This is a genomic window from Alicyclobacillus hesperidum subsp. aegles, assembly GCF_027923525.1.
In the GTDB taxonomy this organism is placed as follows: domain Bacteria; phylum Bacillota; class Bacilli; order Alicyclobacillales; family Alicyclobacillaceae; genus Alicyclobacillus; species Alicyclobacillus aegles.
This window is the reverse complement of record NZ_BSBJ01000009.1, coordinates 57,672-115,342: the sequence shown is the minus strand read 5'-3', so window position 1 is coordinate 115,342 and position 57,671 is coordinate 57,672. Positions and strand designations below refer to the sequence as shown.

At 53.5% G+C, this 57,671-nt stretch carries 52 protein-coding genes (2 of these 52 cut by a window edge); 19 read left to right on the top strand and 33 right to left on the bottom strand.

The genetic code is table 11. The features are described 5' to 3' along the window. The 3 genes from QMF38_RS07615 to QMF38_RS07605 all read right to left on the bottom strand — a co-directional run. Positions 1-725, bottom strand: the 5' portion of a protein-coding gene (locus QMF38_RS07615; RefSeq protein WP_281759082.1) for a carbohydrate ABC transporter permease. Its footprint begins 217 nt before the window's first position; 725 of the gene's 942 nt are visible here — the first part of the coding sequence; it begins with the start codon at positions 723-725; its stop codon lies beyond the left edge, outside the window. 72 nt (positions 726-797) lie between these two features. Next, positions 798-2,177 carry an ABC transporter substrate-binding protein gene (locus QMF38_RS07610; RefSeq protein ID WP_281759081.1) on the bottom strand — a complete coding sequence of 460 codons (1,380 nt, stop codon included), beginning with the start codon at positions 2,175-2,177 and terminating at the stop codon, positions 798-800. A 20-nt stretch (positions 2,178-2,197) separates the two neighbouring features. Next, on the bottom strand, positions 2,198-3,223 hold the full coding sequence (locus QMF38_RS07605; RefSeq protein ID WP_058093751.1) for a LacI family DNA-binding transcriptional regulator: 1,026 nt from the start codon (positions 3,221-3,223) through the stop codon (positions 2,198-2,200). Positions 3,224-3,437: 214 nt separating this feature from the next. On the opposite strand from QMF38_RS07605, the gene QMF38_RS07600 reads away from it, so the two are divergent. Genes QMF38_RS07600 through QMF38_RS07590 form a run of 3 tightly spaced genes read left to right on the top strand, consistent with a single transcriptional unit; the run spans position 3,438 to position 6,419 of the window. After that, a complete protein-coding gene (locus QMF38_RS07600; RefSeq protein ID WP_281759080.1) occupies positions 3,438-4,529 on the top strand; it encodes a substrate-binding domain-containing protein in 1,092 nt (363 codons plus the stop codon). A 46-nt stretch (positions 4,530-4,575) separates the two neighbouring features. Next, positions 4,576-5,607, top strand: a complete 1,032-nt coding sequence (locus tag QMF38_RS07595; protein WP_281759079.1) for an extracellular solute-binding protein — start codon at positions 4,576-4,578, stop codon at positions 5,605-5,607. Beyond that, entirely contained in the window at positions 5,604-6,419 is an 816-nt protein-coding gene (locus tag QMF38_RS07590) for an ABC transporter permease (protein WP_281759078.1), read from the top strand. Before QMF38_RS07595 ends, QMF38_RS07590 begins: the two co-directional genes overlap by 4 nt. A gap of 299 nt (positions 6,420-6,718) precedes the next feature. On the opposite strand, the gene QMF38_RS07585 is transcribed toward QMF38_RS07590, so the two are convergent. Beyond that, positions 6,719-7,165 (bottom strand): Rrf2 family transcriptional regulator, encoded by a 447-nt coding sequence (locus QMF38_RS07585; protein ID WP_058093754.1) that lies wholly within the window; start codon positions 7,163-7,165, stop codon positions 6,719-6,721. A 118-nt stretch (positions 7,166-7,283) separates the two neighbouring features. On the opposite strand from QMF38_RS07585, the gene hmpA reads away from it, so the two are divergent. Further along, the gene (hmpA, locus tag QMF38_RS07580; RefSeq protein WP_157057155.1) at positions 7,284-8,498 is read left to right on the top strand and encodes an NO-inducible flavohemoprotein; all 1,215 of its coding nucleotides are present in this window, start codon (positions 7,284-7,286) and stop codon (positions 8,496-8,498) included. A 61-nt stretch (positions 8,499-8,559) separates the two neighbouring features. Here hmpA and QMF38_RS07575 read toward each other — a convergent pair whose 3' ends face one another. The 3 genes from QMF38_RS07575 to QMF38_RS07565 form a co-directional block, all read right to left on the bottom strand. After that, positions 8,560-8,991, bottom strand: a complete 432-nt coding sequence (locus tag QMF38_RS07575) for a glycosyl hydrolase family 18 protein (protein ID WP_281759077.1) — start codon at positions 8,989-8,991, stop codon at positions 8,560-8,562. 42 nt (positions 8,992-9,033) lie between these two features. Then, positions 9,034-10,560 (bottom strand): recombinase family protein, encoded by a 1,527-nt coding sequence (locus tag QMF38_RS07570; protein WP_281759076.1) that lies wholly within the window; start codon positions 10,558-10,560, stop codon positions 9,034-9,036. 511 nt (positions 10,561-11,071) lie between these two features. After that, complete coding sequence (locus tag QMF38_RS07565) at positions 11,072-12,460, bottom strand: amino acid permease (RefSeq protein WP_281759156.1); 1,389 nt, start codon at positions 12,458-12,460, stop codon at positions 11,072-11,074. 269 nt (positions 12,461-12,729) lie between these two features. On the opposite strand from QMF38_RS07565, the gene QMF38_RS07560 reads away from it, so the two are divergent. The 4 genes from QMF38_RS07560 (at position 12,730) to QMF38_RS07545 (ending at position 15,660) form a co-directional block, all read left to right on the top strand. Then, a complete protein-coding gene (locus QMF38_RS07560) occupies positions 12,730-13,275 on the top strand; it encodes a carboxypeptidase-like regulatory domain-containing protein (RefSeq protein ID WP_281759075.1) in 546 nt (181 codons plus the stop codon). Between the two features lie 13 nt (positions 13,276-13,288). Then, a complete protein-coding gene (locus tag QMF38_RS07555; protein WP_281759074.1) occupies positions 13,289-13,900 on the top strand; it encodes a SpoIID/LytB domain-containing protein in 612 nt (203 codons plus the stop codon). A 135-nt stretch (positions 13,901-14,035) separates the two neighbouring features. After that, entirely contained in the window at positions 14,036-14,554 is a 519-nt protein-coding gene (locus QMF38_RS07550) for an RNA polymerase sigma factor (protein WP_281759073.1), read from the top strand. After that, complete coding sequence (locus QMF38_RS07545; protein ID WP_281759072.1) at positions 14,551-15,660, top strand: hypothetical protein; 1,110 nt, start codon at positions 14,551-14,553, stop codon at positions 15,658-15,660. The genes QMF38_RS07550 and QMF38_RS07545 overlap by 4 nt, the downstream gene beginning before the upstream one ends. Before the next feature lie 25 nt (positions 15,661-15,685). Here QMF38_RS07545 and QMF38_RS07540 read toward each other — a convergent pair whose 3' ends face one another. The 8 genes from QMF38_RS07540 to QMF38_RS07505 form a co-directional block, all read right to left on the bottom strand. Then, positions 15,686-16,990: an arsenic transporter gene (locus QMF38_RS07540; RefSeq protein ID WP_281759071.1), complete on the bottom strand. Its 1,305-nt coding sequence runs from the start codon at positions 16,988-16,990 to the stop codon at positions 15,686-15,688. After that, positions 16,987-17,322, bottom strand: coding sequence for an ArsR/SmtB family transcription factor (locus QMF38_RS07535; protein ID WP_281759070.1), 336 nt, complete (start codon positions 17,320-17,322; stop codon positions 16,987-16,989). The genes QMF38_RS07540 and QMF38_RS07535 overlap by 4 nt, the downstream gene beginning before the upstream one ends. A gap of 97 nt (positions 17,323-17,419) precedes the next feature. After that, a complete protein-coding gene (locus QMF38_RS07530) occupies positions 17,420-18,325 on the bottom strand; it encodes a LysM peptidoglycan-binding domain-containing protein (protein WP_281759069.1) in 906 nt (301 codons plus the stop codon). Positions 18,326-18,405: 80 nt separating this feature from the next. Further along, entirely contained in the window at positions 18,406-19,875 is a 1,470-nt protein-coding gene (locus QMF38_RS07525) for a hypothetical protein (RefSeq protein WP_281759068.1), read from the bottom strand. Positions 19,876-19,886: 11 nt separating this feature from the next. Continuing rightward, positions 19,887-20,759: a hypothetical protein gene (locus QMF38_RS07520; protein WP_058093764.1), complete on the bottom strand. Its 873-nt coding sequence runs from the start codon at positions 20,757-20,759 to the stop codon at positions 19,887-19,889. Positions 20,760-20,865: 106 nt separating this feature from the next. Then, entirely contained in the window at positions 20,866-22,659 is a 1,794-nt protein-coding gene (locus tag QMF38_RS07515) for an ABC transporter ATP-binding protein (RefSeq protein WP_281759067.1), read from the bottom strand. Continuing rightward, on the bottom strand, positions 22,656-24,401 hold the full coding sequence (locus tag QMF38_RS07510; protein ID WP_281759066.1) for an ABC transporter ATP-binding protein: 1,746 nt from the start codon (positions 24,399-24,401) through the stop codon (positions 22,656-22,658). Before QMF38_RS07510 ends, QMF38_RS07515 begins: the two co-directional genes overlap by 4 nt. A gap of 45 nt (positions 24,402-24,446) precedes the next feature. Then, positions 24,447-26,000, bottom strand: coding sequence for a Na+/H+ antiporter NhaC family protein (locus QMF38_RS07505; RefSeq protein ID WP_281759065.1), 1,554 nt, complete (start codon positions 25,998-26,000; stop codon positions 24,447-24,449). A 172-nt stretch (positions 26,001-26,172) separates the two neighbouring features. Between QMF38_RS07505 and QMF38_RS07500 the strand changes: the two genes are divergently transcribed. Next, a complete protein-coding gene (locus tag QMF38_RS07500) occupies positions 26,173-26,640 on the top strand; it encodes a hypothetical protein (RefSeq protein ID WP_281759064.1) in 468 nt (155 codons plus the stop codon). Between the two features lie 44 nt (positions 26,641-26,684). Here QMF38_RS07500 and QMF38_RS07495 read toward each other — a convergent pair whose 3' ends face one another. The 6 genes from QMF38_RS07495 to QMF38_RS07470 form a co-directional block, all read right to left on the bottom strand. Further along, entirely contained in the window at positions 26,685-28,451 is a 1,767-nt protein-coding gene (locus QMF38_RS07495; RefSeq protein ID WP_281759063.1) for a peptide ABC transporter substrate-binding protein, read from the bottom strand. 418 nt (positions 28,452-28,869) lie between these two features. Next, positions 28,870-29,829 carry an ABC transporter permease gene (locus tag QMF38_RS07490; protein WP_040290698.1) on the bottom strand — a complete coding sequence of 320 codons (960 nt, stop codon included), beginning with the start codon at positions 29,827-29,829 and terminating at the stop codon, positions 28,870-28,872. A 65-nt stretch (positions 29,830-29,894) separates the two neighbouring features. Continuing rightward, the gene (locus QMF38_RS07485) at positions 29,895-30,782 is read right to left on the bottom strand and encodes an ABC transporter permease (RefSeq protein ID WP_281759062.1); all 888 of its coding nucleotides are present in this window, start codon (positions 30,780-30,782) and stop codon (positions 29,895-29,897) included. A gap of 83 nt (positions 30,783-30,865) precedes the next feature. Next, positions 30,866-32,641 carry a peptide ABC transporter substrate-binding protein gene (locus QMF38_RS07480; protein ID WP_281759061.1) on the bottom strand — a complete coding sequence of 592 codons (1,776 nt, stop codon included), beginning with the start codon at positions 32,639-32,641 and terminating at the stop codon, positions 30,866-30,868. 108 nt (positions 32,642-32,749) lie between these two features. Then, complete coding sequence (locus QMF38_RS07475; protein WP_006448087.1) at positions 32,750-33,718, bottom strand: ABC transporter ATP-binding protein; 969 nt, start codon at positions 33,716-33,718, stop codon at positions 32,750-32,752. A gap of 16 nt (positions 33,719-33,734) precedes the next feature. Further along, positions 33,735-34,703: an ABC transporter ATP-binding protein gene (locus QMF38_RS07470; RefSeq protein WP_281759060.1), complete on the bottom strand. Its 969-nt coding sequence runs from the start codon at positions 34,701-34,703 to the stop codon at positions 33,735-33,737. A 415-nt stretch (positions 34,704-35,118) separates the two neighbouring features. Between QMF38_RS07470 and QMF38_RS07465 the strand changes: the two genes are divergently transcribed. Beyond that, a complete protein-coding gene (locus QMF38_RS07465; RefSeq protein ID WP_040290701.1) occupies positions 35,119-35,808 on the top strand; it encodes a response regulator transcription factor in 690 nt (229 codons plus the stop codon). A gap of 30 nt (positions 35,809-35,838) precedes the next feature. Beyond that, entirely contained in the window at positions 35,839-37,134 is a 1,296-nt protein-coding gene (locus QMF38_RS07460; protein ID WP_281759059.1) for a sensor histidine kinase, read from the top strand. On the opposite strand, the gene QMF38_RS07455 is transcribed toward QMF38_RS07460, so the two are convergent. Genes QMF38_RS07455 through QMF38_RS07440 form a run of 4 tightly spaced genes read right to left on the bottom strand, consistent with a single transcriptional unit; the run spans position 37,118 to position 40,949 of the window. Next, on the bottom strand, positions 37,118-37,894 hold the full coding sequence (locus QMF38_RS07455; protein WP_281759058.1) for a lipoate--protein ligase family protein: 777 nt from the start codon (positions 37,892-37,894) through the stop codon (positions 37,118-37,120). The two genes, QMF38_RS07460 and QMF38_RS07455, sit on opposite strands and share 17 nt — an antisense overlap. Before the next feature lie 4 nt (positions 37,895-37,898). Next, positions 37,899-39,359 carry a sensor histidine kinase gene (locus QMF38_RS07450; protein WP_281759057.1) on the bottom strand — a complete coding sequence of 487 codons (1,461 nt, stop codon included), beginning with the start codon at positions 39,357-39,359 and terminating at the stop codon, positions 37,899-37,901. After that, positions 39,346-40,017, bottom strand: coding sequence for a response regulator transcription factor (locus QMF38_RS07445; protein WP_281759056.1), 672 nt, complete (start codon positions 40,015-40,017; stop codon positions 39,346-39,348). Before QMF38_RS07445 ends, QMF38_RS07450 begins: the two co-directional genes overlap by 14 nt. 20 nt (positions 40,018-40,037) lie before the next feature. Further along, positions 40,038-40,949: a LysR family transcriptional regulator gene (locus QMF38_RS07440; RefSeq protein WP_281759055.1), complete on the bottom strand. Its 912-nt coding sequence runs from the start codon at positions 40,947-40,949 to the stop codon at positions 40,038-40,040. Between the two features lie 113 nt (positions 40,950-41,062). On the opposite strand from QMF38_RS07440, the gene QMF38_RS07435 reads away from it, so the two are divergent. The 4 genes from QMF38_RS07435 to QMF38_RS07420 all read left to right on the top strand — a co-directional run bounded on the left by QMF38_RS07435 (position 41,063) and on the right by QMF38_RS07420 (position 45,989). Further along, positions 41,063-42,322 (top strand): adenylosuccinate synthase, encoded by a 1,260-nt coding sequence (locus QMF38_RS07435; protein WP_281759054.1) that lies wholly within the window; start codon positions 41,063-41,065, stop codon positions 42,320-42,322. 159 nt (positions 42,323-42,481) lie between these two features. Beyond that, positions 42,482-43,900, top strand: a complete 1,419-nt coding sequence (locus QMF38_RS07430; protein WP_281759053.1) for a hypothetical protein — start codon at positions 42,482-42,484, stop codon at positions 43,898-43,900. Between the two features lie 288 nt (positions 43,901-44,188). Then, positions 44,189-45,577, top strand: coding sequence for an MFS transporter (locus QMF38_RS07425; protein ID WP_281759052.1), 1,389 nt, complete (start codon positions 44,189-44,191; stop codon positions 45,575-45,577). Positions 45,578-45,638: 61 nt separating this feature from the next. After that, positions 45,639-45,989 carry an ArsR/SmtB family transcription factor gene (locus tag QMF38_RS07420; protein WP_281759051.1) on the top strand — a complete coding sequence of 117 codons (351 nt, stop codon included), beginning with the start codon at positions 45,639-45,641 and terminating at the stop codon, positions 45,987-45,989. 97 nt (positions 45,990-46,086) lie between these two features. Here QMF38_RS07420 and gap read toward each other — a convergent pair whose 3' ends face one another. From gap to QMF38_RS07390, 6 genes are all read right to left on the bottom strand, one after another. Then, positions 46,087-47,091 (bottom strand): type I glyceraldehyde-3-phosphate dehydrogenase, encoded by a 1,005-nt coding sequence (gene gap / locus QMF38_RS07415; RefSeq protein ID WP_281759050.1) that lies wholly within the window; start codon positions 47,089-47,091, stop codon positions 46,087-46,089. Between the two features lie 14 nt (positions 47,092-47,105). Beyond that, the gene (locus tag QMF38_RS07410) at positions 47,106-48,146 is read right to left on the bottom strand and encodes a sugar-binding transcriptional regulator (protein WP_281759049.1); all 1,041 of its coding nucleotides are present in this window, start codon (positions 48,144-48,146) and stop codon (positions 47,106-47,108) included. A gap of 143 nt (positions 48,147-48,289) precedes the next feature. Then, positions 48,290-49,255 (bottom strand): type I pantothenate kinase, encoded by a 966-nt coding sequence (coaA, locus tag QMF38_RS07405; protein ID WP_281759048.1) that lies wholly within the window; start codon positions 49,253-49,255, stop codon positions 48,290-48,292. 118 nt (positions 49,256-49,373) lie between these two features. After that, positions 49,374-51,212 carry an ABC transporter ATP-binding protein gene (locus tag QMF38_RS07400; RefSeq protein WP_281759047.1) on the bottom strand — a complete coding sequence of 613 codons (1,839 nt, stop codon included), beginning with the start codon at positions 51,210-51,212 and terminating at the stop codon, positions 49,374-49,376. Next, positions 51,209-52,987 carry an ABC transporter ATP-binding protein gene (locus QMF38_RS07395; protein WP_281759046.1) on the bottom strand — a complete coding sequence of 593 codons (1,779 nt, stop codon included), beginning with the start codon at positions 52,985-52,987 and terminating at the stop codon, positions 51,209-51,211. The genes QMF38_RS07400 and QMF38_RS07395 overlap by 4 nt, the downstream gene beginning before the upstream one ends. A gap of 194 nt (positions 52,988-53,181) precedes the next feature. Then, on the bottom strand, positions 53,182-54,015 hold the full coding sequence (locus QMF38_RS07390) for an AraC family transcriptional regulator (protein WP_281759155.1): 834 nt from the start codon (positions 54,013-54,015) through the stop codon (positions 53,182-53,184). A gap of 221 nt (positions 54,016-54,236) precedes the next feature. On the opposite strand from QMF38_RS07390, the gene QMF38_RS07385 reads away from it, so the two are divergent. From QMF38_RS07385 to QMF38_RS07370, 4 genes are all read left to right on the top strand, one after another. After that, on the top strand, positions 54,237-54,722 hold the full coding sequence (locus QMF38_RS07385; protein ID WP_040290712.1) for a DUF1641 domain-containing protein: 486 nt from the start codon (positions 54,237-54,239) through the stop codon (positions 54,720-54,722). Between the two features lie 160 nt (positions 54,723-54,882). Further along, positions 54,883-55,068 carry an H-type small acid-soluble spore protein gene (locus QMF38_RS07380; protein ID WP_058093777.1) on the top strand — a complete coding sequence of 62 codons (186 nt, stop codon included), beginning with the start codon at positions 54,883-54,885 and terminating at the stop codon, positions 55,066-55,068. 155 nt (positions 55,069-55,223) lie between these two features. After that, positions 55,224-55,652 carry a peptide-methionine (R)-S-oxide reductase MsrB gene (msrB, locus tag QMF38_RS07375; protein WP_281759045.1) on the top strand — a complete coding sequence of 143 codons (429 nt, stop codon included), beginning with the start codon at positions 55,224-55,226 and terminating at the stop codon, positions 55,650-55,652. Between the two features lie 35 nt (positions 55,653-55,687). Further along, entirely contained in the window at positions 55,688-56,455 is a 768-nt protein-coding gene (locus QMF38_RS07370; protein ID WP_281759044.1) for a YdcF family protein, read from the top strand. Positions 56,456-56,469: 14 nt separating this feature from the next. Here QMF38_RS07370 and QMF38_RS07365 read toward each other — a convergent pair whose 3' ends face one another. After that, positions 56,470-57,246 (bottom strand): 3'(2'),5'-bisphosphate nucleotidase CysQ, encoded by a 777-nt coding sequence (locus QMF38_RS07365; protein ID WP_281759043.1) that lies wholly within the window; start codon positions 57,244-57,246, stop codon positions 56,470-56,472. A 99-nt stretch (positions 57,247-57,345) separates the two neighbouring features. Further along, positions 57,346-57,671, bottom strand: the 3' end of a protein-coding gene (gene uxuA, locus QMF38_RS07360) for a mannonate dehydratase (protein ID WP_281759042.1). 718 nt of this gene lie beyond the right edge of the window; 326 of the gene's 1,044 nt are visible here — the last part of the coding sequence; its start codon lies off the right edge, out of view; its stop codon occupies positions 57,346-57,348.

The following is a 57,671-nucleotide window of genomic DNA, read 5'->3' as shown; positions in this document are numbered from 1 at the left end:
TGCAGGATGCGGAACAAACCAGCGAGTGCTATGCTGCCGCGCAACTGCGGAAATGTGACATTCCAAAACGACTGCCAAGCGTTTGCTCCATCAATTAAAGCCGCTTCGTAGTAATCCTTCGGGATCATTTGTAGACCACTTAAAAGGATGATAACTACAAACGGCGTTGTCTTCCAAATATCAGCAATCATAAGTGAAACAACGGCAGTGAACGGTTGTCCAAGCCAATTAACCTGTGTATGAATGATGTGCAATCCCTGTAGAATTGCGTTTAAGACACCATAGACACCGTTATAGATGTAGCCCCACATCTGAGCCGAAATCACCGTAATTAAAGCCCAAGGTATCAGCATGACAATAATCGAGATGCTCTTCAGCCGTTCGACGTTTTGAATCGCCAAGGCGATGAGCAGACCGAAAAACAGCTCCACGGCAACCGTAATCACCGAGTAGTAAATCGTGAAACCTACGCTGTGCCAGAATAGTGGCGCGGAGTATACATCCTTGTAATTCTGCAATCCCGTAAACGTGAACTGGAAGCCGTTTGTCGTCAACTGGATGTTGTTAAAACTCATGAATAATGAATATATGATTGGGAAAATCGTAACAGCCAGTATGACAATGCCAGCGGGCGTCAGCAACCCCCATCCGGCACGAACATCTGTACGCTGTAAAATCCCGCTGCGCCGCTCCTTCTTACTTGTACTCGCGGCTTCCATGGCCATCCTTGTCAACCTCCCTAACTCATGGTGAGAGCGGGACGGGCTCCAAGGGTTACTCGGAGCCCCTTACCCACATTAAAGTCCACCCGAACCAGACCCCGATTGCGCGCTGTTAATTTGCGAATTCGCGTTCTTCAGAGCCGTGCTGACGCTGACGCTGCCAGCCAGAGCCTCGTTAACATTGTCGTAAATCGCCTTCGAAACACTCGGATACTGCGGCGTTTGCGACGGACGCGATACAAACTTCACCTTCGGCAACAGAGCGAAGACCGGACTGTATTTCTTCAAAGTAGGACTGTTCGCCACTGCCTTGATGGTTGGCATCTCCGAGTTGGCCGCAAGGATTTCCTGTGCTTGCGGACTCGTCATCCAGTCGATAAATTGCAGTGCGGCAGCGAGATCTTTGGTGTGTGGATTAAGGTACAAATCCCATCCACCGACTGTGCTATAGCCACTGCTCCCGTGCCCAGCGAACGTAGGCAGCGCCGTAACCCCAACCTTGCCAACAACCTTCGAACTTGCCGGGTTTTGCGAATCGGACCATGCGTAGGACCAATTGCGCAAGAAGACGGCCTGTCCTTGCGTGAAGACGTTCTCGGACTGTGGCTCTTGGAAGGTATCGACGGTCTTCGGCGTGACACCCGACGTGATCAAGCTCCGCATGAAACTCAATGCTTTATTGGCAGCGGGCGTATTTAAGGATGCCTTGCCATTAGTCAACACGCTGCCACCTGCATCGGCAAGGTACTCGTCGAAGTCGCAGGTCAATCCTTCGTAATCCGCGCCTTGCCAAACAAAACCGTACTTCGCTCCACCCTTCTTGACAATCGTTGCTGCCTCGGACTTAACCTGTTCCCAAGTCGTTGGCACGGGCAAGTGGTACTTTTGGAGCAAATCCTTTCGGTAGTACAAGAACGCTGTATCTGCGAACAACGGTGCCGCATAGACCTTGCCGTTGTAGGTCGCTCCTTGAACCAAACCGTTGGAGAAGCGATTCCAGAACGACTTTGGCAAATAATCACTCAATGGGGCCGCGAGTTGTGCATGAGCGAACTGTGCAGGCCAGATCACGTCACCCATGTAGACGTCTGGCGTCGATGACCCACCGCTGATGGTCGCCGTCAGATCAGCGCGGTTGGTGTCCGTACTCGACGGCTGTACCTGCATCGTCACCTTGATTTTTGGATACTTTTTCTCAAATGCAGCAACCAATTGTTTAGCGACAGGACCTGTCGTAAACGACTCTGCCCAAACAATGGAGCCGGAAGCGTGGCTATAATTGACCAGATGTGTCGGTGCTACAACGTTTGTTGAAACGGTGTTTTGTTTTGGTGCAATGGCTGCAGAACCGTTGGCCGTATTCCCGGATTGTGTTTGGCCGCATCCGGCCAACAGTGCCGTAGTCGTCGAAGCAATGGCTACGACGGCTGCCCAATTTCCTGTACGCGCTTTCATTTGTCTTTTGCCCCCTTGTATCATGATCCTAGTGCACGAACGGATTCTCGTTCCACCAATCGGTGCGGTAGCAGATAGTCCCCTATTTCGGACGGTGACGGTTCTCTTCCGACGGCTCTTACCAACCAACTGACCGCAGCCTCGCCAATCTCGGCAAACGGTTGCGCCACCGTGGTTAACCTCGGTGTAATCATGCGAGCGAGAGGAAGGTCATCGAAACCCACGACAGAGATATCCTCGGGCACGTGTAAACCGTTGTCATTTAAGCAACGAATGGCCCCTAGCGCCATTTCATCCGAGGCGGTACAGAGCGCCGTCATATGGAAGTTCGGCTGCTTTTCTAGTAGTCGTTGCATCGCCTGGTATCCGTCGTCAAATCGGTACTGACCATACTCCACGAGTTCCTCGTTATACTCAATTCCAAAATGGCGAAGCCCTTTGCGATACCCTTCCAAACGAAGTTCGCCCGTCTTATCGTCCCACTGCCTGCCAGCGATCATTCCAATCCTCTGGTGTCCGCGCGTAACTAGGTAGGCCACAACATCAAACATTGCGCGCACTTCGTCGATCCGAAACGAAGGCAAGGGTGTTCGCGCCTCACTCTGCGTGAGTGTCAACACAACCGGGATACCAACGCGCTGCAGTATTGGATCGTAATCCTCGGTGACCAGTTTGCTGGTAAAAATAATCCCAGAAACCTGATAGCCGCCGAGGATGGAGAAGCCGTCCAGCGCTCGTTCACGCGAATGCTCGGAATCGTACAGCAGAACCTTCATCCCGTTCTGTTGACTGGCTCGGTCGATACCCTTGTACAATTCGTTAAAGAAGAAATCCGTGATGCCGGGAACAATGAGACCGAGTGTATCACTGCGTTTCGCGGACAAGCCTCGCGCGATGGCACTCGGCTGATAAGCCATGCGCTCCATGGCTGCGCGAACCCTCTCCATGGTCTCGGGATCAACCATGTCTGGTTTGTTCAAGACCCGCGAAACCGTTGCGGTTGAAACACCCGCAGCCTTCGCAACGTCACGAATGGTCGCTCGCAAGCGTACTCACCTCCTTTGCAATTGTTTCATAAAACGGTTTCAAAAAATGTGACAGCCAAATCATAGCCAAGGAACCCCTTGATGTCAACGCTTTCATTACTATTTTGCATAGACGATGATGGTTTATGTAACAAACCAATATTGAAAATGAAATTGCGCAGATTGTGATGATACAGGTAAGATGAAAATATATTTTCGAACGAGGCGGTCGGAGATGAAATATCCCAATCGAGTTCAACAATTGCGACAAAGCACCGGATTGTCTCGTGCTGAAGTGGCGCAACAAGTTGGCATTACACCACAGGCTTTGGGGCTTATCGAACAAGGTCGCGTGAGTCCATTGACGCACGTTGCACTGGGGCTCTCTCGGGCGTTAGGAACGACAGTTGAATCACTTTTTCAGCAACCGGAGGCCGAACAAGCGACATGGCGTCTATTTGCTCCGGATCTCGACCCTGCTCGTGTGCCCGACAGAATCCGCACCGTCGTCGGGCATGTGAGCGGCCAGCCCATTGTCCGTTCCCTGCAGCATGCGGCATTTGGCACGCCAGCATGCGCCATGGCCGCGCCAACGTCCATCCAGAAGGCTCGCGTCGAATGGCTTGGCGATCCGGCGCAAAGCTTCACTACCCTCTTCGTATCCGGATGCGACCCGGCGCTATCGCTGGTCTGTGGGTGGATGAACAAGCAATCGTCCACCTGCCAAGCCGTGCATTTTCACGCGACCAATCGCCAGTCATTGGCGGAACTTGCTGCCGGTGTGACACATGTTGCGGCTATACATGGGACGCTGGAAGACTTGCCAGGGCTATTGAAACAGTGCGAAGAACCGGTGGTTGCAATCGAACTTGCCCGGGCGTGTATGGGCTGGATCGTCCCCCACGGGAACCCAAAGCGCTGGGTTGTGAGCAGAGATTTTGGCGACGGGGAGATCCGCATCGTCAATCGCCCGATAGGGGCCGGTGCACGACTGCTTATCGACACAGAACTAGCCCGTCAAAGCCTAAACCCCAAGCAAGTGATGGGATACGATCGCGAGGTGGCCGATCACTGGCAGGTCGCGCAAGCAGTCGCACTAGGCGCAGCGGACGTGGGTGTCGCCCACGAATGTGTATGCACGCTACATCATGTGTCATTTATCCCCATCCGCAACGAAATCACGATGCTCTTCATCCCTCGTTCATATCTACGGCATCCGGCCGTCCAAAGTCTATGCGAGGTGTTGCAGTCGGACCGATTTCGCTCCGATTTGGGCGCTGCTGGGCCGTACGACGTGGCACATACAGGTCAACTTTTTGTCAATTGATATATGAAGCCTATCAACCTTCTAAAAGGAAGTGAGTGATTTGTCTATGACTCAAATCAAATGCCGCACATCGATCACATCCCTTATCGGGGCTCTACTTATTTCCAGCATGCTAACGGGGTGCACAACGCCCTCTCACGAAACCAACACGAAAACAGCTTCCGCCAGTGTCACGCACCAAACGCCCTTATCAGTGCTGTATGCAGGCTCCATGACACATGTGATGGAGAACGAGATTCGCCCGGCTGCCAACGCGGCACTACATATCGATTTCCAAGGTGAAGGCGCTGGCTCTGCCGAGTTGGCTCACATGATCACAGCTAAAGTCGCCAATCCCGACGTATTTATCAGCGCCTCCCCAAGCGTGGACACCAACGATTTAATGGGACCTTCGAACGGCAATGCGATCCGCTGGTATCTCACACTTGCTTCTGATCAATTGGTCATCGCATATGCGCCGCATAGCCGATTCCGATCCGAACTGCAAGCGGCTGCGCAAAATAAGATTCCGTGGTATAAGGTGCTTGCAACGCCAGGCTTACGCCTTGGCCGCACCGACCCTAACCTCGATCCGAAGGGTGCCGATACCATTTTAATGATGAAGCTGGCGGAAAAACTTTACCACCAGCCGCACCTTGAACAAACATTGCTCGGAAGCGACGAAAACCCAAAACAGGTTTACCCCGAGGAAGATTTGATTGCGCAGTTGACCAGCGGACAAATGGACGCCGTGATCGCGTATAAACACGAGGCCATTGAGTGGCACGTCCCATACATCACACTGCCAAACGCCATCAATTTGGGTGATCCGGCGGATGCCAAAACCTACGCACAGGTGTCGTGGCAGCCGACACACGGCAAGCCCGTGGTCGGTGCACCAATTCTATTTACCATCACGGTTCCCGAACGAGCTCCCCATGCGTCGGCAGCGGTGGCCTTTGTCCGTTATATGGTTGATGGCCAAGGGCACACAATGCTCATGCGCGATGGATTTACGGCGACCAAAATTGAAGTCGGCGGAGATGAAACAGCCGTGCCGCACAGCCTTTCGTCGACGATTCAGGGGAAGATTTCGTGAAGTTAACCGGACTGCGCCTCACTTTGCTCATTGTTTTCGCAATCGTACCGATTCTTTACACGTTGCTACCCATGGCGCACCTGTTTGTCGGCACATCTCCAGCTTCTATGTGGAGATCTTGGATGGATCCCGAGCTGCTTGCCGCCGTCGCGACGTCGCTTCTCGGCGCGGTGACGGCAACTGCTCTGTCCTTGGGCTTCGGTTTACCGGCAGCCTTTTTGATCGCGATTGCTCGATTTCCTGGAAAGTGGTTGCTTGAATCGCTTCTCTTGCTGCCACTCGTCCTGCCACCCATTGTCGGCGGCGTTGCATTAGTCGACCTGTTTGGGCCTTATGCCTGGATTGGTCAGTGGGCGGCTATGCGTGGTGTGATGTTGACAAATTCGCTTTGGGGAATCGTGCTGGCGCAATGGTATATCACCGGGCCATTCCTGATTGTCACTGCGGAGGCAGGATTTCGTGAGGTACCGAGTGAGCTTCGCGAAGCGGCGATATTGGATGGAGCAGACTTATTGACACAATTTTGGAGATTGTATGTTCCGTTAGCAGGAAAGGCGATTTTAGCGGGAACCGCATTGACGTTCGCCAGGGCAGTGGGGGAGTTTGGCGCTACCATGTTAATGGCATACCATCCGTACAGCCTGCCAGTCGACATCTGGGTGCAATTTACCGCGAATGGCGTCTCCGGCATGATTCCGATTGCCTGTGGAGCCATCCTGATGATGGTCGTTGGCCTTGTTATCGGACGGTGGATCATGCGAGTGCGGCAGAGTCATCAGCGAGAGACGTCCTCATCTGCGTCACCTTGGTGAAGTGAGCAGACGCCAAACCGATACATCCCTGATGGCATGAGCCGAAAGCAGGTGTGCATTTCAGATTCGGCGTGTTTGCTGTCACGCAGTTGATGACAAATCACACACCAAATCATGTCATCTCGCAGTGACCAATCCTCATTGTGCACGATAGGCGCCCCCCAAAAGATTGGTGTAGACCTACGATATCACAGCGGGGGTGCAGAATCTGACGAAAGCTGTCGAAGTCGTGAAAATCTCCTGACGGCTTGGCGAATAGCCCCTCAATTTGTCGATTGAAATCCATTGTGGATTGTGTTTCAAGAGGTTCTGTTCTTAGCGAAAAGCACCCGCAACAGCACCGGATCGCCCACAACATCAGCTAAGGTATATTCGTCCAACACAGCTAAAAATGCCTCCATCGCCTTCTGTAAAACGCGTTTCAGTCTGCAGGTCGGATTCAAAATACATATTCCGGCCTCAGCTTGAAAACACTCGACAACGTGCAGGTTTTCTTCCATTTGGCGGACCACATCCCCGATGCGAATTTCAGTCGCAGGTTTGGCGAGCCGAAACCCACCGTTGCGGCCGCGAATGGTCTGAATGTAACCAAGTTGACCAAGCCTGTGCACGGCCTTGGTCAAATGATTTCGCGATATCCCGTACACTTTCGCGATTTCATCGATATTCGCAAGTTCTTCTGATGGAAGGGAGGCTGCATACATGAGTGTTCGCAACGAATAATCCGTAAACAGCGTCAAGTTCACGTTTTAGATCCCCTTTCGTCATACATCCGTCAAACAAAGATGCATTTTATATATATTTTTTAATGTCCCAAGCTCTTATAATGACATCGTCAGAGAGAACGACATGGGAGGAATCAGAATGCTGAGCACAGAGACGAAGTCCATTATCCTTTCAACCGTGCCCGTTTTAGAACAACATGGCGAGGCCATTACTGGCCGATTCTATCATATTCTGTTCAGCGAACATCCAGAGCTACTCAACTTGTTTAACCAAACGAACCAGCGTCAAGGGAAGCAACAGACTGCACTTGCCAATGCCGTGTACGCCGCGGCAGCGCATATCGACAACCTTTCCGTCATTCTTCCAGTCGTTCAACGGATTTCGGAAAAACACAGAGCGCTTGGTGTCACGCCTGATCAATATCCCATCGTCGGCGAAACCTTGTTAAAAGCCATCAAGGACGTTTTGGGCGATGCGGCAACGCCAGAAATTATGGACGCCTGGGCACAGGCGTACGGCGCGATTGCCGACGTATTCATCTCGGTGGAACAAGAACTCTACCGCGAAGCGGCCGAACAACCAGGCGGATGGCGTGGATTCCGCGAGTTCATCGTGCGCGACAAGGTCAAAGAAAGCGAGGCCATTACGTCGTTTTACCTTGAACCAGCCGACGGCAAAGCCATAGCCAGCTATGTCCCTGGTCAATATTTGACCTTCCTCGTGCAGGTGCCTGGGCAACAATACCTGCAACGACGTCATTATAGCCTGTCCGATGCGCCTGGCAAACCGTATTATCGGATCAGCGTGAAGCGGGAAGCTGGAATAAACGGCTTGCCGGATGGCATCGTGTCGACCTATTTGCATGATACGGTGCAAGCCGGTGACAAGTTACAGGTGAGCGCCCCTGCAGGCGATTTCAAATTGGATACGACAAACAATAAACCTATCGTACTGCTAAGCGGCGGCGTGGGCATGACACCGCTCATCAGCATGGCACAGACCCTGGCAGAGCGCGGTGACACCCGCCCCATCGTCTATATCCACTCCGCCATCGAAGGCAGCGTGCACGCATTCGATCAGCAGTTACGCGAACTGGCCAAACAGCCAAACTTCTCTTACCACGTGGTGTACGAACGGCCACAAGGGGAAGACGAGCGGCATCCACACTTCGCCAAGTCCGGATTTGTCGATCGCGATTTGATCGAACGGCTGGCACCAGCAGATGCAACATTCTACTTTTGCGGACCGACCCCATACATGCGCGCCGTCTACAAGACTTTGCATGCAATGGGCATTGAAGAAGAGCGCATTCGCTTCGAATTCTTCGGACCTACGTCGCAATTGCTCGACTGACCGCGTAACGATAACCACTGCAACGCCCCGGCTGAACCAGTCGGGGCGTTCTCACTGTAAATCAAAATTTGCGAATCGTGTAGCCATCTTTGAGTAAGTACCAAAGCTGAGGGAATTCGTTGCCAAGCACCCACACAGAGACGCCACGCAACTGGTATTCGTCCACCAGCGCTAGCTTAATGGCGGCGCTCTGGGCGTCGTCGAACCACACGCGATGCTGCACGCCGGCAACCATGTATTCAAAATACGGCGAGGCTGATTTTACATCCCAGATGATAGGTGCCTTCTCCGCGATGGCCAAATTCTGGGCAGCATTGTTCGACACGCCACTGGCCCGAGTACGCCCTTTCTCATACGGCAATGGCCAATCATACCCATAAAGGGACATGCCCATAAGAATCTTTCCCGGCTCGATCACGCTGGTCGCATAGTCCAATACCGCCCTTACCTGATCGATCGGAGCGATGGCCATCGGTGGTCCGCTTGCCATCATCCAACTACACATCCTCTGATCTGTGGTATCGATGAGTCTCTGTTAGAACGCGGAAAACGTATAGCAAATAGAGACGGAGATGTCTGGGTCAAACGACGTCAGTCTCACCTCGTGCACCAGTGCGGCTAAAATGCGCCTCTGGACAGACGTATATTCCGATTCGAACGGTCGAACAGTCAGCCACGACAAAATCAAGTCGCCGAGCGATGCCTCCTGCTGATAGTTGTCGCTTCCTTCTGATACAGCCTCTAATGAGGCCAACCGCTCGCGCAAGGGGCCGTTAAGATGATCAAACTGTTCGAGTGAGATGGTGCCACTTGCATACGCAGCAAATAGCTTCTCAAATTGCGCGACAAGGCGTGATCGTTCAACCTCTGTCACCTGTCGATAAAGCGGTCTATCCGCAATCAGGCGATCCTTTAGAGGCAAATACGTCAACACATCTTCCCTGACTCGCTGGATAACGGCCTGTTCCAGATCGTCCGCGCGCACATACGGAGCATTACAGGCCGACCGCCCGTACTCCGCCTGGCGGGCACAGCGATAGTAGAGCGTATGGCGCCCATTCTCTTTTGTCACGAGCCGTCCACCACAGACACAACGCGCCAAACCCACGAGCAGGTGCACACTGCCGACGCGGCCGCGGTGTAAACGACGCTCCTCTAAGCAATGTGCGACCGCCGCAAACGTCTCGCGATCGATAATAGCTGGATGCGCTTCGAACACGTGGACGATCTCGGCTTCATCCCGCACCCAGTCGCTTCGGCGTTCGACAACGCCAAACTGGCCGCGTCGAAAGCGCATACGCTTCGTTCGACGGCCATACACGATCTCGCCGCAATAGACCGGATTCTGCAAGATACGGGCAATCCGGCGCTGGCTCCATAGTTTCCCATTTGGCGTCGCGATGCCTTGCCGATTGAGTCGTTCCGCGATGGCTCGGCAGCCTAAGCCAGCTCGATACATCGCGAAGATCTGACGGATGATAGGCGCTTCTTCATCGTCGACTTCAAGCCTTTGCGTCTCGCGGTTCAGGCGATAGCCGTCAGGTGGCCGACCGTTCCATCTGCCACTGCGAGCCTTTTGCATCGCGCCGAGCCGCACGCGAACCGATGTCTTTTCCGATTCTGCCTGAGCGAGAGCACTGTGAATGGTAAACACAAACTCAGCGCGATCGCGATCGCTGTCGAAGTTTTCCTCAATAGATAGAACCCGCACCCCACAGGCAATTAATAAACGCAACATGGTTAAGGCGTCCACAGTATCGCGTGCAAAGCGAGAGATACCCTTACACAATAAGACATCAAAGCGGCCAAGCTTGGCATCGTCCAGCAGCCGCAACACAGCTGGGCGCTTTACCATACTCAGCCCCGTAATGCCTTCGTCGACATACACAAGCTCGTCTGGGGCCAACCATATCTCGTCTGCATCACTCGCCCGCCGACGCGCATATTCACGTGCATATGCGATCTGATGTTCGAGTGAATCGCCGTGTACCTGCGATTCGTCGGAAACGCGAGCGTAGATGGCGCAGACGCGAGTCGTACGATGGTCGGATCTCAGTGTCATGGATGGTTCTCCCTATTTGACATCCCTGAACTTAGTACTGACCGCATCAACTCGACGAGTCGATCCGCGACCGCCGCGGGATCCACCGTGCCAAACTGGACGCTCGATATTTTGACAATTTTTCGCTTTCGCAATCGGCATCCCCCCGCCTAACCGTATGCAATAACCGCCCGTCCGTTTGCCCACTGTCAACGACTATCGCAAAAAGTTTGGAAACCTGGGTGCATTTAAGTTTGTTTCAAGGATGATTGGGTAGAATGAGGAAGTGTACAAGATTATTTACGATGTGATGGGCAGGTGCGAAGGATGTTCGGAACAATTGCGGCCATCGTCCTCATCACGGCCGGCATGATTACCTTCAATCGTTATGTGAAGAAACAAACCGAGCGACTGGAAGAAAAAATTCAGTCGATGAAGGCTTGATACGGTTACTCCTCTCTCCTTCTTTGCTTAAAAAGGCCGCAGGAGCACTTCTCCTACGGCCTTTCTCGCTGTATGATGCGGCTCGCACTTAGTCCAAATCGAAATCGACGTCTTGCAACGGGATAAGCTTTGTCCGTTTAATCCATTTGTAGCCGAACCACAAGGCCAAAAATAACGGAATTCCGATGTATGTCGCGATGACCCCGGTCCAATCGACTTTGCCACCCGTAAAGGCGCTGATATCTTGCCCAACAATGACAATTGCGCACAACACGGTCGCCAGCAACGGGCCAAACGGATACCATTTCGCCCGGTACGCAAGCCTGTTTAAGTCACGTCCCTGTGCGAGATAAGCCTTGCGGAACCGGTAGTGGCTAACAGCCACCCCGAGCCAGGCAAGAAAACCAGTCAAACTGGCCGCGTTCATCATCCACGTATAAACGGCACCGTTGCCGACAAATGACGACAGAAATGCAACGAATCCAATGACCGTGTTAACATAGAGCGCGTTCATCGGCACGCCGCGTCGGTTGACTCGCGCAAACACGCGTGGGGCTTTCCCCTCACAGGCAAGTGCCCAAAGCATGCGGCTCGACGCGTACAACGAGGAATTCCCCGCCGACAGCACGGCCGTCAAAATCACGGCATTCATGACAGCTGCGGCAAGTGCAAACCCAGCTCGCCGGAAGACGAGTGTAAATGGACTGATCGCGACGTTGTTGACGCTCGCGTTCAACAAGTTCGGATCCGTATACGGAATAAGCATGCCAATGAGGAAGATGGCTAAGACATAAAACAACAAAATCCGCCAGAATACTTGACGAATGGCTCGCGGCACGGCCCGCTCCGGATGCTCGCTTTCCCCTGCCGCCAAACCAACCAATTCCGTCCCCTGAAAGGCAAATCCAGCGACCATCACGGTGCCAAGGAACCCAAGCCAACCACCATGAAAGGGCGTCCCGCCCGTCATGAACGTGTGCCAACCAACCGGATGTCCGCCCAAGATGCCAAAAATCATAGCTAGACCAATGATAATAAAGACGATAATCGTCAAAACCTTAATTCCCGCAAACCAGTACTCGCCTTCCCCGTACCCTCGCACAGAGACGACGTTTAGCAAAAACAACACGGCGAGGAATACGGCACTCCAAACCACGGAAGGCGTGTGTGGAAACCAATACTTCATTACGATGGCGCCCGCCGACAACTCGGCCGGCAACGTAACGGTCCATGTGTACCAATAATTCCAACCCAGTGCGAAACCAAACGCCGGATCGACAAACCGCGTGGCATACTGCTCAAACGAGCCTGCAATTGGCATGAATGTGGCCATCTCGCCGAGACTGGTCATGATGAAGTAGACCATGATGCCGACAATGATATATGCCAACAGCGCGCCGCCGGGCCCCGCCGTGGAAATGGACGATCCGCTCGCCACGAAAAGCCCTGTGCCGATGGCCCCACCCAGGGCAATCATCGATAGATGGCGGGAGCGAAGTTCACGGTGCAACCCGACCTCCGCATGTTTGCGCACAGGTTGCTCTGAAAAGGGTGTACTCGCTGGCCTCTGACTCACCTTGTTAGCTCCTTTCTTGTCCCGAAAATCATCGTATAGCGTGTACATATAAATCGCAATGAGAAATGCTTTCCTACGCTAAAGAAATAGTGAAATAAAGTGCAAAGACATAATCAAATGCAGCTTGGAGACCCTCAGAATAAGCGATGTTTGTAAAGGAGAGGAACTCCATGAAAAGGTTTGCTGCCTATCTATCGACGTCGGCTCTACTGTTTACCCTGTGGGCTCCAGTCAGTGCCAGCGCAGCCGTGACCGGATCAAGCCACAAAGGGGATATCGAGTTTCGCGTCGGGTCCTCCACCTCGACGGTCATTGCAGGCGCCCGCGTGATCGTCATCAATCACGACGGGAACATCGTCGCCACAGGCCTGACCAATGCCCAAGGCACGTGGGACGCGCAGGTACCCCTGTACAAGGCCGATTGGAACAAAAAGTTTGACGCCAAAGGCGTCGTCAACGCCATCGTCATTGCGGACGGTTTTAATGAACAAGCCGTGTATATCATCCCCATCACCGAACACACAGTTCAACCTGTCATTCTGCAGCCGATACAGGCCAATCGGCGCAACGCGCCTTCGGCGTCCCTCGGCAACTTTAGTACACACGATTTGCGGCGCTACATTGACCGCTATGCGTCTGAACTGAAACTGAAGCGGCAGGCACCGATTCCTGGCGATCCGGAGTACGCGCCATGGAGTCCTCAGCAACAGCAGTAAGGAGTGGCTGCTCATGCGAACCTTTCGTTCTTTGCAATTGACACTTGCGTCGACGGCGCTTGCGTTCGCGTTCGAGCAAGCACCGGTGGTAAGTGCCCAGACGATTTATAACACGCCGTATCCGTCGGTCATACGGGTTGCCATCCGCGCCAATAACAACCCGACCAGCCCCATTCTGTACGTGCAGACTGTCGGCTTTGAAGAGTACTGCGAAGACGTGTTGCCAAACGAGTGGATGCCCGGTTGGAACGCCGAGGCTCTTAAGGCTGGGGCAATTGCGGTGAAAATGTTCGCCTGGTACTGGACGCTCCACCCCACAACCGAAGGCGGATTTACATACGACGTGGACAACACCACAAACTTCCAGACATTCAAATACCTAAGCGGCCAAGTCGCCACGGATTTGGCGGTTCAAGAGACGTGGAACATGGTATTTGTGCCAAGCGACGGGTCTATTAAGCCGCTCGACTTCCGGGCTGGCACACCAGATGGCAGCAACTCGGGATACGTGGGAACCTTCATTATGTCACAATGGGGATCGCAATACTGGGCGCAAACCGCAAAGCTTCCTTTCACGACGATCCTCAGCCTCTTTTACCCCGGGTATCAACTGCGATTTGTATAGCGCCACTGTATCAGAGGGTCGAGCCCAAGTAGCTCGGCCCCCCTTTTTGTGAAACATTCCCCTGCTTCCACTGCGATCTTTCCCCCTTTGCTGCGTCTAATCAGATGTGAAGAGATTGCGAGGTGCCATGGTCTCATGGAACATTACCCATCGTCTGTCCGCGAAGAAGTCTCGAGATTATACGAGCGCTATGCGGACGATGTCTATCGCTATGCGAGATTGACTCTGGGCACCGAAGACGATGCTTACGACGTGGTGCAGGAGGCATTTTTACGGGCTATTCGCGGTTGGCCAAGATTTCGCAAGGAAGCAAGTGAGCGCACATGGCTGCTACAAATCGCGCGCAATGTCATGTATGACAAGTTTCGTAGACGTCGCTCCGAACAAAGGGTGATGCAGTTTGCACAAATCCATCAAACCAAGTGGCAAGATGCCATCGATCACTCCCTTGTGATCGAAAGCGCCATCAGGAAGCTGCGCGAATCTTACCGCCAAGTCGTCATTCTACGTCATGTTGAAGGCCTTAATGTAGAAGAAACCGCACAAGTACTGGGGTGGAGCGAGAACAAGGTGCGTTCGACTACGCATCGTGCACTTGCCAAACTGCGAGACCTGCTCACTGATGATGAGGAAACGGGGGTTTGGGACAGATGAGCCATTGGCACAGCATCGAGAAGGATCTCGAAAAAATGAAATCGGTTCGCATGTCAAAAGAACAGCGGGATGGCATCTGGCAGAATATCGTGGCCCATTTGGACAGCGTGCCAAAGCGCAACATGGTAAGCGCCCGCAGTGTATGGGCGTCAGTGGGGGGGGTTACCGCTGCAATCGCGCTCGTCGTAGGTGGCTATGCTGCCGTGCACAAAGGATCACCCGGCCCACGTACGGCGGTTGAGGCGCCAGTCCAAGCCGGCTCGGCGAATGGTTCGCCCGCCATTCTGTATCAATTAAACAACTATACAGCACAAGCCAATCGAGCGACAGTTCCCTTTTACGAAGACGGTCACATTGTCCAGGAACGAATGCCGATACAGAAAAGTTTGGCAATCGCCAAGGAACATAGTCCATGGCGAACCGATCCGGTCCTGTCTGCCCAAGCGTATACAGCGAATCTCTTACCTGCAGGTTTTGCTCATGCAGCTTGGAGCACCACGAACCATCACACGTTGACCACGACCAAAAACGGCGTCATCGCGACATACCAATTGTTAAGTAGGAACGATGCTGGCTCTCCGCCAACAGCGAACGTGCAACTTTCCATCACAGGTGAAGGACATGCATTGTACTATCAAATTCATCTTTTTGAATTACAACATAGGTACGTATGGGATATCGCGCAAATTGTCCATACGCCGGCCCCACCGCTTCCGCTACCCGCAGGCATCAAATCGTTGTCAGTGACCACAGGCCTAGCGGGAATCGGGTACGTACCGAACCAGCTCGATAAAGTTGCACATCAGATAACAGCGTGGCTAGAGACGGCAACACGCACGTCGTATCAGCTACCGCCCGCGCCCGCGAACCTGATCTTCAACGTGAATGTCGCACCGGATACCCTGTATCTAACCGCGTCCGACGGCACACAGATTTCTATCACACCAGCCTATACGATCGTAAGACGAGACGAAAAGTATGAAGTGCTGACACAGCCCGACACCGTCGAATACAAGACTCCGACAGAAGTGGCGTATCTACATTGTCCAGCTTTATACAAGTGGCTTGACGATCACGCCTGGAAAGCATCGTTTCACCTGTCGTGAAACCCTGTTTGTGCGCCAGTGTTTATCAATGCACGGCCAGCAGCCAAACATACAAACCAGAGAGTGTGATAAACAGTGTTGGAAGCGTGAGCACAATACCTGTTTTGAAGTATTGACCCCAACCGATGCGCACCCCTTTTTGCGCCAAGACGTGTAACCAAAGTAATGTGGCAAGTGAGCCAATGGGTGTGATTTTGGGTCCTAAATCACACCCAATAACATTGGCGTAGACCATCGCTTCACGCATAAGACCCGTTGCGGCGGCGGAGTGAATCGCAAGTGCACCCACCATCACCGTCGGTAAATTGTTCATAATGCTCGACAGGATGGCTGCAACAAAACCTGTGAACAACGTCCCGGCGTAAAGCCCACCGTGCGTCGACCACCGCATGAGACTGCCAAGCAATGTGGTCAGTCCCACGTTGCGAAGTCCGTATACGACGACATACATACCAATCGAAAACACAACGATGGACCAAGGTGCACTCCGAATCGTCGACCACGGTGCGACGGTCTTGGTTCTCGCTCCGGCGATGAGAAACACCAGCGCAACCGCCAAGGTAACGAAGCTGACAGGGATATGAAACAACTCAGTCAGAACGTAACCGACAAGCAAGACAGCGAGGATGATCCAGGAAGCCAAAAACATACCTTTGTGTCGAATGGCACTTGCCGCCTCTGGCAAATCACTTGGGCAATAGGCATTGGGAATGTCCTTACGAAAGAAGAGATATAACATCAAGAAGCTGGCGACAAACGCAAACAAGTCAGGGACAATCATGTGTAAGGCATAGCTGATAAAACCGACGCCAAAGTAATCGGCGGACACGATGTTGACAAGGTTACTCACGATGAACGGCAGTGACGTGGTATCGGCAATAAATCCACTTGCCAGTACAAACGGTAGCATCTTCCTCACGTCAAATTTCAACAGCTTCACTTTTTCTAGTACGATGGGTGTCAAAATGAGCGCAGCTCCATCATTGGCGAAGAAGGCTGAGACGATGGCCCCGAGTGTAATGACATACAAAAAAACTTTTCTCCCGTCCCCTTTGGCGACATGTGCCATTTTGAGCGCGGCCCACTCGAAAAAACCGATTTTGTCCAAGATTATGGAGTTCATGATGATGCCTACGAATGCCAAGGTCGCATCCCAAACAATTTTCGTCACCGACCATACATCTGCAACACGCACAACATGAAGCAGCAGTGCGAGCACCGCACCGCCTATGGCGCTCCATCCGATGGGCAACCCCTTGGGTTGCCATATGACAAACACCAACGTCAAAACAAACACCGCCAGTGCAAACCACGCCGCAGGCGCTATCATGTGGCCACACCCTCACACTCGACATGCAAATCTTCTCTATGTACCAATTCGTTCTCGTCCCTCAGATTCATCAACTCGTTGAGCGATATGCCCACTTCCTGAAGGTGAATCTTGTTTAATGAATAGAAAACCCACACACCTCTGCGAGTTTCCTTCACCAGCCCCACGGCCTTCAGTCGGCTCATATGTTTTGACACAGCCGGCTGTGAGATGCCAAACAGCGGCACCAATTCACATACACACCAGTCGCGGATGTTTAACAGTGCAATGATTCGAAGACGCGTGGGATCCGCCAAGGCCTTCAACGTGCTCGCGAGTTTTTCCAAATCCAATCCCGATCACCTCAACACATCATAACCACATCGTTATCAATCGATCAAACGACGCACATCCGTTACCCCATCGATCAGTACGGTACACCCATGCAGCCTAAACGTGTAGCATCTTGTTGACCATCGGTGGTCCGCCGACCCATCCCCACTCATACGTCATCAGCATGACAAAGTCGACTTCCTGCCCCAACGTCCGGTAATCGAACGCACCCATCCAAGGCTGATTCGGGTTGTCGGCCGTCTTTGGTCCCATCGCAATGGATATGCTGAGGTTCCGACTGCGCAAAGATTTGCCCAACTCGCGAATAAACTCATTGTACAGTGGCCGGTCCGATGGACCCATATGTTCGAAGTCGACGTTCACACCAGCATATCCTTTGCTTGTGCAGATCGATAAAGCCTGGTCGATCACGGTCTGACGTAAGGAGCGGTTGGCCAGGATGGAATGTGCGAGTTGCGTGTTGAAGTTGTTGCCATCAAAGTTCGTGATCGTGACAAGTGGGCGAATGTTGTATCGTTTTGCTGAGGCAAGCACGATGTCGTCCTTTGGAGCTTCAAAATGGCCATCAGCGCGAACCTGATAAGAGAATGTACAAACATACGTCAGGTCTGAGACGTCGCCTAAGATTTCCTCGTCGCTCTGCTCGCCAGTCGGCACGATGTACCCGTTTACTTCAATCGTTTTTCGCGTCGTGCGCCGCACAGGCAGATATATTTGCGACCCTACCGAAAGTGCGGACCCACTCACATAGCCGGTCCAACTCGCGAAGACCGCAGGCGAAATACCGAAACGCTGCGCAATAGATTCCGGTGTATCACCTGATTGAATGGTGTAGGCTTGAACAGCAAGCGGATCTCCCTTCGGAATCAACAGAGCTAGACCCGGTACGATTTCGGTGCGCGAAGGCAGTTCGTTGTAACGCAAGATGTCGCGCACCGATACACCATAGGTGGCGGCAATCTGCCTGAGCGTCTCTCCAGAACGGACGCGATGAATTCGCATGGTATAGCCTCCCTGATGCAAAACAGTCACTCCAGCCTATGCTGGGGGCTGGCTTCATGCGCATCTGGGGTGGCTAAACTTTATGCAGAAGTGGTTGAAGCGTTCTTCACAAAAATATCGGCATTGCCATCAGAATAAACCAACGTCCAATTCGGGTTATTCGAAAGATAAACAGTCAGAGCATAGCCTGGAGGCAACAATGCCGACTGAAAATTGTACTTGGCAAGCAATTGTGGAGCGTCCCACGCTAAATTTTGCAAATCCATATAGTCTGCAAATACGCTGCTCCGTAAAAAGATATCAGTGCGCCCGTCAACGAATGTCGGGACGCCGCGATATATTAAATATCCCCCATAGTCGTACGCGTTTAACAACGGTCCTGGAATGTGGTGTTGAATGAGGTAGTTGACGGCCGCAACAGGATAAGCACCAGGATCCATATGCGATGCCACCGTCCCCTTCACCGAAGGCATTTTCAATCCGAATTCGGCTACTTCAGCCAACAGCGCAATGAAACAAACGTAGCGGAAAAATCTCGACGGCGCAGTGAGCACCCGCGCCCAATCGTATGTGGCAAACCCAATCAAAGGTGCCCCCGCAATCGCCAGATAGGGCATGAAACGTTGGTAGACAAGTGTGAGCGCAAAACATCCACCAAAGTAGAGGATGTACTTTAACGGAATCTCCCGACGCCGGGCAATGACAATCACAAGCACACCTGCAAGAAACGGAATGACGCCATATTTGTAATACGAGCTATGAAAGTTTGGCGAATGCCATTCGTTAATCGAACTGGTCATCAGGGTGTTATTTGACAACAGGGCATAGGTAAATTCGTGATAGCCATTGGGATTGAGCAATCCAAAACCGACGGATACCACTGCCGTGACAAGTAACCACAGACGGGTTCTGTTCGACAGCTCATGCCTCTCTAAGCGACCAATGGTCGGCACAAATGAAACGACCACTTCAAATATCAACATCAGGATACCAATCGAGACCGACGCATGGGCGTTGGCCCAAATCAGAATTAACAAGGGAACGAGCACGAGCAACCAAACACGGCCGGATCGGACGCGCTCTAGAATAAGCAAAAACACAGCAAACATCGTGTAGGATACGAGTTGCGGACGCACCACCCAGAAGGCAATGCCAGCTGCCACCGCGATGATGGCCGCGATGGCAGCGAAGACGCGGTTGCCTTGTGACAACGTTGAGACCAGACGATAAACGGCCAACACGGTGACCGTGTGCAAAAACACGACCAGTCCCCACACACCGGCAAATCCCAGGTGATTGGCAAGCCACGCAAGCACAACCTCAAACAGCCATTCTTGCGTCACCCAAGGTTGTCCATGCATGGACCACGAAAACGGATCCGTCGTCGGAATCTTGTGATGCGTTAAGATATAATCGCCTGTGGCGAGGTGCCAAGGCGTGTCTGGATCTGACAGCGGAAGGGCCGCGTGTACGGCAAAGTACAGAAGCCATCCGAGTAATATGACGTATTCTAGCCGAGCCCACGGCCTTGGTCGCTTCACTTCGATCACGCTGCCTCACCTCATATGTGCTTGCGCGTTCGCATGTCGAGATACATGACGGAAATCGCTACATAGACAAACGGCGTTGTCAACAAGGAAACGAGCAGCGATACGAGCAAGGCTCCCCCGCTCGAAGGAAACAATAGGTCGCCAAAGAGCGTCAAAACGCCTTGGGCGATGGAACAAATCACAAACAACAGGACAAAAAAGCCAAGCAAACGCCACAAGTCCCCGCGGGCAATTCTAAAACAGCGGCGAATCGCTCGAAAGAAGCCGACGCCCTCCTCCGCCACCACGACGGGCAAAAACAAGGCGTGTAAGAAAAACCACAGGCTGGCGATCATATACGCCAGACTACCTAATACGGTTACCACATACGCCAGTGCCTCGGAAATACCTGCAACGACAGAAGCCAAGAGACTGACGGCGAACGTCCAGATGCCGCTACCGACGACATATAGGATGATTGTCATGACAATCGTCAGGATGACGAGCGGCAATCTGCGAAAGGCATCGTTGCCTGCATCCGCCGTCGGCACATCGACACCTCGTGCAATCATGCCAACGACGACACGGCTCACCATCGCAAGCATGAGCGGGAAGACAAGGAGCACGTAGACAAGCGTCAACAATGGGATCCACGTCGCATACGCCGCCGGGATGGCATGAAGCATTTGTCCAATGGTGCGAGCGGACTGCAGGCGCGACACCCAATTCGATGAGTCCGTCATACTCGCACTGCTCAAAAAGCGAAGTTGCACATAGGCGTTTAAGATTTGGAATGGTAGTAAGATAAGCGCAGAGGCCGCCATCATCGTGCGAAACCGGCGGCGATAGACCGCGAGCGACACCTGGAACACATCGCGGAGTGTAAACGATGTATGAGAAGGCAAACCGATTCCTCCTGCGAGGTTGTGGAATCGCAACCGGCGCAAACCCTGGAAGCGTCCCTATCATCATAGCACACCAAGGGAAGCCCGCGCGCCAACGAAACCATGATCACACGGACAGACTCGATTCAATGCCACTTTCCGCGTGCAGCCGCGCATAAAAGCCCCCTTGCCGCAACAGCGCCTCGTGTGTCCCCATCTCGACGATCCGCCCTTGCTCAAGCACGATAATGGCATCTGCATGCCGAATCGTCGACAATCGATGCGCGATGACAAGCGTTGTCCGCCCTTCTGTCACAGCTGCCAATCCGCGTTGCACGAGCCTCTCCGTCTGACTGTCGAGGCTTGCTGTCGCCTCATCCAAGATCAAAATGCGCGGGTTTAATGCGACGATGCGCGCGAACGAGACGAGTTGCCGCTCGCCCATCGACAGGTTGCTTCCTTTACCGTACAAAAACGTGTCATAGCCATCTGGCAACCGCTCAATCACGCTATCTGCACCGACCGCCTTCGCCGCCCGCTCAATGTGTTCGTCGCCAAGCTCTGGCCGAAACAGGCGAATGTTGTCCCGCACCGTGCCGGTCAACAGACTCACATCCTGCTGCACAATGCCAACAATCGCGTGTAAGTCGCGCTGCCGCATGGAAGCAATCGGCACACCGTCAATTTCAATGGTACCCGCCTGCGGTTCGTAAAAGCGCGTAAGCAGACTCATCAGCGAGCTTTTCCCGGCTCCGGTAGCACCGACAACGCCAATCAACTGCCCAGGTTCGACGACAAACGAGATGTCACGCAGCACAGGGCTCTCCGGCTGATACCCAAATGTAACGCCCCGAAACTCGACTCGACCCAACACCCGTTTTGGATCCACGACAACAGGGTCTTCAGCATCGACAATCTCGGGCTCGATGCGCAAGACTTGCCCGATTCTGTCTGCCGCCACCATCGCCGATTGCAAGGTGTTCCATTGCTGCGTCATGGCATTGATGGGCTGAAAAAACTGCTGGATGTAGCGGATAAAAGCATACAGCGTACCGAACGCAATCGCCCGATGCAAGACGGCTTCGCCGCCAATGAAGACGACAGCGCTCACAGCCACATTTCCGAGCAACTCAAACGTGCGATTAAACCACACCGACGTCGTGTACTCGCGCACATTTGCATCGCGGTGCTGTTCATCCAACTGCAAAAAAGCCCGTCGCTGGCGTGCCTCCTGGTGGAAAATCTGCGTGATCCGCATGCCCGCCAAATTCTCCGCCAAAAATGCGATCATCGCCGATAAGAGCGATCGCGTCTTCTGATAGCGCCTGCGCAATCTGCCGCGAAATGAAATCGCAACGGCAAAGATGATGGGGATTAACACCATCGAGTAAAGCGCAATCCTGGCATTCAGGCGAAACATCGCGAACAGAATCATCAAGATGGACAGCCCATCGCGAATCAAGCTTAAAAAGAAGTTCGTAAAAAACTGACTGACAGTCTCGGTATCACTCGACACGTTGGTAACCAATGTGCCAATCGCCCGCGAGTCAAAAAAGCGCATCGCTTGACGTTCAATATGCTGAAACAGCGATAGCCGGATGTTTTGAATGACGCTTTGACCCGCCCGCTGTAAAAGCGTGACCTGAAGATAGTTTGCCGCAACTCCGGCGATCACGACGCCAATGTACACAAGTGCAATGATCAATAATGCATGTCCATTCGGATGCGCGGTCGCAATATCGCTGTCGATGGCGACCTTTACGAGATACGGCTGCAACACGCTCGACGCGTTAAACACAATGACCAACGCGATGACGAGAACGAATTGCCACAGATAAGGTCTTGCAAACGGTAGAAGACGGCGAAGAGATTTAACGCCTGGCTTCTGTTTTTGCGTGGGCTTGGTGGCACGCTCGTTCATGTGTCGATCACCTCCCCCTCTGCCTGAAACGCGTACGTCTGCGCATAAATCCCGCCGCGCTGAAGCAGTTCTTCATGCGTACCCTGCTCGGCAATCCTGCCTTCCTCCAGCACGATGATCCAGTCTGCAGTGCGCACGGCCGAAAGGCGGTGAGCAATGATGAGCGTCGTCCGGTTTTGGCGAACCTCTTGTAAAGCGCGAAGGATCCGCTTTTCCGTCTCCATGTCCACGGCGGACAAGCTATCGTCGAGAATCAGGATGGGAGCGTCCTTCAGCCATGCACGCGCGATCGCAGTGCGCTGGCGCTGCCCTCCTGACAATGTGACGCCGCGCTCCCCGATGATGGTGTCGAAGCCGTCGGGAAAACGAACGATATCATCGTAAATGCACGCCGCCCGAGCCGCACGTTCGATCTCGCTTTCCGTTGCATCCGACCGCCCGAACGAGATGTTATCGCGAATCGTCGTTGAAAACAGGAAACCGTCCTGGGGTACATACGCGATGGCCTCGCGCAATTGTTGCAACCGCAGTTCGCGTATATCACAGCCGTCGAGGAACACCGAATGGGCAGGCGGATCAAACATCCGCGGCAACAAGTTGACGAGCGTCGTCTTGCCGCTGCCCGTACGTCCCACAATGCCAAGCGTCTGCCCTGGTTTCAAATGTACGTGAATGTCGCGCAAAACGGGTTCAGCACCATCGGGGTAGCTGAATTGAGCGAGATCGATCCGAATGTCACCTCGGATGCTTGGGAGTTCCACAGGGTGCTCAGAATCCGCAATTGCCGGTCGTTCATCGAGAAGTACCTGCAGGCGGGTCAACGATGCAGAAGCCCGCTGAAAATTGTTAATCACCTGCCCAATTTGTTGCAACGGCACAACCAGTTGACCTAAGTACAAGGTGAAAGCCACGAAAGCTCCAAGCTGAATGGCACGTGTCACCGCGAGCCAACCGCCATAAAGCAGTGCAATACCGAATGCAATTGAGCTCGCCGTCGGAATGACCGCCTGGAACAGCGCAGTCTTGCGGACCAAGGACATCTGCTCAGCGACGATGTCGTTGACGCGAGCGTGAAAACGGCTTGCCTCAATCGGTTCGTTGGCTGTCGCTTTGACGAGACGGATCGACGAAAAACTCTCTTCGGCGAATTCCGACATGGTAGACAGCGCTTCTTGTACGCGGCGCGACGATACCCTGACCTGGGGGCCAATCCAGACGATGAAAAAGGGAATTGCAACGAGTGGGATCATGCTGGCCAGCGTCAGTTTCCAACTGACGGTGGTGAACGTCATGATAAGCGTGGCGGTCATCAGGAAGATCGAGTTCGTCAAAATGTTGAAGCCACCGGATAGCGCTTCACGGACCTGGCGGACGTCGTTCATGGCATGATTGAGGAGATCGCCAATGCTTCGCTTTCTGAAATATTCGGTAGACAGGAGTTCCCAGTGCTCAAATAAGCGCAAACGCAGGAGGTATTCAAAGCCGCGTGCCGCGCGCCCGTTTTGTGCCTGTCCGATGCCGTAAAAAAGGACATAAACAGAACCGACGATGAACAAGAGCGCTGCGTACACCAAAATGCCGCGGCCGCTCAACCGATGCTTGGCAAGTGCATCGGTGAAGCGGCCGAGAATATTCGGAAATTGGACGAAAATAAATTCGGACACAATAATGGACAATGTCGATCCGACATAACCCCATTTATGACGTAACAAGTAATCTCGTAAAAGGGACTGGGGGCTCATGGCAACCACCTTCCATTGCAAACACGTCAACTCTCTTACCTTAACTCAGTGCCCGACTGGCAGGCAAGCGGCCACGACCCAATATCCGAACGCACACACCACTGCCGTTACAGCGGCACTTTTTAGTTTGTAATTGGCGTATTGCATGACAGGCAATTTCATCACGGTCGCCATCGCGATCGTATTGTCGCTTAGGGGCGACGCAAAGCCCCCGAAAGTGCCGCTGGCAAACACGGCACCAGCGACGAGTGGCAAACTCTCCGCACCGCCTGCCGCCAGCGAAAAGGCTAGGGGCATCAGCATGCCCCAGGTGCCAAACGAGCTGCCCAGCACATAGGAGATGGCGCAGCCAAACAGAAACAGGGCGGGAACGATAAGATGCGCCGGAACATAGCGGACAATCTCCCGTTGGCAAAACGCAGAAAAGCCGAGATCGGCAGCGACCGCGGAGACTGCCCAGATCAGAACAAGAAGCACAATCACAGGCATCATCTCGTTACCCCCTTGCAAAAAGCCGATCATCAGCCGCTGCAAGGGCAGTCGCCGAACAGTGTAGAGGACGAACATCGCGACAACGGTGATCACCAAAGCTTCCAGCATTGCGCGTGCTGCATTAGCCTGGGCAAACGCCGTGAGGACTGACACGCCCGGAGCACGGCCCGATAGGTACGTAAAGATGACGGTGGCGCAAAGCAGCAGCGCGAGGGGCAGGATGAGGTTAAGTTGACTTGGACGGGCACGTTCCGCCAAGACCTCGACCGGATCCGGTACAGACTCCTCTGGTGCATGCGGCTTGGTCCGACGCATTGGGCGCTGTACCGCCGCATCCGCCGGCATTCCGATGGCTCCTGCCTCGACCGCAAATGCCGCTCGTCGGCTCACGGCTGCACCTGCCCATGGAGAAGCGCTGCGCACGGCGTCGGTGGACTGCCAGTTTGTGTGCATCTTCGTACGCGAATGCCGGAAAAAGGTCAAACCGAATCCCACAGCAAGCATCGCCCATGCAAACAAGTTGAACGGTATGCTCGCAAGAAACAAGCGGTACGGCGAAGCCGTCGCGGCAGCATGATCGCTCGAAGTGTGCATGAGACCCACCATGTATGCGACAAATGCGGTGCCAAGTGGTACCAGCGCGCATAAAGGGGTCGAGGTGACGTCGATCGCGAAGGCCACTCGCTCCGGACGGACCCCGAAACGCTGAAAGGCGCGACTGACAATCGGCGCGATCGTCATGATTCGAAAGTCGGGTGCCATGAATGTGAACAAGCTTGAAAGCCATGTGAAAGCAAAGGCGCCGCGCGGCGAACGAATGCGTTGCTCCATCCAATTCGCAAACCCTTGTACACCGCCACTTATTCGCAATAACCCGACAAAGGAACCGAACAAATAGAGAAACAGCATAAGACTCACGTTGCCTGGAACAGCCATCTCGTTGCCCAAGTAAGTAAGCGCGGATGAAAGCCCGGCAACCGGTCGTGGATGCATCATGTAGGCCCCAGTGAATAGCCCTAGGGCCAATCCCAAAATGACCTGTTTAGTCAAGAGTGCGATTGGAATCACGACCAAAAACGGAATCAGCGATAAGACAGAACCGTGCATCGTTGGACAACTCCCCCTTGGCACTTCCAGCTTTAACGTGCACAAGGGAAAGCAGTCTCATGCGAGAATGAGGTGTGATTCGATACGGCACGCATGTGGAATACTGCAGACGGAATGAACGAAGTGATCGTTCGCCTTGCGGAGGAAACAGGCCACAAAGGGGGGCAATAAAATGGCATGGCCCCTGTCGCTGGACATCGTGGAAGTGGCAAGTGTTTTGTCGTCCGTCGGTACACTTGCCATTGCGGTGACGTCATGGTACCAGATTCACCGCGCGAACCAGGAGACATTTTATCCGATTGTAGCGATCGACGACATCGGACAAACATCATGTGGAGTTTGGGAAATTGCCATGAAAAATTACGGGACTGGGCCTGCACTAGAACTTATGCTTGCCATTCAGAGCGACGACGGGTGTACGGCAATCCCGCCCATCGTCAGCGGCAATCGCGTTACGGGGCTTCACTTGGCGCCCAATGAACAAAAAACCATACAAATTTCGATGAACGAAAGTCGTCTAGCGCATCGCGCAAACCCATCCAGGAAGCGAGAAGCACTTCGCATTTCATACCGCTGCATACGAGGACGTAGGCATGAATTGTTCACGGAGTTGCCAGAAGAACTTGAGTCAAATCTATAAAACAGCGCAGACCAGCAACGGCCTGCGCTGTTGTTGTGTTCGACTTATTTCGAGATCCAGATGTAGTTGAGAAGCGGATATCCCGTCGTCGGGTTCATATACTGCGCCGTCGCATTGTGTACATTGGGAGCCACAACGCCCAAGGAAGCAGCCGTGTTGTTCCACAGAACCGGGACCTGCTCAGACACAAATTCCTCGTACTTGAAGAAGTTTTGTTGAGATTGAGCTGCGGACGCGGCCGGCTCATTCGTCTTCTTAATCAATTGGTCAAGTGTCGGATTGTCGTATCCGAAGTTATCCAGGCCGCCTGGCTCAAACAGCTGTTCTCCAGAAGGATACGATCCGCCATAGGTAATTCCGGTACCTGCAGCGGCAGCCCACTTACTGGGCTCCTTCGAATTGCTCATAATGCCAATTTCTTGAGCAAACTCTTCAGGCTTGAGATTGACAACAACACCGATCTGCTGCCAATCTTGCTGAATCAACTCTACCATTTGTGTCGTCGAAGGAGAACCAGATGGATACATGAGATCAAACTCAAGTTTTTGGCCGTTCTTCGTCATGACGCCATTCTGCAACGTCCAGCCATCAGACTCCAGCAATTGTTTTGCCTTGCTCAAGCTGAACGGGAACAGCGGCTTTTGCAGCTTTGGATCCAAGAACACCGTTTTCGGCGTTGCCGGAATCGGTCCATACTGCGGCGGTGCGTAACCGTGGTAAATCTCCTTGTCAATGGTGTTCTGATCAATTGCATATTCAAGGGCTTGACGGACCTTCAAGTCTGAGAATGCCGAATACAAAGGTGAGCCCTTCAACTGATTCAGTTCCACGAAGTAGTAGCCGAAGTTATATCCTGGAACGATACTGTCGCCAACCGACGTGAGGGCTTGACGCGATCCCCACTGTGCCGGATCCAAATAACCGAGGTTGATGGCACCTGTTTTCAGTGCAGAAAACTCAGCATCAGAGGATGCTTCGTACTGGAAAATCACCTTATCGAGCGTGCTCTTGTGCCCACCGAACGTCGGGTTCGGTACGAGTACCCAAGCCTGACTGCTCTTTGCACTTTGCAACTTGAATGGACCATCTACGACCTTAAAGAACGTCGGATTGGTAGCTTCCTTGCCCAGGTACGTAATCTCTTGATTCATATTGGAAGGATACTTATTCCACGCGTGCTCTGGGAGAGGCGTCAACTGACCAATGCCATTGTAAATGAACCATTGCTGATTCACTGGTTTTTTCAATGTGATGGTGACTGTGTACTTACCCGTGGCGACGACACTCTTCACGTTGTCAGGTACGCCACCCGAACCCGCATTATAATTCGGCCAAGGCGCCGGAGCCTTCGGATTGTCGGTTGCCTTAATCAGATTGTAGTCCCACACGACATCCTGCGCTGTGACGGGTTGCCCATCGGACCATTTCCAATTCTGTTTAAGTTGAATGGTGAACACTGTACCGGTCGCGTTATACGTGATTTTATTGGCAAAACTGTCCGCGTAGTCAATCCAATACTGATTATTGATGTATATGACGCCCGGATACATTTGCGTAAATAGCTGTGCGTTGTAGAGGCTTGCATTTTGTGAGTTTTCAATCGGCAGATACCACGTGATGTTCGTGGCAGGTGGCAACGCGTATACAAGTGTACCGCCTTTTTGCGGAGCTACCGTAGCTGCGGCCCCGACCGAAGTTGCTTTGTTTGCCGAATTGCTGTTTTGCGCCGGCGCGGACGCACAACCGGCCACAACACCGGCAGCCAAGACTGCGGACATTCCAAATGCGCCTGCAAGATGACGCTTTTTCATTTCTTGCTACCCCCTTGATGTTTCTGTACGAACGATAAAACCTTTCATAGTGACCGAATCGCCGGTTTGTCCTCTCGCACCCCACCTTTTGGTCCCGCGCCACATCTGCGCTGAACCATCCGAATTAACTGATTATTTGTTGTATAGTGAAATGATACGTATGTTTGATAAGTTTGTAAAGATATTCACACGCCGTTTCAAACCGTCAAACAGGCCGATCTATATGCTGAAAACGCTGATTTCGCGGGGATTTCAGGGGGGAACGGGAAGTGGGAAACGCATTTTAAGAATTCTCTTACAAAGTGGGGTACTGTGGTTGTCTGGAAGGAAATATAACAAATCAACTCAAAAAAGCGGCGAATGGACATGATATTCTCTGTCCATTCGCCCGCATTTCACTTGTGTTGTTAGGATGTATTTACAAGTTGTCAAAGCTGATGCGCGGATCGACGAGACTATACAAGATGTCTGCCAACAGGTTTCCGACAATTGTAAGTACACCAAGGAACATGGTCACACCAAGCAGCACAGGATAGTCAAGCGTACCCGTGGCATTCCAGTACAACAACCCCATCCCTGGATAGTTGAAAATCTCTTCGATGAAGAGTGCACCAGCGAACAACCCCGGGAACGACAGACCAAACAGCGTAATCTGCGGCAAGATGGAATTTCGTAACACATGTCGGAACATCACTTGCGATTCGCGCAATCCCTTGGCCCGTGCGGTACGGACATAATCGAGAAGAAGCGTTTCGCGAACAGAGGAACGCATATAGCGCGAGTACCCTGCCAAGGTGATTAATGTCAAGGTTGCCGCCGGCAGTACGAGGTGGTGAAGCCAGTCCGCAAATCCGGGATTCTGATCCTGTGGATTCACCACTCCGCCTGAAGGGAACCAGTGCAAATCAATGGCAAAGAAGATGACGAGCAAAATACCCAGCCAGAAAGATGGCATCGAATAGAAGAAGTAATTGAGAACGGAAACGATGTGATCGACAATCGAGTTCTCAAAATACGCCTGAATCGTGCCGATGGCCATCGCAAACAACTGTGCGAAGACGGTTGAAATCAACACCAACGACAACGTGGTTGGCAAAGCATGCACAATCAGTGAGGTCACCGGTTCACTGTAGTTGTACGAATAGCCCAAATTCCCGCGAACGAGATTGCCAAGCCAGATTAAGTACTGCATATAAAGCGGTTTGTTCAAACCAAGCGATGCGGACAGTGCGGCCGCGCGCTGCGCCGTATAGTGCTGGCCAAGCATAATGCGCACCGGGTTGCCTGGTACGATGTGAAGCAGAATAAACGAGATAATGGAGATACCAAGCAACGCTGGAATTGCCTCCATAATACGGCGAACAATATAACTGAGCAACGCGATTCACCTCGATTCATCGAACCTGGCCGCACGGTAACCGCTTGGCCAGGTCAAATTGACGTTCAATCCGTACGCGTGTCCAACGCATGACGGAGGCCATCGCCGACAAAGTTAACACAAAGTTCCGCAATCAAAATCAGTATTCCAGGTGGATATGTGAGCCACCAAGCATTCTGGAAGATATAGTTCATCGACGCCGACAAATCAGCACCCCAGTTCGGAGCCGGCGGTGGCAAACCTAGTCCCAAGAACGATAGACCTGCAATGTTGAGAATCGAGTCAGCAACCGCAAATGTCGTTGTAACCAAAACCGTGCCGATAAAGTTGGGCACAAGGTACTTCAACATTAAGCGCCAGGTGCGCACACCTGAGAGTAAAGCTGCTTCGACGTACGTTTCATTTTTAATCTTGAGCACTTCGCCGCGGACGATACGGCTGACCCCGAGCCAACTGGTCGCCGCCAGGACGAAAATCATCAGGCCGACATTCGGCTTAAACGTCGCGTTCAAAAAGAGCAGAATAAAGATACTTGGGATTGACAACAAGATGTCGACGATACGCATGAGCACCATGTCAACCCAACCACCGACGAGTCCACTGACCATCCCGTATAGGGTACCAAATGCCATCGCGACAAACGCCGACAAGAAGCCGACTTCGAGCGATGCCTGTCCGCCAACCATCATGCGTGCAAGCACATCGTGTCCGGCGTCATCTGTACCCAGTGGGTGGGCCCAACTTGGCGGTTGCAACAGGGCTGTGAAGTCGCCATGTAGCGGATCCACATGATAAATCATCGGCCCAATGAACGAGAATGCGAACAACAACACGATGCCAATGAGGCCAATCGCGCTCATCGGGTAGCGCCAGAACCGCTTCCATGTACGCCAGCGATTCGACTGCGCCTTCGGTGCAACAGAGACTTTGTTCACCTCGGTTTGTGTTACCACGGCTGCCCCTCCTTCCTCATCCGGCGATCCGCATCATGTGCGGATCGCCATCGTCATTTTGCGTCTTGACTCCGACGCGATAATCACTTGGACATCCAAATATAGTTAAAGAGAGGATACTCGGTCGTCGGATTGAGATATTCAGGCGTCGCATTATGAACGTTCGGAGCTGCCACCGAGAGGCTCGCCACGGCGTTGTTCCACAACACCGGTACCTGCTTCGAGACGTACTCTTCATAAGCAAAGAACGCCTGCTGCGACGCTGCCTGCGAAGCCGAAGGTTCGGTCGTCTTGGCAATCAGCTTATCGAGCGTCGGATCATTGTATCCGAAGTTGTCGAGGCCACCTGGCTCAAACAACTGTTCACCGGATGGGTATGATCCGCCATAGGTGATGCCGGTGCCGGCCGCTGCTGCCCACTTACCAGGTTGACTACTGTTGTTCATGATGCCAAATTCCTCGGCCAGTTGTACAGGCTTCAATGTAACCACTACGCCAATTTGCTTCCAATCTTGTTGGATGAGCTCCATCATCTGCGTCGTGGATTCTCCACCCGTCGGATACATCAGCTCAAACTTCAGTTGCTGGCCATTCTTCGTCATGACGCCGTTTTGCATCTTCCAACCGTCGGATTCGAGCAACTGCTTGGCCTTATTCAAATTGAACGGGAACAATGGCTTAGCTAGCTTCGGATCCAAGAAAACCGTCTTCGGCGTCGCTGGAATGGGGCCGTACTGTGCCGGCGCATACCCATGGTAAATCTCATTGTTGATGGTATTTTGATCAATTGCGTACTCCAGGGCTTGACGCACCTTTACATCGCTGAACGCAGCATACATCGGCGATCCTTTTTGCTGGTTCAACTCGATGAAGTAATACCCGAAGTTATACGCAGGTGTAATCACGTCGCCTGCAGAAGTCAGGGCGTCCTTCGAGCCGTATTGCGAAAGATCCAAGTATCCCAGGTTGACGTTGCCCGTCTTTAAGGCTGAGAACTCCGCGTCTGAAGAAGCCTCATACTGGAAAATCAGCTTGTCAAGCGTACTCTTGTGTCCGCCAAAGGTCGGATTCGGCACGAGCGTCCAAGATTGACTGCTCTTTGCACTCACAAGCTTGAACGGACCATCCACAACCGTGAAAAATGAAGGATCCGTGGCCTCTTTGCCCAAGTATGCAATCTCTTGGTTGATGTCGTTCGGGTACTTGTTCCACGCATGTTCCGGCAGAGCCGTCAACTGCCCGATACCATTGTAGATGAACCACTGCTGGTTCACCGGCTTATTGAGCGTAATGGTCACAGTGTATGGATTCGTCGCCACAACACTCTTCACATTGGCCGGAACCCCGCCCGATCCGGCGTTGTAATTAGGCCACGGCGCTGGTGCATTTTTGCTATCCGTCGCCTTGATCAAGTTATAGTCCCACACAACGTCATTAGCAGTCACCGGTTTACCATCAGACCATTTCCAGTTCTTTTTTAAGGAAATGGTGTACACAGTTCCTGCAGGGTTGTACGTGATCTTATCCGCGAAGCTGTTGTTATAGTCGACCTGGTACTGATTATTGATGTAGATCACGTTCGGATACATCTGCGTAACGAGCTGAGCATTGTAGATGCTCGCGTTACCCGCATTTTCGATGGGCAGATACCACGTGATGTTGGTCGACGGCGGCAGTGCGACAACCAGAGTTCCACCCTTTTGAATCTTGGCCGATCCCGTTGTCGTATTGCCTGCGCCATTCCCGGTTGCTGGGGCAACCGGGGATGAATTGTTCGCGGCCGCGCCGCACCCTGTTAGGGTAGCAACAGACAGTGCAGTCGATAAAGCAAGTAACGCAGCAACGTTTTGTTTCTTCACTGAAGTTCCCCCTCTGATGTCAAACCCTCACCACATTAGGATCCCGAAGTCCGAACCTGTTCATGCACTGGCACTGGCAACCGCGCATGCCATGCGCAAGACGTTGCCTCAACCATGCAAATGACAAGCCACCCAGTGCTCGGGATGAACCATCACGGGCTTAGGCATCTGCGAGCGACACACGTCCATCGCGCGCGGACAGCGTGTATGGAAGGGACAACCAGTCGGTGGGTTCGCTGGACTTGGAACGTCCCCTTGCAAAATGATGCGCTCGCGTCGTTTCACGCGCCGCGGCTCTGGGGCAGCCGACAGCAGCGCCTGCGTATACGGGTGCAGCGGATCAGCGTAAAGTGAAGATTTCGGTCCGTTTTCAACCATATGACCGAGATACATCACTCCGACGCGATCGCTGATATGCCTTACGACCGCTAGGTTGTGCGAAATAAAGAGATATGCAAGATTAAATTCGTGCTTCAAATCCATAAGCAGATTCAAAATCTGCGACTGAATCGACACGTCGAGAGCTGAAACAGCCTCGTCCGCGACGATGAGCTTGGGATTCAAAGCAAGTGCGCGAGCGATCCCGATACGCTGGCGCTGGCCACCGGAAAACTCGTGTGGAAAGCGCGTGATGTCCGTGCGCCGTAAGCCAACCGTGTCAAGGAGTTGGGCGGCGCGTTCAAATGCGTCGTCACGCGACAGTACCTTATTGACGATAAGCGGCTCCGCAATGCTTTCCCCGACACTCATCTTCGGGTTCAGCGAAGCGTAGGGATCCTGAAAGACCATTTGCGCATGCCGACGACTCTCGCGCAACGCCGCACCCTTAGCGTGTGTAATATCCTTGCCGTCAATCAAAATCTTGCCATCCGTTGGCGTCGTCAGCCGCATGATCATGCGCCCTGTCGTCGACTTTCCGCAACCGGATTCACCGACGATCCCGAGCGTTTCACCAGGCTTGACGTCAAAAGAGACCCCGTCTACCGCTCGCACATGGCCTATGGTTCGCTTAAATACGCCTGAACGGATAGGAAAGTACTTTTTTAAATCTTTCACTTCCAACACATACTGGCTCATCGTACCCCTCCCTTCTTCATGAAACGAGATCGCAACGAACCAGATGGCCCGGTGCTACTTCGCGCAACTCTGGCGCTTTTTCAAAGCAAGATGGCTGCGCCAATGGACAGCGCTCCGCAAATCGACAACCTTTTGGGAAGTTCGCTGCGCTTGGAACGGTGCCCGGAATCGAGTAAAGAACGTCTTTGTCCTCTTCGAGCGACGGAATGGAGTCCATCAGCGCTCGCGTGTACGGATGCTTCGGCTGTTCGAACACCGTATCGGCGTTCACACTCTCGACCACCTGACCAGCGTACATGACGACGACATGATCCGCCATGTCGGCGACGACGCCGAGATCGTGCGTAATCATGATGATGGCCGTGCCAGTCTCATCGCGCATCTTCTTCATGAGCTCCAGAACCTGCGCTTGAATGGTCACATCGAGCGCCGTTGTCGGCTCGTCCGCAATCAGCAGCTTGGGCTCGCAGATCATGGCCATCGCAATCATCACGCGCTGGCGCAGACCGCCTGACAACTGGTGTGGAAACTCGTGAATAATTTCATTGGCGCGCGGCACACCGACAAATTTCAGCATTTCGACAGCCTTGTCCAAAGCCTGGCGCTTGTTCATGCCGCGGTGGCGGATCAAAATCTCGCTGATCTGCGTTCCAATCGTCAGAACAGGATTGAGCGCCGTCATGGGCTCTTGGAAGATCATCGAAATCTCACTGCCACGCATGTCGGCCATCTCGCGATCGCTCAGTTTCAGGAGATCCTTGCCATCAAACAAGATCTCACCGTTAACAATCTTGCCGCGCGGCTTTGGCACAAGGCGCATAATGGACAGTGACGTCATGCTCTTGCCGCAGCCTGACTCGCCGACGATGCACACAATCTGCCCCTTTTGGACGTCGATGTCGATTCCGTCGACGGCGCGCACCTCTGCGTGTTTGCTTACGAAATACGTCTTTAAATCGCGAATCGCGAGGAGCGGTTCCGCCATTGTCATGCCCCTCCCATCTCTCGGTTTCGGCAATGTCATGTCAAGTTTCGGAGTCCGTATTAAGAAATATCATAATTGCACGTCAGATTCCGAAAAATTGATTGAAGATTCGTTGGTATAGCGCAAATTTTAGCTGCGGCACAAGGGCTTGTAAAGGCGAGTCAAATCCACGCGAATCACGATTTTCCAGCGAATATGGACAAAAATCGCGCGTTGACGCCCTTTTTGCACAGGTACAAAGGAAGCTAAGAATTCTCTTATTTTCACACGTCACGGCAGTAAATCTTACATATCGTGACGATACCAACCAAACTGCCTCAGTCCATCCCTCCTTGCTTCGAGCGTCCTTCAAGCTGAGCGTGTACAATAACAATGGACGACCATCGCCCGCTTGTGGTGACAGGAGGGTACACATATGCGCATTTTATTGGTGGAAGATGAAGCGCGGCTCGCCTCCGCGCTCAAACAATTGCTCAAAGAAAATCAGTACGCCGTCGACACTGTGCACGATGGCGACTCCGGATACGACTTGGCACTTACAGACAGCTACGACATCGTCATCCTCGACATCATGCTGCCCAAGATGAGCGGCATCGACATTCTCCGGGGCATGCGCGAGAACGGGGTGCAGACCCCTGTGTTGCTCCTCACCGCCAAAGACACGGTCGAAGACCGAGTCACAGGTCTGGACGCGGGTGCTGATGACTATCTTGTCAAACCGTTTGACAACAAAGAATTGCTCGCCCGCGTGCGCGCACTATCGCGCCGTACAGGCCAATTCAGCGGCTCTGACGCCATCGAAGCTGGCCCGTTTCGCCTTGATTTTAGCACCCGTACTGTAACGCGCAACGGGGAAGCGTTGGCGCTGACGGCTAAGGAGTTCCAACTGCTCGAACTGTTCATGCGAAATCAAAACAAAGTGCTGTCCAAAGAGATCATTCTCGACCGCGTGTGGGGACCTGATGCCGATGTGATTGGCAATGCCGTGGAAAACTACGTCCATTTCCTGCGCAAAAAGATCGACGAACCAGGTAAACCTTCGTACATTGCCACCGTTCGCGGTGTCGGCTATCTGTTTCAACCCGATGCTTCCGAAGCGCGCTGATGATTGCCCCGCCAAGAAAGGAAGTGCCCTTTGTTTAGGCGACTTAGTCTTCGTTTGACGATGCTCTCCGTCGTGCTTTTGGTTGTACTCTATACCATCACGTCGGTCGCCGTATACACGACCATTCGTAGCTTCGTCATGCGCAGCGTCGATTTTGGCCTGCGCGAAGCCGCCTACCGCGTGATGAACACAGCCGTCCTTACAGGTATTCCGAGCTTCGGCTCCACGGGTTCACCGCAAATCTACTTCTTACTTGTCGAGAACGGAAGTTTTAGCACGATACCAGATGCGTCACTCGCCGCTCATGTCAAAGCTCGGCTTGATACCGTAAAAAATGACCAAGAATTTCTCAACTACACGTTTGCGGGCGAGCACTATCGCATCTTTTACGTTCAATTGCCGACTTCGGGAGGCGGCTCTCCCTATTTGGCAACACTACTCGACGATTCACAAACCGTTCATGTGTTGAGTGAGTTGCAATCGGTGATTATTCTCGTCGGCGCCTTCGGCATGCTCGGGGCCGCGCTTGTCGGATTTATTTTGTCGGATCGCATGTTGCAGCCGATCCGCCGCGCCTGGCAGCGACAGTTGGAGTTCGTCGCCGACGCGTCGCATGAACTGCGCACGCCGCTCGCTGTCATTCAATCGAATTTAGGTATCGTGATGGAACACACCGATCAATCGGTGGAGGAGAATTTGGAGTGGCTGAACAACGCGCATGGCGAGGCGAGACGACTGGCCAAGCTGGTACAGGATTTGCTCACCCTCGCCCGCTCCGACTCCGAGCGCATGCCCATCGACCGCAAGCCACTTGACCTGCGTGACCTATTGCTGCACATTCAGGATCTCTACGAAACAATTGCCGATATGAAAGGTATTCATCTAACTGTCCGAGCCAATGAACCGCTTGTTATACTCGGCGATCGCGATCGACTCCATCAGTTGCTGGTCATTTTGTTGGACAATGCGGTCAAGTTTACCGATGAGGGTGGCGAGATCGAGTTGGCGGCAACGCGTAGCCGCAACCATGTGACGCTGTCTGTCCGCGACACGGGATTAGGCATCGCGAAAGAGCACTTGCATCGCGTGTTTGACCGCTTCTTTACCGTCGATCCGTCGCGATCGCGCGAGCAGTCGAGCAAAGGCACTGGGCTAGGGCTATCCATTGCCAGATGGGTCGCAGAGGCGCACGGCGGGCGCATCGGTATCTGGAGCGACGGCCTCGGCAAGGGGACGACGGTGCGCGTCGAATTGCCCTTGAATCCGAAGCGTACGACCGCACTTACCATGGGCGATCCGCAAGAGCCGTCTAGCAACGGACGTTGACGCCCTGTGTAGTCAAATATGAACCGAGAAAGTCGACCAACGACCGCTTGGCTTTGGCGCTGTCAAACGGTCGTTGTAGCCTTTCCTCCAGCGTGCTGGCGGTCTCGGGTTGGACGTCGATGGCGGCACCCGCGTACCCATAGAAGCGATTGATAGCGGAAATGGCTGCGCCGATGTCGAGATCGATCGCGATGCAAGCATGTGCAAGAACGTATCCGGGATGGCGAGACGTTGTGCCGGCTAACCCCCCGCGCCACGCCTGTGCAGTGCCAACGATTTTCTTGCCATCGACTTGCACATTGTAGCCACCATCGCAATAGCTCCCTGGGACCTCACCTGTCGAGGCGGATAGCCCAAGATGGACAAACCAGTCGATGAGTGGCTGACAGAGCAACCTGTAATATGCGTCCGTGGTGGCTTTCTCGTGCTGCCGCGGAAAGATTATCGACATGTTGAGCATGCCGCTGCCATGCGGCACTGCGGTGCCACCCGTCGATCGGACGAAAATGGGCCAGCCTTCGTCTGCCATGGCGGCCATCGCAAATTCCCCGTTTGCACCTGCGACGTCTCGTCGACTGACGACCAGTCCTTGCACAGGCGCATGCCGCCATACGCGCACAGTGGGGCGACGCGCACCTTGCGCGACTTGTTTAGCGATTTCGTCATCATAGAGAATATTGTTCAGTGGATGCTCAGCGAATTCGTCCGTCACAATGTCTAGTTCGGTCGGCAGCAATACTCGCCAGTCCGCAGTGCTCATGATGTCACTCCCCGCTCTTCTCTTCGTCCATGTGCATGGTGCGCAAAGTCGGCAATAAGATCATGACGGTAGTCCCGCGACCTTCACGGCTGCGGACATAAATCCTTCCTTGATAAGCCTCGATTAACTGCTTGCTGATGGCAAGCCCCAAGCCCGAGCCCTTGCCCGTCGCCCGTGCCGCATCGCCGCGATAAAACCGTTCAAAGATGTGCGGGAGCACATCTGCGGGTATCCCTTCGCCGTCGTCGCTGACCGATATCCGCACCATCGGGCCTTCCTCGCGGGCCGCAAGTTCAAGCCAGCCCCCTTCCTTCGTATGGCGCATCGCGTTGTCGATAAGGCCTACCAGCACCTGACGCAGCCTGTCCTGCTCGATAGCAACCCGAGTCCCAGGCGTCAAATGGACGTGTGCTTCGATATCCAAATCCGGGCGTAAAACCGAGGCATCTTCGCCCAACCGGACAAACAGTTCCTCTAGACTACGTTGATCCAGGCCTTCGGTCACCGGCGGCAATTTCTCCTCCTCGAGACGTGACATCGTCAAAAGTTGGTCGACCAACTTCTGAAGCCTTTCCACCTCAAGGACAATGTTGCGCACGGCTGGCTCCCAAACGCGCGCGTTCTGATGTCCCCATCGGCGTAGCAGATTTGCGTGTCCAGCTACAATCGCCAAGGGCGTCCGCAATTCGTGCGATGCATCTGCCATGAATCTGCGCTGCTCTTCGACTGCGTCATCAATGCGATCCAGCAATTGATTGAGCGACTGTTGCAGCGACGCAAGTTCTGGTGGCAGCCGCTCAAACCGAAGGCGTCCAGCCCGCCGCCACTCGACTTGTTGTATCCCAGCCATCAGCCGTTGCAGCGGTTGAAATCCCCTGCGCAACAATACGTACATACCACCGGCAAACAAGCCGATCACAGCCACATCCATGATGACAAACACACTTAACATGTGAAAGGTGTCCTGGCGCAAAGGATCCGTCAGACTATAAATCGCCAGCACACCGCTTGCGCCATTTTCAAAATGGACGCCTTCGGTCAGCGCGATCACGCGGTGAAATCCGCTGGCGTCGCGCCACTTATACGGGTAACTCCATTCTGGCTTGGAGAAGGCCTGTCCCTGCGGCTGAGCAGGCACGCGGTTGGCAATCTGTTGTACGATGTCACTACTAAAAACCGGGCTGTTGATTTGGAACAAGACGTTGCCCTCGTTATCCGTCAGACGGATCACCGAGTCTGTCACGGCGACATACCGATCCCAACTCGTCGTCACCGTTTGTTGTGCCAACTGGTCGACGCCTTGGCCGAGTAACGTCGCCATCTCAAGCTCCATTACGCGCTTGTACGAATTTAAGCTGGCCGCCGAGAAAGCCGTCATAAAGACGGTAGTGAAGACAATAAAGACAACAGCGCACCAACATGTGCTCCAACGCAGCAAAGACGCCTGTGTACTACGGCGACTCATCATGCACCTCAAGACGATAGCCTTGGCCACGCACGGTTTTAATGTACTTTCGTTCCGGGTCCAGCTTTTGACGCAGATAACCAATATACACGTCGACCACATTCGTGTCCCCCGGTGTGTGGAATCCCCACACACGTTCCAGCAACTCGTTGCGCGAACACGTTTGATTGACATGCCGCAAAAGGTAGACTAACAAATCGTACTCGCGCGCCGTCAAATCGACATCCTGCCCGCGGTACACAACCCGATGAAGATCCATTTGTACGGTGGCTTCGCCAAACCGAAACGTCGTGGATGACGCCTCATGTCGCCGCCGCAAGGCACGCATGCGTGCCCACAATTCTTCAATTGCAAACGGCTTCACAAGGTAGTCGTCGGCGCCAGCGTTGAGCCCGTCGACACGATCCGCCACCGACCCGCGAGCGGTCAACATAATCAAAGGGACATTCGAGAAGGTGCGAACAGCTTGGCACAATTCGATTCCGTTCATGCCAGGCAACATGATATCGACAAGTAATAGGTCATAGGGATGCTCGCGCGCGAGCGCAAGCCCTGACTCCCCATCCGGTGCGACATCAACTGCCACACCTTGCAACTCTAGTTCCAACGTCAAAAATTCGACTAATCCGGGCTCATCCTCGACTAACAGCACGCGCATTGCCAATCACCCACTTCATCTTACCGCAATTCGCAATCCGGTGCTTCTGACCGTGCGGCGAGCCACGAAACAAAGGCCTGTGCTGCTTGCGGCATCGTCGTGTGCTTGCGTACGACAAGTGTGACGGTACGCGCACCGAGATCGACATCGATGAGATTGACCGTACACAATCTCTTTGCTTGCACATCCTCGGCAACGGCCGGCCATGGCACGATGGCCAGTCCCATCCCCGCCTGTACAAAGCGGCTCATCGCTTCCAAACTGTCAGTCTCCATGAGCGGTAAAGCCGGATCCGCAACACCCATGCGCGTAAACGTATCATGTACCAACTGCCGTAAACCAGACTCTGGATGCATCACGACCATCGGTTGCTGAGCGAGATCGCCCAATGTACAAGCGCATCCAGCGAGTGGGTGGCCAGACGGCGCCACGACGACCAACGCGTCTCGCCAAAGCGGCGTCATCACGAAATCGTCGCTTTTGGCAGGCGGCGTCGTGACGATGGCGGCATCGATCGTTCGCGCTTGCAACCGCTTCATGGTCAATTTGGACGATCCGGTGACAACCTGAAAGCGTACACGCGGATGTTGCTCCGCATATTGCGCGAGAATAGAAGGCAACCGATATAAAGTGGGTGAAAGCCCCGCGCCAATGCGAATAAGACCTGCGCTCGGATCGGCAAACTCGCGTAGTTCTTCCTGTAAGCGCACTTCAAGTGTCTGCAGCTCCGAAGCAAACGCATATACGCGTTCACCTGCGCCAGTGAGCGTCAACCGTTTGCCAGAGCGATCGAATAACGGTGCCCCGAGTCGCCGTTCCAACTGCTGCAACTGACGCGTTACCGTCGGCTGTGTGGTATGTAACACACGTGCCGCGTCAGACAACGTCTGATGCTCGACAACGGCAAGCAAGGTTCGATATAAAACATCCAATGCTTCATCACCTATACGCAAATCGTATCAGAACAATACACATCATTCATTTTACACATATCCAAAAGAGACGTACACTGAAGCATGTGAAAGCGATTTGAGGAGGTCATCCCATGTTTCACGCGGTGGTCGGAGCACAGTACGGCGACGAAGGCAAGGGCAAAATGGTCGACTATTTGGCTGAGTCCGCAGACGTCGTTGTTCGCTATCAAGGCGGCGGTAATGCCGGTCATACAATCGTTAACGAGCACGGAAAGTTTGCATTGCACCTGGTGCCCTCAGGCATCTTTCACAAACATACGATCTCGGTGCTCGGGGCGGGTGTCGTTCTCCACCCAGGGCAGTTGGTGCAAGAACTTGCGACCTTGCAGGACGCGGGGATTGACACCAGCCGCTTCATGATTTCCGAACGTGCGCACATGGTTCTGCCCTATCATCTGTGGCAAGACAGATGGGAAGAAGAACAGCGCGCTAAGAAGGTTGGTACAACACTGCAAGGTATCGGCCCAGCCTACCAAGACAAGGTCGGTCGCTTTGGCCTGCAGATAGGAGAGCTCCGCGACGTAGAGCGCCTCCGCGAACGCCTGCAAGCTGCGTACCAAGCCAAGTTAGCGCGCATCCCCGCACTCGCAAACTACGGGACATGGGACGATGTATGGTCGACCTTGATGGAAGCACGCAATCAGCTACTTCCCTTTATTGCGGATACGACACCGCTGTTGTACGAAGCTTACAAGCAAGACAAACACGTGGTGTTTGAAGGGCAGCTTGGCATCATGCGCGATCTCGATTGGGGGGTCTACCCGTTTGTCACCTCGTCCAATCCCATAGCCGGTGGCATCGGTGCAGGTGCCGGTGTACCGCCAACTGCCATTCGCAGAATCACCGGTATATCCAAGGCGTACACCACTGCAGTCGGCGAAGGCCCGTTCCCGACACAACTGCATGACGAATACGGTCGATATTTGCAGGACAAAGGTCATGAGTATGGGGCTACGACGGGCCGCCCTCGCGCCTGCGGCTGGCTCGACATCCCATCGCTGCGATACGGCGCTTGGATCAATGGCTATACAGAACTCGCCTTAATGAAGCTGGATGTCCTGTCGGGCCTGGATGAGGTTCGCGTCGGAGTCGCCTATGACAAAGGCGGATCGCGTTATGAATGGCCCTTGCCCGCCTATGACATGGAACACGTCGCGCCGGTCTACGAGTCCCTACCGGGCTGGCATGAGGATATATCCACTTGCCGCCACTTTGACGAGTTGCCTGCGAACGCCCGAGCGTTTGTGGAGCAAATTGAGAACTGGGTCGGTGTTCCCATCCGCTACATCAGCGTCGGGCCGGAACGGGCACAGACCATCGTGCGAAACTGATCCGCCTCACTGCAAAGACGAACTCGGGGCCAGCCTACTGGGCTGGCCTTGAAGCGTTTCCACGAGCGTGGCAATCACTCCGAAATTCTCTTGCAAATTCCTCAAAACTCAGGCTATATATTTAGTAGATCGGCTCATATCACGAGAGGGTTGGACAACATGAGAAAGCGTATTCATAGGGCGCTTTGGCCTACTTTTGCGGCTGGCATCGCCCTCGCCGGCATCGCCTTCGGTTCTTGGTCATATTCCCCCACGTTTTCAGCATCCCGAATCCATCAAAGACCTGCGAGTATAGGCGCGGCCAATTTGGCGGACAGCGGCCAGAATGCTCCAAGCCATACGGCGGATCCGTCACGCGTTTCCTATGCTTATTCGCCTGTACCTGCCGACTCCAGCATGGTGCGGTTCGAAGCCTACGGCAGTGGCGTCACAAACGCAGACATTCAGCGCGCCGAGGCCATCCTTAGTCGCGTCCACTCCGTCAGTCGCATCAGCAACTTTCTCGGTCTGCGCATGCATAAACCGGCGACGGTCTATCTAGTCAATAACGCGTCTTCGTACGCCAAACTATTGCAACAAATTGGTGTATCGCAGGGCGATGCCAGTAGTCTCTCTCAGGATTCGAACGGTTTCACCTTACGTAGCACGGTGATTATCCCGTTATTCCAGAATACAAGTGATTACGATCTCGCCAATACCTTGACACATGAGTTGACGCATGTGACCATCAATCAGAACATCTCGTATCTGCCGAGTTGGATGAATGAGGGCATGGCCGTCTATATGGGATTTAACGGACAAAAGGCAATTGAGCCGCAGGCAGAATTCGAGGGTGACGAGCGCGAATACGCCGAGGATATACTGGACGTTGTCCAATCCGGATCTCTTGTGCCCTTATCCAACGACGAAGCAGCCATTTTGTCAGGATCCGAGACCTATGATTACGAACTTCAAGACTGGCTTGCCATCTGTGACCTAATTTCGAAGTTCGGGATTTCCTCGATTGCCAAACTGGCCAACAACCTGACACACGAAAATCCGGATCAGGCATTTCAGTCTGCATTCGGAGAGACAGTTCCGTCCTTTAACGCCAGCTTCACAAAGCAGCTTCAAGCTGCGGTCAGGGCGAAGACAAAGGGCGCATCGTTAAATGTGACCATTCCTCCGGGATTTCACGGTACGCTTCAGTTTCTGTCGCCTAATCGCATCAAGTACGACGCTTTGAATGCATCCCCAGGAAACTACAATATTAAATGGAACGTGAATGGAGGCCTTGCAAGCGTTCTGCCGACCGCGACGCCACTCAAGAATGCGCAGTCAGCGGATCCATCTTCCGCGTACCTGTGGCTAACATCGTCACATAAATTGGTTTATCAAAATAAGACCGTGGCGGACTGCGGATTTCGGTTTGACTACCAGTTTGGTTTATATGCGTTTGAAAGCGCTTGGATCGACTTTACCAATGGTCAAGTTGCATATGTGAATCAACCGTCCCTCTTCGGTGTCACAATTCAAGATGTAAAGGAAATTGCGCCATCCGACCCGCTTTTACCTATTCTGCGTGCGGAATGGGCTTGAACCATCTAATTCCTAACCGGTGAACGGAGACTGAACCCTAGAGGCTCAGCCTCCGTTGCCTATCGGATAACCCCAACCTTAACCATACCACCCACATTCACTCCAAAACACCCTACTTCTTACCTACACCTTTACAAAGTCTTCACAATCCGCATATGCCATCTTCACAATTGAGGCGTAACATTCACTTCGGAATACATCGACCACAATCGAAATGGTGCAAACTGTATCAGTGCTCATCGAAACATTGACAACTCAGACTCACTTATAAGCAAAGGAGCGACCACTGTGTCCGTCAATTCCAGCGTTCTAGAGGCTTTTGACGAAAGCAAGCTCAATTCATTTCATTGGAAAACCATTTTGACGGCAGGAATGGGCTTTTTCACTGATGCGTACGACCTGTTTATCATCGGGACGGTTACCGCTATTTTGACGCCAATGTGGCACCTGACCACGACACAGTTGTCGATACTCAACAGTACTTCATTGGCAGCTGCAGCACTCGGAGCCTTGTTTTTCGGCAAGCTGATGGATTTGCTTGGTCGTAAGGCAATGTACGGAATCGAAGTCGCCATGCTGGCCGTGGGCGCCATTTTATCCGCATGTGCACCGTCCTTCATCTGGCTCGTCATTTTCCGATTCATTGTTGGCCTTGGCGTCGGTGGTGACTACCCAACCAGTTCGGTGATTATGACCGAGTATGCGAATCGAAAAAACCGTGGATTTTTGGTGACGATGGTATTTGCCATGCAGGGCCTTGGGCTTTTAGCTGGACCTTTGGTCGCTTCCCTTTTGCTGTCACTTGGCATTCCACATGCCATTGCCTGGAGACTGATGCTGGGACTCGGTGCAATCCCCGCCGCATCCGTCATCTACTTGCGTCGGAAAATGCCTGAGACGCCGCGCTATCTACTCGCCGTCAAACAGGACGCCAGCCAAGCCGCTAACGTCGCATCACACCTGACAGGCCAGCGTGTCGCCGGCGGATCTTGGAATGGTACGGTTGCAAAGCAAAGTATGTGGAGCCGCAAACATGTCATTCGACTGATTGGCACGGCAGGCAGTTGGTTTTTAATCGACGTCGCATTTTACGGCAACAGCGTCTCATCGCAACTCATTTTGAAGGCTTTGCTCCCACACGCAGCTCTGGTGACGACAACCCTTGTGGCAACAGCTATTTTCCTTGTCGCAGCGGTACCTGGTTATTTCGTGGCCGCCGGTCTCATGGATAAAATCGGCCGCAAAACGATTCAAAGCGTCGGTTTCGTCGTGATGGCCTGTGCGTATGCGGCAATTTTCTTCGTACCGACCATCGCGAAGTTGCCCATTGTGTTCCTGATTGTCTACGCGATTAGTTACTTTTTTATCGAATTCGGACCGAACACCACGACATTCCTCGTTCCGTCGGAGGTATTCCCAACCAATCTGCGCGGAACGGCGCATGGCATGTCTGCGGCGGGTGGCAAAATTGGGGCCTTTCTCGGTGCATTCGTCCTGCCCGGTATTCTCAAGGCGTCAGGGCTCAATGTCACGATGGGCATGCTGGCAGGCGTGGCTTTGTTAGGCGCCGTACTGACTCTGGTGGCCGTACCCGAAATGAAACAGCGTTCACTCGAAGACAACGAAGAGATACAGCACTCAGCAACCTCAACATCACCGCGGCACAGTGTGAGCTAACGACGAGGTCGTTTCACAATTCAAAGACAAGTGCATCGGATTTTGATGGAGGGATTGTACGTTGAATTCGAGGGCGAAGGATACGGTACAAGGCACGACGTGGGACGGACTGGCGGTTCTATGCGAACGACAGCGATTGCGCATCGTCGAGGCGTTATCAAACGGTGAACGCTGTGCAGCAGAATTGAGCGCCACCTTAGGTATCCGCCAGAACACACTGTCACATCACATTAAGGTGCTACGCGACTACGAGTTGATCCGCGTCCGCCGCGATCCGGATGACCAGCGATGGCTCTATTACAGCATCAACGACGCGAAGCTGAGACGGCTGGGGCACACCTTAATGCGCTTGGCGGACAACGCAAGGTCGGCGGAACAGACCGTTGAGCGACCAAAGGCAGCAACAACATAATCCAGTCAAAGTAAAGGCCTTGGCGAACCAATCGCCAAGGCCTTTTTTATAGTGCCGCCGTTATCGACGGCACCGACGGGTCATGTCTGAAATAGGCTTACATCTTCGACCCAATGTAAGAAGCAAGGTCGACAACACGGTTCGAATAGCCCCATTCGTTGTCATACCAAGCGACGACCTTTACCATATCGTCGATGATCATCGTGGATAGGCCATCGACCGTCGAAGAATGCGCATCGCCATTGTAATCGTGGGAAACGAGAGGAAGCTCATTGTACGCCAAGATGCCCTTTAGCGGACCTTCAGCAGCCGCCTTCAGCGCACCGTTAACCTCTTCAATCGTCGCCGTCTTCTTCGTCTGCGCCGTAAGGTCGACAATGGACACATTCGGTGTCGGCACGCGCATAGCCATGCCGTTTAGGCGTCCCTTAAGGTGCGGTAAAACGAGGCCGACAGCCTTGGCAGCACCCGTAGAAGTTGGGATGATGTTCAATGCAGCGGCACGAGCACGGCGCATGTCCTTATGCGGCAGATCGAGAATCCGTTGGTCGTTGGTGTACGAGTGAACCGTCGTCATCAAACCTTTGACGATCCCGAACGTGTCGTCGATTACCTTCGCAACCGGCGCCAAGCAGTTGGTCGTGCAGGATGCGTTGGAAATGACGTGATGGTTTGCCGGGTCGTACACTTCGTGGTTTACACCCATGACGATGGTCACGTCTTCGTTTTTCGCCGGAGCCGAAATAATAACCTTCTTCGCTCCACCTTGCGTGATATGCACTTCGGCCTTGTTCTTATCCGTAAAAATACCCGTCGATTCGATCACGATTTCGACGCCAGCATCGGCCCATCGAATCGCGCCCGGATCGCGCTCAGCGAATACTTTGACCGTCTTGCCCGCAACGATAAGATTATTGCCCTCTGCCTGAACGTCTTCAGCCAAAACGCCGTGTACAGAGTCGTACTTTAACAGCGCCGCCAGCGTCTCTGCGTCCGTGAGGTCGTTTACAGCCACAATTTCGATGTTCGGGTTGTTGAGTGCCGCACGAAACACATTACGTCCAATGCGACCGAACCCGTTAATGCCTACTTTCACTGCCATGTTCGATTCTCTCCTCACATGTCTAATTCGGATTTCATTTGCAGCAGTCTGCGTGCAGCTCCCTCGTCCGTCACCAAGACATCGATGCGATACGCCTGCGCGACCGCAGCAATGGCCTGCGCTTTACTCGCGCCCCCTGCGACGGCAACCACCAGGCGCGCGCGTTCGACATCCGTCAGCCGTAAGCCGATGGTTTGCATGGCGTACACGACTTCGCCGTAGGCGTTGAAATAATGTCCGAAAGCCTCGGCCTTCGCTGCCCGCTCGGTCAGCAATGCCAATTCGGCGTCGCTGGCGTGCCGCCTTCGCGCCATTGCCAAGGCGTCACCGATGCCGTGCACGACAACCGTGGCGGATCGAATGACAGGCAATCGCTGCTGAATGTACGGATCTTCCAGCAATTGTTCCAACGCCTTTTGCGACAAGCTGTCTGGAATGTGCAACATCACCGAGCGACCACCGAGCTTTTCAGCGAGTTCCGCCGCGATCGTGTTCGCCTGGTAGGCCACCGTTTCCCCCACGGTGCCGCGCGCCGGGACGACTTGAATATCGCGCAGCCCGGAACGAACCGGCGCCGATTTCGCCAAGGCTGCAACCGTCGTACCGCCCGTGACGGCGATCACGTCGCCATCGCGAATAGCGTCGATCAGTAGCTCCCCCGCGCTCGAGCCTATGCGCTCCGTCACCCATGGCTCCACATCGCTGTCTCCCTCGACGACGATCACGTTGGCGACAGTAAGCGCCTGCGAAAGCCGCCAAGCTAAGTCCGACCGACCTGCGAGGGCAGCCGCAACTGGCTCCAACTGACTCAATAGAGTCAGTCCTTCGGTCGACAGTGTGACGCCCGACGCCGACGTGAGAAGCAGCCCTTGTTGCTTAAGCGCATCCAATTCGGAGCGCAGGGTCCGCTCCGACTGCCCCATCGCCTGTGCCAAGGCCCGCCGCCCAATGGGTGCAAGGGCGTTGACTCGCTGTAAAATCCGCAACCGATTCTGCAACACGCCCATCAGTTCTGGAACGATCCGCTGCACCGCCGCCCAATCCGTCGTCTCCATAGCGCTTCTCCTCAACATGCCGCCCATGGTTCACGGGTCGGTACGTCACCGGGACACCTTCAGTCCCTGCGATCCAAATATCGTCCCATCACTTGTAGTGTAGCGTCTTTGCCAAGGTTGCGCAATGCCTACCAAATCGCCCTTCATATCTTCCGCAACTGCACCTCTTGTACCTGATGTCCCTCTCCTTTATGTAAGATTAACTGCGCACGAGGTTTGGTGGGCAGTATGTTTTCCCGTAAATTTTTTGCATTGATCTCTTCCCAGATACGCGAGGCCGTCGCTTCAGCTTCCACATCGGTCAGCGATGCATAACGGTGAAAATACGACTCTGGATTGCGAAACGCGGTTTGTCTTAATGTGAAAAAGCGCGTGATGTACCATTCGCGGATTAAGTTCTCAGGCGCATCGACATAGATGGAGAAGTCGAAGAAGTCGGACACAAAGATGTTCATCGGCCTCTGCGCATGGCTGGCGGCCGACGTCTGCAGGACATTGAGCCCCTCTAAAATAACGATATCAGGTTGACGAACTACGATTTTTTCGGTCGGGACGATGTCGTAGGCAAGATGTGAATACACTGGAGCCTCGACAATTGGTTTTCCAGACTTAACATCCGCCAAAAATTGAATAAGCCGCCGCGTGTTGTAGCTCTCCGGAAATCCTTTGCGGTGCATGATACCGCGGCGCTCCAATTCGGCATTTGGAAACAGAAACCCGTCTGTCGTAACGAGATCCACCTTCGGATGATTAGGCCAGCGCGACAAGAGCGCTTGCACGATGCGAGCAGTGGTGCTTTTGCCGACGGCAACACTTCCCGCAATCCCGATGATATAAGGGACCTTCGTTCCGGTATGGCCGAGGAACTTGTGGGTCGCTTCGTACAGGTTTTGTGTCGCACCCACGTACAGGTTTAATAGCCTTGATAAAGGAAGATAAATGTCCTCGACTTCAGCGAGCGACACGCGTTCGTTGATTCCATGCAGGCGCGCCAAATCTTCCTCCTGCAACAAAAGCGGCGTGGAAGCGCGCAATTGTCGCCACTCCTCACGCGAAAACGAGATAAAAGGACTAAAGCGATTTGCCTTGGAGACCCGTTCTTGTCCCATGATTCGCCTCCGATATGTACCGCTTACCATGTTGAAGCCCGGCCAGAGAGCCGGGCTAGTGCAAAGTATACATGGTTTGATCGTTAAACAGAAGGGAGACATTCGCCCCTTCCTACACTTATGCGAGAAACTTGTACTGTGCGGCTACCAAGTCGTAGTAATAGCCTCCATGCGCCATGAGTTGCGCATGTGTCCCACGTTCGACGATCCGGCCCCCGTCAAACACCAAAATTTGATGGGCATCGCGAATCGTCGAGAGCCTGTGCGCGACGACAAACGCCGTCCGCCCTTCCAGCAGTACGTTAAGCCCTTTTTGAATCAGGTGTTCGGTATAGGTATCAATACTCGCCGTCGCCTCATCGAGTATCAAGATGCGCGGATCAGCAAGAATGGCTCGCGCAAACGAAATGAGTTGGCGCTGTCCTTGCGACAAGCGGCTGCCGCGCTCGCGCACCTCCGTGTGATAACCTTCTGGCAAGTTCTCGATAAACTCATGCGCATAGACGGCACGTGCAGCCGCCTTCACCTCTTCGTCGGAAGCAGCCGGATTGCCGTACCGGATATTGTCCATAATGGTTCCCGAAAAGATAAAGGTATCTTGCAACACGATACCAATCTGACTGCGCAAGCTATCGAGGGACACCTTGGCAATATCTTTGCCATCGACAAGAATGGAACCTTCTGTCGGATCGTAAAAGCGAGCTAGCAGGTTGATGACCGTGCTTTTACCGGCGCCCGTATGGCCAACCAAGGCCACGGTTTGCCCTGGCAGAGCTTCAAATGATACGTCGCTCAGCGCTCTCCGGCCCTCTTTATAGGAAAAGCCAACAGAACGGAACTCAACTTTTCCTTTAATGGGTGGCAAAGCGATTGCGTCATCGCGATCGACGACATTCGCTTTGGTGTCGAGATACTGGAAAATGCGTTCTGAAGACGCCATGGCGACGAGAATTTGGTTGTACACTTGACCAAGTTGGCCGATGGGCGTCCAGAAGTTCCCGAGGTAGTTGGCAAAGGAAACGAGCAACCCGACCGTGACGACGCCATTGTGTAACAGATGCACGCCATACCAGAAAAGCAAAGCGCTACCAAGTGCACCGGTCAAGTCGACGAGTGGGCCAAACGGAATGGACCAGCGCTGCGCACGCAAGAACGTCGCCATGTAATCGCGGTTCATCTTTTCAAAGAACACTTGATTCTCGTCCTGGCGCACATACGATTCGGTCACGCGCATGCCTTGAATGCCTTCTGCTAAGTGCGCGTTGATTCGGCTCAGACGAAGACGCACCTGCTGCCACGCGCGACGGATTTGAATCGTCAAGCGCAACGAGAGCATAAACATGAAAGGAACGACGACCAATGTCACAATCGACAACTGCCAGTTCAGTGAAAACATGATGGCAATGATGCCAATCAACGTGAACAAGTTGGTAATCGAATTGATGACGCCGTTCGTGAACAAATCTTGTAGTGAGTTGACGTCATTTAAAATCCGAACCAAAATCGACCCGGCTGGTCTGGCATCGAAAAAATCGCTCGACAATCCCTGGACGTGGACGAACAACTCCCTGCGCAATCCTTGGATGACGCACTGACCAAGTTGGTTCGTCAAATAGATGCGAAATGACGACGCCGCAAAGTTCAGCAAGTAAAGCCCAATGAGTATGGCTCCATAAGCCAACAGCGCATGCACGCGGTGGTGTGCAATCGCCGTATCAATGGTTCGGCCAACCAAGTAGGGGGCGATGAGTGTGACCGCCAGGTTGCCTAGCGTCGCGCAGAAAGCAGCTGCCATCAGCCCAGGATAAGGTCGCATATATGACGCAAGCCGCTTCATGAGTGTAAATTGAAAGCTCTTTTCCAAAGCCTCATCATCGCGGTAAATAAAAGGCGCACGTAGCAATTCTTCGCGATTCGACGCTTCGGAGCGCACTTGTTCCTTCGCGTTCACGCTCATCCGATGTGCCCCTCCGTTCCAGTCTGTGCTGTTTCTCCACTATCGTTCATCGAAGCGAAATCTTGAAACTGCATGTCGAAGATATGCCGGTATAGTCCGTGACTGGCGAGCAATTCCTCATGTGTACCACGTTCGACGATCCGTCCGCCGTCGAGGACGAGAATCTGATCCGCGCGCTTGAGTGACGATATGCGGTGGGCAATGATAAACGTCGTCCGTCCGGCCATGACCTTTTGCAAAGCCTGCTGAATCTCATATTCCGTCTCCATGTCGACCGCGCTCGTCGCATCGTCGAGAATGAGGATGCTTGGATTCAGCAAGATTGCCCGGGCTAAGGCAACGCGTTGCTTTTGCCCACCAGAAAGTCCCATGCCGCGCTCACCGACGAGTGTCATATAACCTTCGGGAAGCTCGTCGATAAACTCCGCGGCGTCCGCCATGGCAGCGGCCCGGCGGACGTCCTCGACCTTTGCGTGAGGGCGCCCGTATGCAATGTTGGCGAAAATGGTCGTCGAGAAGAGGAACGGTTCCTGAAACGCGACGCCGACCTGCGAGCGCAGCGCGTGACGGTTCCAGGATCGAATATTGATCCCGTCAATCAATACTTCGCCTTCCGTCGCATCGCGAAACCTGGCAATGAGCGACGTCAAGGTCGTTTTGCCGGCACCGGTCAAGCCAAGCAAGGCAATGGTCTGACCCGGCTCTGCAGTAAAGTTGATATCCGATAAAACCCACTTGTCGCCCATCTTGACACCGACATTGCGAAACTCTACTTTTCCTTGGACCGATTGCGAGATTTGCTCCTCTGACGCGTCAAGGTCGTCCGGGTACTCGAGAATCTCGAGTAAACGCTCTCCTGCTGCTGTTGCTTGGGTCCAGTTATTGAGGAAAAATCCGAGTTGCGACATCGGCCAAATCATGTACCAAACCACGGACAAAAAGGCGACCAGGTCACCCAAGTTCATATGCGATGACATGACGAGCCAGCCACCGACCATCAAGATAAGTACCACACCAATATTGCCGACGAGTTCGATAAAAGGGAAGAACTTGCGCCAAAGCTTCGTCGCCTGCATGTTTGCACCATAATAGGCGTCATTGCGTTCGTTGAATTTGTCGATCTCAAACGATTCTTTTGCAAACGATTTCACCGTGCGCATACCCATGAGGTTTTCCTGCACGCCCGAATTCAGATTGCCAAGGGTGCGCCGCACAGCCTGAAATACCGGATGCAATTGCCGGTCAAAGCGGATAGCCGTCACCGCCAAAATAGGCATGAGAGCGGTGAGAACCAACGCCAAAATCCAGTTCATCGTCAACATCATGCTGATCCCAAGCACGACGGTAAGGCCTAGGCTCATCAGGTTATTGATGCCGAATGCAAAGAACATGCGGAACGCATCCAAATCCGCCGTCATCCGCGACATCAGATCCCCTGTATGAACGTTGTCATAATAGGAAAACGGTTGATGATTCAGTTTTTTGTACAATGCGTTGCGCAGATCGAACGCGGTTTTGCTGCCAAACACCTGCGCCAAATACGCTTGCGAGAAGTTAAATACGCCTTTGATCACCGACGCAAGCAAAATCGCCGCAGATAGCGGCAGCAAAGCCTGAAAATGATGACCGATGACGACTCGATTGACGATCATTTTCAGTAAATACGGATAGGCGAGTTGAAGTGCTGTCGTTAACACCAGCAAGCCTAAACTAACATACAGCAAGCGCAAATAAGGTCGGTAAAAGCGGCTTAAACGCCGGTACACGCCTTCCACAAAAGTCTCTCCTCTCCCACTTTCCGACACCCGGTGGTGCGACACGAATGTCATTTAACCACAAACCAGGAAGGCTGCATATTGTCGATTTGGTCATCTAATGACGAATTTGGCTGGCAAGAAAACTAAGCCGTTTTGACCTATCTTCTGGGAATTTTAGGGTGGGAGCGGGGCAGACCGCCGAATGCTGGCGGTCACTGTGCCCGCTGTCGAAATTCACTTGGGGAGACGCCATACTTGGCCCGAAACACGCGATAAAAGTAGGAATATGAACGAAAACCACAAAGATCGGCAATTTGCTCTAAATTGAGATTGCTAAAGCGCATTCGATCACATGCCATTTGCAAGCGTACGTCCTGCAAGTATTGAACAATCGTTTGCCCATAGGCTTCCTTAAAGACATGTACCGCCCGCGACACGGAGAGTCCAATGTCTTCAGCGACGTCGCGCAAGGTAAACTCCTCTGCTGCGTGCTTCTCAATATACGAGCGAATGCGCTCCGCCGCTAAGGGAATGGGAGATGCGGCAGCGGGATCGTAACCATATTTATCGACGGTCAGACACAAGGCCCGCAACAGGTAATCGCACAACTCCAAATCCGGCTGGCCCGGTCGCCGGTACTCCTCGATGAGTTGTCGCCAAAGATACACACAGTTCTCATGAAGAGCCAACCGCAGATGCGTCCTTCGCGAGCGCCCTTGCCACCATTGATCTAACCAGGGACCTTCACAAAACAAGTAGAGGTCCGTCGACAACACGTCGTTTGTCGACGTGCGATCAGCATCGTTCCCTTCGATCCGCAGTTCGTACACCTGCCCGGGTGCAAACATGACAAGATCGCCCGCCTCGGCAACCAACAGACGATCGCCAATCAAAACGCGCGCTTGGCCATCGGTTTGCAAGCGGAATAAATACGAGTCGAGTCCAGAGCGAACACTTTGAACGTATGGCGCCTCGTGTTCGGCAAAGCCAGCACCACGCACCTTCGTCCCAAGCCCTGGTTGGGAATGGACGCATGCGTTGTCCATCAACACGGCACCATCACTCCATCTGCGACAAGTTACACAATTCTTTTTGCTATACAGTTTGAATCATACAGGTGCGCGGGCATGTACGGCAATATCGCGGCAACATCTATTAGACATTGTCGCTCGCGTCCACTATACTGGGCAATGGAATGTAACGTCCCAGACAATCCTAGGATCGCACGCGGTTCCATCGGTGCAACGAAGGCAAGGAGGCACATTCAGTGAGTGAGGCAACGCAAACCCACGAAACGGTCGACGTCTCTGACGTCCTGCTCGATCCCGCCGTACAAGCATCCCTCAATACCATCTTGGAGAAACTTCCACAAATTGCGCAAGTGATGACGGCCCTGACAAAGGATGAAGAGACGCTCACGAGTTTAACCACCGTGATCGAAAACCTTCCCCGTCTGTCGAAGATAGTATACTTGCTTGGCCGTGTCTACCAGGCAGCGGAAGATGTCGTCACGGATGGCGATACCCTCGAAGGATTTTCGAACATGTTCCAAAACTTCACGAAACCGGCTGTCGACGTGGCGAAGAAAGGGCTGCGCGCCTACAACGCCGCGAAAGAACGCGCGGAGCACGACACCACGGTGTACAGCGTATTCAGCCTGTTGAAGTTGCTCAAGGATCCCAATGTTCAAAAGGGCATTCGCCTGGTGACCGCCATGCTGGACGAACTCGGCAAGGAGTCTCATCAAGAGTAAACAATGTCGCAAAAAGCCACGCCGAATTGGCGTGGCTTTTTTATATCCGTGCGCATCGCTGCGCCAACCGAACCCTATCCTGTCATAGGTTTCATACCGTGGCCCAACTGGGACATGCTACATCTATGCGTGTCAACAAAACTGGATGGGAGGAGCCAAGATGGACGTTCATCGCGCAAAAGACATCATCGCGTCGAAAGAGTTCATACCGGTTGAATACGAAGGAACACCGGTGTATATCAATCGCGTCTTTGAATCGAGCCCATACGCAGAAGTTCGGTACGAAAATGGCGCCGTTACAGAAGTACCTGTCTCAGAGTTAAAGGAAGTCGGGAAACCTCACTGATGCAAGCCGCCTGGCCCCAATCTGTGACGCGGGCTGGGCTGCCATTGATCTTTTACACCACCGCAAAACCTTGCTACATTGAATAGAGAGTTGTCAAAGAGGCGCTTTCTCGTGAAACCACTTGGACACATCATCGCGAAAGGATGAGTTCGGATATGGATAAGGATGATTTGAAACGCCGCCTGACACCGCTACAGTACGAGGTTACGCAGCACAATGCAACGGAGCCACCGTTCCACAATGAATTTTGGAATCATAACGAGGAAGGCATCTACGTTGACGTCGTCTCTGGCGAGCCGCTGTTCTCCTCGCGGGACAAGTACGATGCAGGTTGCGGCTGGCCCAGTTTTACGAAGCCGATTGAATCCGACGTCGTGATCGAACGGCCAGACTACAGCCACGGCATGGTCCGAACCGAAGTGCGCAGCCAGCAAGCTGACTCCCATCTAGGCCACGTCTTTACAGACGGCCCGCGTGCGACCGGCGGCTTGCGCTACTGCATCAACTCCGCCGCCCTGCGCTTCATCCCGAAGAGCGATATGGAAAAGGAAGGTTACGGAGAATATCTGAAGCTGTTCGATTAAATAGAGTCTGGTCCAAGGCATAAAGGAGTCACGAGATGTTTGTCGTTATCAAGATCATCGAAAGCTTGTTGATCCCGCCCGGCCTGTTCGCTTTGGCTTTCGCCCTCGCCGGGCTCTTTGGCCTTGGCCGATACAGATGGTTGGCAAAGACCAACATCGCAATCGCGCTCGTCATCGCCATCGTCTCGACCCAATGGTTCGCCAACTTACTTTTGGGCCCGCTCGAATCTGCGTATCCCCAGCCCAAAGACCCGCGAGGCGACGCCATCGTCGTGCTGGGCGGCGGCTTTACGACAGGCACGCCGGATATCACCGGACTTGGCAATCTATACGGCGATTCGTCTGTCCGGCTGCTCGCGGCGGCCATGTTGTATCGCCGGCTGCACATCCCAATTCTTCTGTCAGGAGGGCCAAACACACGCGTGGGCGATCACGCTTACTCGTTTGCCGCCATCGGCCGCCGCGACCTCATCGCCCTGGGCGTTCCCAACCAGATGATCTGGCAAGAGCCAAATAGTCGCGACACGCAGGAAAACGCCTTTTTCTCGGCCGCCATTCTGCGGGCGCACCACGTGCAAACGCCCCTGCTCATCACCTCTGCGTACCATATGCGCCGCGCCATGCTCGATTTTGCCAAAGCACAGGTGAAAGCCGTGCCGTATCCTGTCGGCTACTTGGTCAATCGCACAGCGAGCCACGACGCGTTCGGTTGGTTGCCATCTATGCAAGGCCTCGACGATACAACGATTGCCGTGCGCGAGTACCTCGGCATCGCGGCGACCCAGATTGGCGTGCGCGGCTAAACCGGTGACAATCGTTACTCGGCGTGAAGTTGTGCCAGCAGATCCGTATACGACTCTGCCGTCGCTGCCACAATGCCATTGACCAAGGTATTCTGTTGATTAAACACAAAGGGCTTCGCCGCCTTGTCGGTCACGTGGCCGCCGGCAGCTTTTACGATCGCGACACCTGCCGCGATGTCCCACTCGTTTTTCGGCCCAAGGCTAAATGTCGCGTCGGCTTGTCCTGCCCCAACCAGGGCCAACTTGTACGCGATAGACCCAACGGCTTCGACACGCATCGTCTGCTCAAACCGGGCAAATTCCCCGCGCTTGATTTCTGACCGACTGCCTAGCACCGTCAACTGCTCGCCGCGCGTGCGTGAAGCACGTATGGGGTTGCCGTTGAGCCATGCCCCACTGCCGACCAAACCGGTGAATAGTTCGCGCCGGGCCGGGTTGCAAATGACCCCGAGTATGGCTTCACCCCGTTTTGACAGCGCAACCGAGACCGCGTACTGCGGGACGCCTTCCACAAATTCGCGCGTGCCGTCGATCGGATCGACAATCCAAACATACTCCACGTCCAACCGCGAAAGATCGTCACGCGTCTCCTCCGAGAGCCATCCAGAGCCAGGCAAAAGCGCGAGCAACCGCTCGCGCAAAAACGTATCACATGCCAGATCTGCCGTCGTGACCGGATCCGAAACCCCTTTGAATTGCGTATCAAATCCCTTTTTCGCAATATCCTCCACAATGTTGCCCGCATCCTCAACGAACTGTGCGACAGCCTGTAACAGCGATGTATCGATCACGATGCACAAACCTTTCCTTAAGCAAGTTGAGCCCCGCAAAAAGGACTCCTCATGCCCATTATACCGAGTATGTCCAACTTGCTCGTTTGCCTTACAGACTCACACGAAGGCTCGTGCGGCTTCCCAGAGTCCATTCAGATACGCGAGGCCAAGTGCGCGATCGTACAGACCGTAACCGGGGTTTCCTGTCTCCCCCCAGATCATGCGCCCGTGGTCCGGACGGACGGGACCCGCGTAGTTGATCTCGGCGAGCACCCGTACAAGGCCCAGCATGTCGATGGAGCCGTCGGCAGAGAGATGGCCAGATTCGTAAAACGACCGCGGCCCGACTTTGCGCACATTGCGCAAATGCACGAAGTGCACCCGCTTTGCTTCTCCTAATTCACGGAGAATGAGTGGCAAGTCGTTGTCCGCTGAGGCACCAA

Coding starts and splice junctions, on each gene's coding strand:
- QMF38_RS07495 (WP_281759063.1), bottom strand. CDS start 28,451: ATGAAAAAGCGTCATCTTGCAGGCGCATTTGGAATGTCCGCAGTCTTG.
- gap (WP_281759050.1), bottom strand. CDS start 47,091: ATGGCAGTGAAAGTAGGCATTAACGGGTTCGGTCGCATTGGACGTAAT.
- QMF38_RS07600 (WP_281759080.1), top strand. CDS start 3,438: ATGAAATATCCCAATCGAGTTCAACAATTGCGACAAAGCACCGGATTG.
- coaA (WP_281759048.1), bottom strand. CDS start 49,255: ATGGGACAAGAACGGGTCTCCAAGGCAAATCGCTTTAGTCCTTTTATC.
- QMF38_RS07445 (WP_281759056.1), bottom strand. CDS start 40,017: ATGCGCGTGCTGTTAGTCGAGGATGAGCCCGGATTAGTCGAATTTTTG.
- QMF38_RS07510 (WP_281759066.1), bottom strand. CDS start 24,401: ATGAGCCCCCAGTCCCTTTTACGAGATTACTTGTTACGTCATAAATGG.
- QMF38_RS07555 (WP_281759074.1), top strand. CDS start 13,289: ATGCGAACCTTTCGTTCTTTGCAATTGACACTTGCGTCGACGGCGCTT.
- QMF38_RS07540 (WP_281759071.1), bottom strand. CDS start 16,990: ATGATAGCGCCTGCGGCGTGGTTTGCACTGGCGGTGTTTGTTTTGACG.
- QMF38_RS07390 (WP_281759155.1), bottom strand. CDS start 54,015: ATGGACAACGCATGCGTCCATTCCCAACCAGGGCTTGGGACGAAGGTG.
- hmpA (WP_157057155.1), top strand. CDS start 7,284: ATGCTGAGCACAGAGACGAAGTCCATTATCCTTTCAACCGTGCCCGTT.
- QMF38_RS07450 (WP_281759057.1), bottom strand. CDS start 39,359: ATGAGTCGCCGTAGTACACAGGCGTCTTTGCTGCGTTGGAGCACATGT.
- QMF38_RS07370 (WP_281759044.1), top strand. CDS start 55,688: ATGTTTGTCGTTATCAAGATCATCGAAAGCTTGTTGATCCCGCCCGGC.
- QMF38_RS07505 (WP_281759065.1), bottom strand. CDS start 26,000: ATGCACGGTTCTGTCTTATCGCTGATTCCGTTTTTGGTCGTGATTCCA.
- QMF38_RS07565 (WP_281759156.1), bottom strand. CDS start 12,460: ATGATTGCCCTGGGTGGGGCCATCGGCACAGGGCTTTTCGTGGCGAGC.
- QMF38_RS07610 (WP_281759081.1), bottom strand. CDS start 2,177: ATGAAAGCGCGTACAGGAAATTGGGCAGCCGTCGTAGCCATTGCTTCG.
- QMF38_RS07475 (WP_006448087.1), bottom strand. CDS start 33,718: ATGAGCCAGTATGTGTTGGAAGTGAAAGATTTAAAAAAGTACTTTCCT.
- QMF38_RS07430 (WP_281759053.1), top strand. CDS start 42,482: ATGAGAAAGCGTATTCATAGGGCGCTTTGGCCTACTTTTGCGGCTGGC.
- QMF38_RS07575 (WP_281759077.1), bottom strand. CDS start 8,991: ATGATGGCAAGCGGACCACCGATGGCCATCGCTCCGATCGATCAGGTA.
- QMF38_RS07595 (WP_281759079.1), top strand. CDS start 4,576: ATGACTCAAATCAAATGCCGCACATCGATCACATCCCTTATCGGGGCT.
- QMF38_RS07470 (WP_281759060.1), bottom strand. CDS start 34,703: ATGGCGGAACCGCTCCTCGCGATTCGCGATTTAAAGACGTATTTCGTA.
- QMF38_RS07455 (WP_281759058.1), bottom strand. CDS start 37,894: ATGAGCACTGCGGACTGGCGAGTATTGCTGCCGACCGAACTAGACATT.
- QMF38_RS07465 (WP_040290701.1), top strand. CDS start 35,119: ATGCGCATTTTATTGGTGGAAGATGAAGCGCGGCTCGCCTCCGCGCTC.
- QMF38_RS07435 (WP_281759054.1), top strand. CDS start 41,063: ATGTTTCACGCGGTGGTCGGAGCACAGTACGGCGACGAAGGCAAGGGC.
- QMF38_RS07570 (WP_281759076.1), bottom strand. CDS start 10,560: ATGACACTGAGATCCGACCATCGTACGACTCGCGTCTGCGCCATCTAC.
- QMF38_RS07515 (WP_281759067.1), bottom strand. CDS start 22,659: ATGAACGAGCGTGCCACCAAGCCCACGCAAAAACAGAAGCCAGGCGTT.
- QMF38_RS07500 (WP_281759064.1), top strand. CDS start 26,173: ATGGCATGGCCCCTGTCGCTGGACATCGTGGAAGTGGCAAGTGTTTTG.
- QMF38_RS07380 (WP_058093777.1), top strand. CDS start 54,883: ATGGACGTTCATCGCGCAAAAGACATCATCGCGTCGAAAGAGTTCATA.
- QMF38_RS07400 (WP_281759047.1), bottom strand. CDS start 51,212: ATGAGCGTGAACGCGAAGGAACAAGTGCGCTCCGAAGCGTCGAATCGC.
- QMF38_RS07530 (WP_281759069.1), bottom strand. CDS start 18,325: ATGCGAATTCATCGCGTCCGTTCTGGAGAGACGCTCAGGCAGATTGCC.
- QMF38_RS07560 (WP_281759075.1), top strand. CDS start 12,730: ATGAAAAGGTTTGCTGCCTATCTATCGACGTCGGCTCTACTGTTTACC.
- QMF38_RS07410 (WP_281759049.1), bottom strand. CDS start 48,146: ATGGAGACGACGGATTGGGCGGCGGTGCAGCGGATCGTTCCAGAACTG.
- QMF38_RS07545 (WP_281759072.1), top strand. CDS start 14,551: ATGAGCCATTGGCACAGCATCGAGAAGGATCTCGAAAAAATGAAATCG.
- QMF38_RS07550 (WP_281759073.1), top strand. CDS start 14,036: ATGGAACATTACCCATCGTCTGTCCGCGAAGAAGTCTCGAGATTATAC.
- msrB (WP_281759045.1), top strand. CDS start 55,224: ATGGATAAGGATGATTTGAAACGCCGCCTGACACCGCTACAGTACGAG.